Below are 55,671 nucleotides of genomic sequence, written 5' to 3' on the forward strand. Positions count from 1 at the left end.
CGCCCGGCGGTCGTAGGCGATCACCTCGGTGATCGTGGAGGAGACCTCCTGGCCGTACGCCCCGACGTTCTGGATCGGTGTCGCGCCCGCGGAGCCGGGGATTCCGGCGAGGCACTCGATCCCGGCGAGCCCGGCCTCCACGGTCCGGGCGACGGCGTCGGTCCACACCTCGCCGGCCGCCAGTTCGAGCGTGGTGCCGTCCAGCTCGAAGCCCTCGGTGGCGATGACCAGCGCGGTGCCCGCGAAGCCCTTGTCCCCGATGACCAGGTTCGATCCGCCGCCGATGAGCAGCAACGGGGTCCCGGAGGCGTCCGCCTCGCGCACGACGTCGATCACCTCGGCGTCGCTCGTCGCGGTGACCAGGCGGGTGGCGGGGCCGCCCAGCCGGAAGGTGGTGAGGGGGGCGAGGGGGGCGTCGTGGAGTTCCTGCACGCGCTCAAGACTACGAGACGGCACTGACAGCCCCGGCACGCGCGTGGAGGGCCGGGGCTGAGGCACGCACCACGCGCGCGTGCCGTTCAGGTCAGGCGCCGGAACGCCTCGGCCCAGTCGACTGGGAGTGCGCCGCTCGACACCTGCCATGCGGTGAACCTCGCGTCCCGCATCTGTGCGGACAGTCCCTGCGACGTCGGAGCATGGGCGCCCGAGCGGGCGAAATCCTTCAGCGCCGCGGGCGACTCCCAGGCCGACAGTGTCCAGAAGGGCCGCTTGAACGGCTGCGCCTTCAGCGCGGCCCCGTACGCTCCGGGCGCCCGGCTCACCTGCCGCCACACGGTTGGAGGCCGGGGCGAAGAACAGAGCCATGCCGATGCCACTATGGAGGACGCCCCTTACCGCACGGCACGCGCGTGCCCGTTCACGCCAGTCGTACGACCGCCCGCGACATCCCGAGCACCTTCTGCCCGGCACTCTTCACGGTCAGGTCCACACGGACCTTGTTGTCGTCGAGCACGGCGGCGACCTTGCCACTGACCTCGATCGTGGCGCCCTGGTCGTCGTTCGGCACGACGACGGGCTTGGTGAAGCGGACGCCGTACTCGACGACCGCGCCAGGGTCGCCGGTCCAGTCGGTGACCACACGGATCGCCTCGGCCATGGTGAACATGCCGTGCGCGATGACGTCCGGCAGCCCGACCTCCTTGGCGAACCTCTCGTTCCAGTGGATCGGGTTGAAGTCACCGGACGCGCCCGCGTACTGGACGAGCGTGGCGCGGGTCACAGGGAAGGTCCGGGTGGGCAGTTCGGTGCCGACCTCGACGTCGCCGTGCGCAATCTTCGCCGTCATCGTTCTCAGACCTCCCCTTCCGCGGAGTCCGCCGGGCGGGCCACCAGCTTCGTCCAGGCGGTCACCACGTGCTCGCCCGCCTCGTCGTGGACCTCGCCGCGGATGTCCAGGATCTCGTTGCCCGCCATGGTCTTGATCGCCTCGATGGTCGAGGTGACGGTCAGCCGGTCACCGGCGCGCACCGGGCGGGTGTAGGCGAACTTCTGGTCGCCGTGCACCACCCGGCTGTAGTCGAGGCCGAGTTGCGGGTCCTGGATGACCTGTCCCGCGGCCTTGAAGGTGATCGCGAAGACGAAGGTCGGCGGGGCGATCACATCGGAGTGGCCGAGCGCCTTGGCGGCCTCCGGGTCCGTGTAGGCCGGGTTGGCGTCCCCCACCGCCTCCGCGAACTCACGGATCTTCTCCCGGCCCACCTCATAGGGGTCGGTGGGCGGGTAGCTCCGCCCCACGAAGGACTGGTCGAGCGCCATGGCTCGGCACCTCCTGATGTCTGCTGTGGTTGACCTGCTGTGCGCCCGGCTGATCCGCCTGGCCGGTTCACCGGTTCACCGAGGCGACTCACCTGGCCGATTCACCCGCGACCAGCCGGAACCGACCGGTAACCGGGGTGGAAACGACGCGAGGCCGCCCCCCGACTAATGGGGGCGGCCTCGCGTACGAGCCTGTTTTATCGCGTTTCGCGGTGCGCGGTGTGCGCGTTGCAACGCGGGCAGTGCTTCTTCATCTCAAGACGATCCGGGTTGTTACGCCGGTTCTTCTTGGTGATGTAGTTCCGCTCCTTGCACTCCACGCAGGCCAGCGTGATCTTCGGGCGGACGTCGGTGGCAGCCACGTGAGTGCTCCTAAGACGAACGGGTGGACTAATTCAACGCAAGAAAGAGTAGCCGATCGAAGGACCGACCCCGCAATCGGCTACTGTCAGTAGCGGTGACCGGACTTGAACCGGTGACACAGCGATTATGAGCCGCTTGCTCTACCGACTGAGCTACACCGCTGAGATGCGATCGGGCCCCGCCTCGCGGCGGGAACCTCTCACACCAGAGCCCCAAAACGGAATCGAACCGTTGACCTTCTCCTTACCATGGAGACGCTCTGCCGACTGAGCTATTGGGGCGAGCGATGAAGACATTACACGCTCGGCCGCCGTTCACCCAAATCCGTTTCGCGGCACCGGCCGGGGCCGATCAGATGACCGCGCAGACGCCTCGCAGGCCACCGCGGCAACGCGGGTGTGGCTCCCCTTCGGCGGACCACACCGGTACGACTATTGCGCTCCTGCACGCCGGGGCCGGATCGCCACCCTAGGCTCGTCTCACTCTGCGTGATCTTGCGTGCCCGGCGCAGTTCCCCGGCACCGTCCCCGCAGCCCCGCCGCGCAGCCCCGAGCCTCTGGAACGCGATGCCCGACAGCCAGCCCCAGCCGCCCCACTCGTCGTCCTCGTCGGGTTCGTCCGGACCGGCCGACCCGGCCGGTCTGCTGTTGTGCGGAGCGCGGCTCACCGACGGCCGGACCGTGGACGTACGACTGGGCGGCGGCCGCATCGAGGCGGTGGGCACGGCAGGGAGCCTGGCGGGAGACGGCACGCGCGCGTGCGGCGCGCGCGTGGATCTCGGCGGCTACCTGCTGCTGCCGGCCCCCGCCGAACCGCACGCCCACGGCGACACCGCGCTCTCCGCCGACGAGGGCGGACCGGTCTCCTACGACCCCCAGGACGTCCAGCGCCGGGCCACCGAGGCCGCCCTGCTCCAGCTCGGGCACGGGGCGACCGCGCTGCGGGCGCACGTGCGCGTGGGTGACGTCCAGGGTCTGGGCGCGCTGACCGCCGTACTGCAGGCCCGGCGTTCGTTGCGCGGACTCACCGAGTTGACGACGGTGGCGATGCCGCGGCTGCTGACCGGCGTGGCCGGTGCCGACGGCCTCGCGATGCTGCGGGACGCGGTGAAGATGGGCGCCTCGGTGGTCGGCGGCTGCCCGGACCTGGACCCGGACCCGACGGGGTACGTGGAAGCGGTCCTGGAAGTCGCCTCGGAGCACGGCTGCCCCGTCGACCTGCACACCGACGCCACCGACCCGGCCCGCCTGGCCCGCCTCGCCGCGATGGCCGGCGGCCTGCGCCCCGGCGTGACACTCGGCCCGTGCGGCGGTCTGGGGCGTCTGCCGGCCCAGGTGGCCTCCCGCACCGCGGACCAGCTCGCGGCGGCCGGCGTGACGGTGGTCTGCATGCCGCAGGGCGGCTGCGGGGGCGTGGACCGGCGCGGCACGACGCCCGTACGACTGCTGCGCGCCGCCGGGGTACGGGTCGCCGCCGGGAGCGGTGCCCTGAGGGATGTGTCCAACCCCGTGGGGCGCGGGGACCCCCTGGAAGCCGCCTACCTGCTGTCCTCGCGCCACGGGCTGCGCCCCGAGGACTCGTACGACGCCGTGAGCGGGTCGGCGCGTGCGGTGCTGGGTCTGCCGGAGGTGCGAGTGGAGGCGGGCTTCCCTGCCGAGTTGCTGGCGGTACGCGGCGACCGGCTGGCGGGGGCGCTGTCGCTCGCGTACAGCCGCATCGTGGTGCACCGGGGGCGCGTGGTGGCGCGGACGAGCGCGGTACGGGAGTACTGCAACTCGGCCGTGGCGGCGGAGTTGGGGTTGCCTCGGCAAGGGCGAGGTGAGTTGTCGTGACGGGTGGGGCGGGGTGAGTTGTCGTGACGGGTGAGGCGGGGTGAGTTGTCGTGAGGTGGGGCGAGGTGCCGTATGCACACCCCCCGGAGCACACCAACACCCCCGGAAGCAGGGTGACGCAGAGCGTGTGCCGGAGTGTGAGTTCAGCGGGCGCCGGAGTGTGAGTTCGGCGTGCGCGGGGGGCGCACGCGCCTGCGGCTCGCTCGGGGCGAGTGTCGGGGTTCGCGAGTGCGACGGGTGCCCCGGCGCCATGGGGCGTGGCTGAACTCGTGCGGCGGATGCGGCCGTCCGGGCGTACGGTCGAAGACATGCGCATTGTCATCGCTGGTGGTCATGGTCAGATCGCGCTGCGGCTGGAGCGGCTGCTCGCCCGGCGCGGGGACGAGGTCGTGGGGATCATCCGCAAGGCCGAACAGGGCGACGACCTGCGGGAGGCCGGCGCCGAACCCGTCCTGCTGGATCTGGAGTCGGCCTCCGTCGAGGAGGTCGCGGCATGTCTGCGGGGCGCGGACGCGGCGGTGTTCGCGGCCGGCGCGGGCCCGGGCAGCGGGTCGGCCCGCAAGGACACGGTGGACAGGGGCGCGGCGGTCCTGTTCGCGGACGCGGCGGTCCAGGCGGACGTACGCCGTTTCGTGGTCGTGTCGTCGATGGGCGCGGACCCGAAGCACGAGGGCAACGAGGTCTTCGACGTCTACCAGCGCGCGAAGGGCGAGGCCGACGCGTACGTCCGGAGCCTTGACGCCCTGGACTGGACGATCCTGCGTCCCGGCATGCTGACGAACGACGCCGGAACCGGCCTGGTGCGCCTGGAGGCCCACACCGGTCGCGGCCCGATCCCGCGCGACGATGTCGCCGCCGTACTCGCGGAGTTGCTCGACACCCCGGCGACGGCCGGCCTGACACTCGAACTGATCAGCGGGTCTGCTCCGGTGTCGGTGGCGGTGAAGTCGGTGGCGGGAAACTGACGTTGGGCTCGCAGGGGGTGCCCGCCCGCCGCGCAGGAGGCGCTGTTGCGGCGCATGTACGAGGTCTTCTCGACGGACGAGCGGGACACCTTCCTGGAGCGGTGCCTGGCGCCCGACGTGGACTGGCCGAACCTCCTGGACGGGGTCCGGTTGCACGGCCGCGAGGCGGTGCGCGCGTACTGGGCACGGCAGTTCGCCGCCGGGCATCCCCTCGTACGCCTGGAGGGCCTGCGCCCGGCCGCAGACGGCGAGGCGGTGGTGGCCAACCGTACGGCCAGGGATGCGCGACGCGTCGGGCGACCGGTGGGCGGAGGAGACGGTCGAGCACGTGTACCGGTTCTGCGGGGACGGGCTGGTGACGCGGATGGACGTGCGGGCGGGACCTGGCGGGCCTGCTTGGGAGTGAGCTGGGCAGGGCCCGCCGGGGCTTTCAGAACAGTGGAAGCTGGCCTGGGAAGTCCGGCACGACGTACCCGTCCAATGCGGGCTGCGCGGCGCCCAGTTGCGCCTGGCGCCGCGATCCGGGACACGAGACGAGTTCGCCGCTCTCCCGAGCGCCGGGCGGATCATGCCGGGCGAACCGACCGGCTACGACGGCGATCTCACGACGGCACTCGGGGCAGCTTCTGCGACGCGTGATCATGGGAGCCATGGGATCAGTGTGCCTCCAGGCTCTGACAGTGGAATGCGAAAACCCCCTCCGATCTACGTTTCCGCAGATCGGAGGGGGTTTTCCCCAGTGTGGCGGCGCCAGGATTCGAACCTGGGAAGGCTGAGCCGGCAGATTTACAGTCTGCTCCCTTTGGCCGCTCGGGCACACCGCCGGGTTTGCTGCTGTTCGCACCACTTTCCGGTGGTGCTCCCTGGCAACGACGTAAACAATACCTGATGTGGAGGGGTGCTTCGCCACCCGATTGATCGCCTCCCGGGGACGAGGGGTGGCTAGGCTTGTCCGGATGCGGCCCGAGGTCTGCCCCGGGCTCGGCGGCCACCCCCACGCCCGCCGATACGCACCCCACACGCACCCCGATACAAGGAGCCACAGGACATGGCCGACTCCAGTTTCGACATCGTCTCGAAGGTCGAGCGGCAGGAGGTCGACAACGCCCTCAACCAGGCCGCCAAGGAGATCTCGCAGCGCTACGACTTCAAGGGCGTGGGTGCCTCGATCTCGTGGTCCGGTGAAAAGATCCTTATGGAGGCGAACTCCGAGGACCGGGTCAAGGCTGTCCTCGACGTCTTCCAGTCCAAGCTGATCAAGCGCGGGATCTCGCTGAAGGCGCTGGACGCGGGTGAGCCCCAGCTCTCGGGCAAGGAGTACAAGATCTTCGCGTCGATCGAGGAGGGCATCTCCCAGGAGAACGCGAAGAAGGTGGCGAAGATCATTCGCGACGAGGGCCCGAAGGGTGTGAAGGCCCAGGTGCAGGGCGACGAGTTGCGGGTCAGCTCCAAGAGCCGCGACGACCTGCAGGCTGTGATCTCCCTGCTGAAGGGCAAGGACTTCGACTTCGCGATTCAGTTCGTGAACTACCGGTGAGCCGCTGATCCGACGTCGGCGCCGACGTCGGCATCGGCGTCGGCATCGGTTCCGGCTGCGGGTCGGCTGCGCTACGGCTACGTACGAAGAAGGGTGGGCATCAGGCGGTGCCCACCCTTCTCGCCTGCCGGCTGCCGTCCAGGGGCTCGCCCGTTCGCCTCACTCAGTCGCGTGAGTGGCCGAACAGGATGCGGTAGGCGATCAGGAGCACGAGGGAGCCGCCGATCGCGGCGGCCCAGGTGGCGCCGTCGTAGAAGTCCTTGGAGATGGGGTGGTCCAGCCAGCGGGCCGAGATCCAGCCACCGATGAACGCGCCCGCGACGCCGATGACAGTGGTGCCGATGAAACCGCCGGGGTCGCGACCCGGCAGCAGGAACTTGGCGATGGCCCCGGCCAACAGCCCCAGAATGATCCAGCTGATGATCGTCATGCCCTGAACCTGCCCCTCCGCGCCGTGCCCGCACTTGCCCGGCACTGTGATGTCGGGCGCGCTTGTTCGTGCTCTGTTGATGAAGAGGACGTCCCGCCGGCGCCCCTCGGTTGCGGCGATCAGTAAGGTTCGGGCCATGACAGGCTCCAGCTCCGCCCCACCGGAACTGCGGCGTACCCTCGGTGTCGGTGATGCCGTGATCATCGGTCTCGGCTCGATGGTCGGGGCCGGGATCTTCGCGTCCCTCGGGCCCGCCGCGCGTGCTGCCGGCTCCGGCTTGCTGCTCGGGCTCGCTGTCGCGGCCGTGGTCGCGTACTGCAACGCCATGTCATCGGCACGGCTTGCCGCCCTGTATCCGGCCTCGGGCGGCACTTATGTGTACGGGCGTGAGCGGCTCGGGGAGTTCTGGGGATATCTCGCGGGCTGGTCGTTCGTGGTCGGTAAGACGGCCTCCTGTGCGGCGATGGCGCTCACCGTGGGCGCGTACGTCTGGCCGGGGCAGGCGCACGCGGTGGCGGTCGCGGCCGTGGTGGCGCTGACCGCGGCGAACTACGGCGGCGTCCAGAAGTCCGCCTGGCTGACGCGGGCGATCGTGGCGGTCGTCCTGGCTGTCCTCGCTTGTGTCGTCGTCGTGTGTCTGGGGTCCGGGGAGTCCGATGCCGGACGCCTGGACGTCGGGGCTTCGGGCGGCGTGGGCGGGGTACTGCAGGCGGCGGGACTGCTGTTCTTCGCCTTCGCCGGGTACGCGCGGATCGCGACCCTCGGTGAGGAGGTGCGGGACCCGGCGCGGACCATCCCGCGGGCGATTCCACTGGCCCTCGGCATCGCGCTGGCGGTGTACGCGTGTGTGGCGGTGGCTGTCCTTTCCGTGCTGGGGTCGGAGGGTCTCGGGCATGCCGGCGCGCCGCTGGCCGACGCGGTGCGGGCGGCCGGGGTGCCGGGGCTCGCGCCCGTGGTGCGGGTGGGCGCTGCCGTCGCCGCGATGGGCACACTGCTCGCCCTGATTCTGGGCGTCTCCCGGACCACGCTGGCCATGGCCCGCGACCGGCACCTGCCCCGTGCCCTGGCAGCCGTGCATCCGCGCCACCAGGTGCCGCACCGGGCCGAACTGGCCGTGGGTGCGGTGGTCGCGGTCCTCGCCGCCACGGTGGACGTGCGGGGCGCGATCGGGTTCTCCTCCTTCGGTGTGCTGGCGTACTACGCGGTGGCCAACGCGTCGGCCTGGACTCTCGACGCGTCGCCGACGTCACGGGTCGTGCCGGCGGTGGGGCTTCTCGGGTGTGTGGTGCTGGCGTTCTCGCTTCCGGGGGTTTCGGTCGTGGTCGGCGCCGGGGTGCTGGTGGTGGGTGTGGTGGCGTACGGCGTACGGCGGTGGGTGGCGGCGAGGTCAGGGGGCGGGGGGCGGTAGGCCGCCGCCCGTGGGCACGCGTTCGCTGCTGGCTGTGCGGGTAGGTCGACAGGGCGTTGGCGTCTGCTCGGTCCCGTTGTCCCTCGGTCCCTCGGTCCGCTCAACGACTGCCGGTCAGGGTCGACCGGCGGTTCGCGCCTCTTCAGGACGCCCGTGCCGACGCCGTCCGTATGCGGAGGTCGGCCCACGGGGCCATCTGCAGGCCGTCGTTCGTCTCCTCGTACCAGCCGGTGCCGTCGACCCAGGCGCGCAGCCAGTCCGCAAGGCTCGGAGCGTCCACGTACCAGGCATGGTCGGCGTCGTCGGCGTTCGGTTCGAAGAACAGGACGGTGGCATGAGGGCTGCGGCAGTCCACGCACGCGTACATCGCGCAGCCCCAGTGGGATATCGGCAGGACGCCTTCGGGCCAGGGCCAGTCGGGGTCCTTGCGGGCGCTTTCGCGGTTGGCGAGGTACTGCGTGACGGCGGCGGGCTCGTCGGCCGGAGGGCTGTCGAGCAGGGGCAACAGGCCGTACTCCGGGCCGAACCCGCCGTCTCCTACACGCAGGTAGAGATCGGTGAGCAGCTGGGGCAGGCGGAAGCCGAGGGCGGCCTCGGCGCGGGCCACGGTGGCGGCGTCCACAGGCTCGGGGAGAGAGGTCCAGCCCCACGGGCGGGTGTTGCGGGCCTTGTCCGCCACCCTCGTCAGCAACTGCTCGATCTCGGTCATGCGTTCATGATGCAAGCCGCCACTGACAATCGGTCGGGCCTGTGGACAACCACCGGGTTGTGGACAACTCCGGGACTACCGCCCTAGTTCCACCGCGGCTACCGTCCCCGTTCCACCGCGGCTACCAGCTCGACGCGAACGGCCTGTCCGTGGACACGATTTCGCGGCCCAGCGGGAACAGCGAGACCGGGATCAGTTTGAAGTTGGCGATGCCGAACGGGATGCCGATGATCGTGACGCAGAGCGCAATGCCCGTGACGATGTGGCCGATGGCCAGCCACCAGCCCGCGAGGACCAGCCACAGGACGTTGCCGACGCAGGAGGGTGCCCCGGCGTCGCGGCGCTCGACCGTCGTGTACCCGAAGGGCCACAGCGCGTAGATGCCGATGCGGAAGGCCGCGATGCCGAACGGGATGCCGATGACGGTGATGCACAGGAGTACGCCCGCGAGCAGGTAGCCGAGGCACAGCCAGAAGCCGCTCAGGACGAGCCATATGACGTTCAGGATGGTCTTCACTGGGGGCCTGCCATCTTCTCGAGTCGGGCGATACGGTCCGCCATCGGCGGGTGGGTGGAGAACATCTTGGAGAACCCCTGACCTGGACGGAAGGGGTTCGCGATCATCATGTGGCTGGCTGTCTCGATACGGGGCTCCGGGGGCAGCGGCAGTTGCTTGGTGCCGAGTTCGAGCTTGCGCAGGGCGCTGGCGAGGGCCCGCGGGTCACCGGTGAGCTGGGCGCCGGACGCGTCGGCCTCGTACTCCCGGGAGCGGCTGATGGCCAGCTGGATGAGTGTGGCGGCGAGCGGCCCCAGGATCATGATCAGAAGCATGCCGAGGAGGCCGGGGCCGTCGTCGTCATCGGACCGTCCGATCGGGATCAGCCAGGCGAAGTTGACCAGGAACATGATCACCGAGGCAAGGGCGCCGGCGACCGACGAGATCAGGATGTCGCGGTTGTAGACGTGACTCAACTCGTGGCCGATGACGCCGCGCAGTTCGCGTTCGTCAAGGAGTCTCAGGATGCCTTCGGTACAGCACACGGCGGCGTTGCGCGGGTTGCGGCCCGTCGCGAACGCGTTCGGCGCCTCCGTCGGGGAGATGTAGAGGCGGGGCATGGGCTGGCGGGCCTGGGTCGAGAGCTCTCGGACCATGCGGTAGAGCCCCGGGGCCTCGAACTCGCTGACCGGACGGGCGCGCATCGCGCGAAGTGCCAGCTTGTCGCTGTTCCAGTACGCGTACGCGTTCGTGGCCAGCGCGATCAGAACCGCCACGACGAGCCCCATGCGGCCGAAGAAGCTGCCGATGACGATGATGAGGGCGGACATTCCCCCGAGGAGTACTGCGGTCCTGAGCCCGTTGTGCCGGCGGTGCACGGTACGCCCTCCAAGTGGTGCGGCAGGGGAACCCTTTGCTGGTCGATCTCCGATGCCACTGATGCCGTGGTCTCACGTCCAGTGGACCCTTCTGTACTGGTCAACGCCAGGCGAGGGCCACGGGTTCCCTGGTGCGTACGGCGGCGGGCGTGAGCCGTACGGGTGAAGCCTCCGGCACACGCCACGCGCGCGTGAGAGGTCGGGTGCCCCACGCGCGCGCCCGGAATGCGCCAGAGGCTCAGAAGAGACCGGTGTCGGCGAAGCGCAGGATCAGCTGGGGGGCTCCGGACAGGGCAATGCCGACGACGCCGGTGAGGGCCAGCGTGGCCGTCACGGGTGCGGGGACGAGGTGCTTGACGGGCTCGCCCTCGGGGGCTCGGAACAGCAGGGCCGTCCACTGGAGGTAGTAGAAGAGCGCGATCACGACGTTGACGGCCATGACCACGGCCAGCCAGCCGAGGCCCGCGTCGACGGCGGCGGAGAAGACGGTGACCTTGGCGAAGAGGCCGATGATGCCCGGCGGGAGTCCGGCGAGGCAGAGCAGGAAGAAGGCCAGGATCAGGGCGGACAGGGGGTTCCGCGCGTACAGGCCGCGATAGTCGCTGACGCGGTTGAGGGTCTTCGTACGGCCCACGAGCGCGGCGACCGCGAAGGCGCCCAGGTTCACGGCTGCGTACATGAGGGCGTAGGCGACGGTGGAGCCGATCGACCGCTCGGCGTCATCGGAGTACGCGGCGGCGGCGATCGGCACCAGGAGGTAGCCGGCCTGGCCGACGGAGGACCAGGCGAGCAGCCGTACCGCGCTGTACGCGCGCGTGGCTTGCTGGCGCAGGGCGCCGACGTTGCCGACGGTCATGGTGAGGGCGGCGAGCGCCGCGAGGGCCGGGCCCCAGACGTCGGCGTACGACGGCAGCGCGATGACCGTGACGAGGATCAGACCGGTGAAGCCGACCGCCTTGCCGACGACCGACAGATAGGCGGCGACCGGCAGGGGCGCCCCTACGTAGGTGTCCGGCACCCAGAAGTGGAAGGGCACGGCGGCCGTCTTGAAGGCGAAGCCGATCAGAGTGAGGACGACTCCGGTCTGGGCGAGGGTCTGGAGCTGTCCGTCGACGTTCTGGATCCGCTCGGCGATCTGGGTGAGGTAGAGGGTTCCCGTGGAGGCGTACACGAAGCTGATGCCCATGAGGCTGACCGCGGTCGCGGTGACCGAGGACAGGAAGAACTTCAGGGCTGCCTCGGAGGACTTGCGGTCGCCGTAGCGCAGGCCGACGAGGGCGAAGGCAGGGAGAGAGGCGACTTCCAGGGCGACGATGAGGGTCGCCAGGTCCCGTGAGGCCGGCAGGAGGGCGGCCCCGGCGGCGGAGGAGAGCAGCAGGAACCAGAACTCCCCTTCGGGGAGTTCCTTTTTGGCGTCCCTGAGGGCGGTGACCGACAGGAGAGCCGCGAGGAGGGCCCCGCCGAAGACAAGGAGCTGGATGACGAGGGTGAAGCGATCTGCGGTGTAGCTGCAGACGCCGGGGTCACCGGTGAGGCAGAAGGTGGAGCGGTCGCCGTCCAGGAGGGGCAGCAGCAGAAGCGAGGAGGCAGCCAGGCCCACGACAGAGGTCCAGCCGAGCAGAGCCTTCTTGTTCTCGGCGACGAACAAATCGGCGACGAGGACCACGAGTGCGACGACCGCCGCGACCGTGGGCGGCGCGATGGCGAGCCAGTCGACGGACTGGACCACGGACTCGGCAAGCGGCTGGGCCGGGGAGCTCATCGGGTGCCTCCTGCGAGAAGCTGCTGCACGACCGGGTCGGTCAGGCCGAGGAGGGCCTTCGGCCACAGGCCGGCGACGACGGTGAGGGCGACGAGCGGCGTCCAGGCCGCGAACTCGTACGCCTGGACATCGGTGAGCTTCGGGGCTTCCTGCGGTACGGCGCCCATGCAGACGCGGCGGACCACGACCAGCAGGTACGCGGCCGTCAGCAGGGTGCCGAACGCGCCGATCACCATGAAGGTAAGGAACGCCGGGCGGCTGAGGTGGGCGGCAGGCTCGAACGCGCCGAACAGGGCGAGCATCTCGCCCCAGAACCCCGCCAGGCCCGGCAGCCCGAGCGAGGCGACCGCCGCGAAGGCGAGCAGGCCGCCGAGGCGCGGTGCCTTGCCGTACAGGGCGGCGCCGGTCTGCTCGGCGAGGGCGTCGAGGTCGGTCGTTCCCGTACGGTCCTTCAGCGCGCCGACCAGGAAGAACAGCAGGCCCGTGATCAGGCCGTGGGCGATGTTGGCGAAGAGGGCGCCGTTCAGCCCGGTCGGGGTCATCGTCGCGATGCCGAGCAGCACGAAGCCCATGTGACCGACGGACGAGTAGGCGATGAGGCGCTTGAGATCGCCCTTCGCGCCCCGCTGGGCGAGGGCGAGGCAGGCCAGGGACCCGTAGATGATCCCGACGACGGCGAAGGCGGCGAGATAGGGGGCGAAGTCGGCGAAGCCGTCGGGGGTGATCGGCAGCAGAATCCGGACGAACCCATACGTTCCCATCTTCAGCAGCACGCCGGCCAGCAGGACCGAGCCTACGGTCGGCGCGGCGGTGTGGGCATCGGGCAGCCAGCTGTGCAACGGCCACATCGGCGTCTTGACCGCGAGCCCGAGCCCGATCGCCAGAACGGCGATGACCTGCACGGATGCGCTCAGCGGCCGGCCGTTGTCAGTGGCGAGTGCCACCATGTCGAACGTGCCCGCCTTGATTCCGATCAGGAGCAGGCCGAGCAGCATGACCACGGAGCCGAGCAGCGTGTAGAGGATGAACTTCCAGGCGGCCTCGGCCCGGCCCTCGCCGCCCCAACGGGCGATGAGGAAGTACATCGGGATGAGGACCATCTCGAAGGCGAGGAAGAAGAGGAGCAGGTCGAGGACGGCGAAGGTGGCGAGGGTGCCGGACTCAAGGACGAGCAGCAGTGCGACGAAGGCCTTCGGGGTCGGGCCCGCGGGCATCTTGAAGTACGAGTAGAGCGCGCAGAGGAAGGTCAGCAGCGCGGTCAGGACCAGAAGGGGGAGGGAGATGCCGTCGATGCCGAGGTGGATGCGCACATCGAGTGCGGGGATCCAGCTGATGTCGGTGCTGGCCTGCATCTTCGACGGCTGGTCGTGGTCGAAGCCGAGCGCGAGGACGATCGCGGCGATGAGGACCACGCCGGTGACCGTCACACCATGCCGGAGCACCGCCTGCTCGGGCGACTTCCCCTTCAGTCCGGGCGGGGCCGGCAGGAGAGCCGCGACGGCGCCGAGGAGCGGGCCGACGACCACGAATGCCAGAAGGAACTGCATCACGGACTCGTTGATATCGATCACGCCTGCTCACGCTCCTGTGGCGACGAGGACGGCGGCGACCGCCAGGACGACGGTGCCGGCGAGCAGCGCGCTCACATAGGTCTGCACATTGCCGGTCTGGGCACGCCGTACGGCGATGCCGAGCCAGCGGGGTAGAGCACCCGCCCCGCGCACGTAGGTGTCGACGACCTCGCGGTCGACGAACCGGACAAGGCTGGCGCCGGCCCGGACGGGGCGGACGAACAGCGCCCGGTACAGGGCGTCGAGGCGGAAACCGACGGCCGCGTGCCGGTGCAGCGGGCCGAGCAGCAGCCGACCGGGGTCCGCCGGGTCGGGTGCGTACGCCACTCCCCCGTACACGGGCGCGTGGCTGGCGATCGCCTCGGCCTCGACCTGGGCGGCGTCGCCCTCGGGGTGGGCTGCGACCGCGCCCAAGGGGACGCGGGCCGCTACGGAGGTGGTGTGCCGCCAGGCCGCGTAGGTGACGATGCCGCCGACGAGGGCCACGCCCGTGCCGAGGACGGAGGTGGTGAGGGTCGGGGCGAGGTCACGGCCGTCGAACCAGTCGGGGAGCACGCGGTAGGCGAGCGCGCCGACGGCCAGGGACGGGGCGGCGAGCACCCACAGCACCACGGTCATCGTCAGCGGCTGCCGACCGTGGTCGGGGGCCTCCGCGCCCCGGCCGCGGAAGGCCAGCAGCCACAGGCGCATCGCGTAGGCGGCGGTGAGCAGGGCGGTGAGCAGGCCGGCGACGAGGATGATCCAGCCCGCGGCGCCGGGGACGCGCTCGGCGTGGCCGGTGGCGGCGTGCTCGGCGGCGCCGAGGACGGACTCCTTGGAGAAGAAGCCGCTGAACGGCGGGATCGCGGCGAGCGCGAGGAGCGCCACGGTCATCGTCCAGAAAGCGTCCGGGACGCGGCTGCTCAGGTGGCTCATGCGGGACATGGCGGCCAGCGAGTTGGTGCCGGAGGCGTGGATGATCACACCGGCCGCGAGGAACAGCAGCGCCTTGAAGGCGCCGTGCGACAGGAGGTGGAAGACGGCGGCACCGCGGTCGGCGACGGCCAGGGCGCCGGCCATGTAGCCGAGCTGGCCGATCGTCGAGTAGGCGAGGACGCGCTTGATGTCGTCCTGGGCGAGCGCGGCGAGGGCCGAGCCGGCCATGGTGACGGCGGCCATGACGGCGAGGACGACCATCGCGGCCTGGGATGCCTCGAAGACCGGGAGGAGACGGGCGACGAAGTAGACACCGGCGGCGACCATCGTCGCGGCGTGGATCAGCGCGGAGACGGGCGTCGGGCCCGCCATCGCGTCGGGGAGCCAGGTGTGCAGCGGGAACTGCGCCGACTTGCCGGCCACGCCCGCGAGGAGCAGCAGGGCGATCAGGGTCGGATGGTCGAGTCCGCCGCTCGCGACGGTGCCGAGGACCTGCGTGATGCGGAAGGACCCGGCGTCGGTGGCCAGCGCGAACAGGCCGATGAGGAAGGGGACGTCACCGAGCTTGGTCACCAGGAAGGCCTTGATGGAGGCGGCGCGGGCCTCCGGAGTCTCCCAGTAGTGGCCGACCAGGAAGTACGAGCAGATGCCCATGATCTCCCAGCCGACCAGCAACACCATCAGGTCGCCGGAGTAGACGACGAGCAGCATCGCGGAGGTGAACAGGGAGACGAGCGCGGCGTACGACGGGTACCGCGGGTCCTCGCGCAGGTAGCCCGTCGAGTAGATCTGCACGCACGTGGCCACGACGCCGACGAGTACGGCGACGAGGGCGGCGAAGCCGTCGATGTGCAGGGCGAGTTCGATCGGGACCGAACCGGTGGGCGTGAGCTCGGTGGCGGCGTTGATCGCCTGGTCGCCGCCCTGGCGCAGGGCGACCACCGCGGCGAGCGCGAGGGACGCGAGCGTCGGCAGGACGGCGAGCGGGCGGACGAAGCCGGGGGCTGTGCGCCCCGTGAGCAGGCCGGCTGCGGCGCCCAGGAACGGCAGGAGGGGGACGAGTACGGCGAGGGTGGTCGTGGTCACGCGGTGGCCTCAGCCTTCTCGGCCTGCCCGGCTGTGAGGGCGTCGTGGTCGAGGCCGTCGGTGTCGTGGCCCTCGGCGGTGTCGCGGAGCTTGTCGATGTCCGAGGTGCCGCGGTTGCGGTGGACGGCGAGGACGATCGCCAGTCCGATGCCGATCTCGGCGGCGGCGATGGTGATCGTGAAGAGGGTCAGGGCCTGGCCGGAGTGCAGGGTCTCCTCGGCGGCCTTGCTGAGCCAGACGTCGAAGGCGACCAGGTTGAGGTTGACGGCGTTGAGCATCAGCTCGACCGACATCAGGACCAGGATCGCGTTGCGGCGGGCGAGGACGCCGTACAGGCCGGTGCAGAAGAGGAGGGCGGAGAGTACGGCGGGATAGGCGAGGTGCATCAGCGGGCGCCTTCCTGCTCGGCCGGCTCGGTTCCCTCGGATGATCCGTTTCGCCCGATCGGGTGATTCCGGGAATCCGGGACGGATGGGGAACTCCCGGACTTGGGCCGGGAGTTCACAGGGGGAGCGCTCGACTCGGCCTTCGCCTTGCGGGACAGGACGATCGCGCCGACCAGGGCGGCGAGGAGGAGGACGGAGAGGCCCTCGAAGGGCAGGACCCAGTTCTGGAAGAGACTCTCGCCGGTGGCCTTGGTGGAGCCGGCGGCGGGACCGTCGAGGTCGATCCAGGTCGTGCGGAAGGCGTCGACGACCACCCAGATCAGGCTGGCCGCGGCGGCGACGGCCACGGTGAGGGCGGCCCAGCGGTTGCCGGAGTCGGCGTCCGGGGAGCGGCCGATCGGGGCCCTGGTGAGCATCAGACCGAACAGGAGGAGGACGACGACGGAACCGACGTAGATGAGGACCTGCACCCAGGCGATGAACTCGGCGGTGAGCAGGAGGTACTCCACGGCGAGACCGCCGAGCGTGACCACCAGCCACAGGGCGGCGTGCACCAGCTGCCGGGTGGTGACGGTGACCAGTGCGGCGCCGAAGGTGACCAGGCCGACGAGCAGGAAGGCGATCTCGACGCCGGTCGGGGAGAGGAAACCAGGGGTTTCGGTGGCGGCGCGGGCGGCCGGGCCCGCCGCGAGAAGGCCGGCGGTTGCGGCGAGGGTCATTCCCGGCCCTCCTGCCTCGGCTGGTCCGTCTGTTGCTTGGACTCCCCCGCCGGCCGGGTGGGCTGGTCGGCGGCGCGGGCCTGCTCGTCCGCGTGCGGCTCGGTCGTGCTGGGGGTGGCCGGCGCGGCGGCCACGTCCTGCTGCCGGGCGGCCAGCTTCTCGGCGGTCTTGCGGGCGGCGGCGATCTCCTTGGGCTCCTCCGCGCCGGGGTCCAGGGCGGGCGGGGCCGGCACGGTCCACATCCACTCGCGGAGCTTGTCGCGTTCGTGGGTGAGGTCGCGGATGTCGGTCTCGGCGTACTCGAACTCCGGGGACCAGAACAGGGCGTCGAAAGGACAGACCTCGATGCAGATACCGCAGTACATGCACAGGGAGAAGTCGATGGCGAAGCGGTCGAGGACATTGCGGCTGCGTTCGCGGCCGCCGGGGGTCGCCGCCGGGACCGTCTCCTTGTGGGAGTCGATGTAGATGCACCAGTCCGGGCACTCGCGGGCGCACAGCATGCAGACCGTGCAGTTCTCCTCGAACAGGCCGATCACGCCGCGGGTGCGGGGCGGAAGCTCGGGCTGGGCGTCCGGGTACTGCGCGGTGACGGACTTCTTCGTCATCGTGCGGAGGGTGACGGCAAGGCCCTTGGCGAGGCCGGAGCCGGGGATGGGGGCCATGGTTAGTTGATCACCACCTTGACGATGCCGGTGAGGGCGATCTGGGCGAGGGAGAGGGGGACGAGGAGGGTCCAGGAGAGCTTCTGGAGCTGGTCCTCGCGCAGACGGGGATAGGTGACGCGCAGCCAGATCACGATGAAGGCGAGGACGGCGGTCTTGAGCAGCGTCCAGACCCAGCCGAGGCCGTCGGCGCCCCAGGGGCCGTGCCAGCCGCCCAGGAAGAGGACGGTGGTCAGGCCGCACAGGACGACGATTCCGGCGTATTCGGCGAGGAGGAAGAGGGCGAAGCGGAGACCGGTGTACTCGGTGTAGGCGCCGAAGATGATCTCCGAGTCGGCGACGGGCATGTCGAAGGGCGGGCGCTGGAGCTCGGCGAGACCGGCCACGAAGAAGACGACCGCGCCGACGATCTGCCAGGGCAGCCACCACCACTCGAAGGCGTCGAGGATGCCGGGGAGGGAGACGGTGCCGGCCGCCATCGCCACCGAGGCGGCGGTCAGCAGCATCGGGAGTTCGTAGGCGAGGAGCTGAGCGGCGGTACGCAGGCCGCCGAGGAGGGAGAACTTGTTGGCGGAGGCCCAGCCGGCCATGAGCGAGCCGAGGACGCCCACGCCCATGACCGCCAGGACGAAGAAGATGCCCGCGTCGATGACCTCGCCGACAGCGCCCTCGCCGGGGCCGATGGGAATGGCGAGGAGGACGAGCAGGTACGGGAGGAGGGCCACGGCGGGGGCGAGCTGGAAGATACGGCGGTCCGCGCCCGCGGGGACGACGTCCTCCTTCTGCGCGAACTTCACGCCGTCCGCGACGAGCTGGGCCCAACCGTGGAAGCCGCCGGCGTACATCGGGCCGAGGCGGCCCTGCATATGGGCCATCACCTTGTGCTCGGTCTGACCGATGAGCAGGGGGAACGTGAGGAACACGACGAAGACGATCAGGAGTCGCAGGGTGACGTCGAGCGCGTCGTTCACTGCGGGCCTCCTGGGGGATCGGTGCGGTTGTCGGTGGGGGGTGCGGGGGCTTCCGGTGTGGCGGGGGACTCGCCGGCGGCGGATTCGGGCTCGGGCTGACCGGGCGCCGAGTCGGGCTCGGGCTGCGGCTCAGGCTTCGCGGCAGTCTCCTGCGCCGAGTCGGGCTCGGCTCCGGGTTCGGGTTCCGGCGCGTCGAAGGCAGGGCGGGCGTGGTGCCACGGGGCGTCCGGGCTGCGGGGGGTCGTGCGGGTCTTCGGCGTGGCCGAGGGGGTTGAGGGAGCCGAGGGGGTTGACGGAGCCGAGGGCGCATCGGATGCAGCTGTACCGGCCGCCGCCTCGTCGGACGCGGCCGTGTCCGACGCCGTCGAATCGGATGCCGTCGAGTCAGATGCCGTCGCATCGGACCCAGTCCTCTGACTCGCCGAGCCCTGTGAAGCGCTGCGGGATCGACGGGGACCGGCCGGGGCGGTGCCCGGTTCCGGGCGCTGTGAGGCGGAGCCTTCGCTCTCGGTCCGCGCACGCCGGGGCGGCGGGGTGCTGGTCGCGGCCGTCTCCTGGTGCTCCCCCGCTCCGCCGGTCGGCGTGTCCGTCGCCGCCTCGGGGCGCTGGCTCGCCGAGCCCTGGCTCGCGCTGCGTGCGCGGCGTGGCGCGGCCGCCTCCGCCGAGGGCTCGGCTCCCGCGCCGGCGCTCTGGCTGACCGATCCCTCTGCCGCGGTACGCGCACGCCGCACCGGTCGTTCCCCAGCCGCCGGAGTTCCGGAGGCACCACCCTCGGCGGCGGCACCCGGCTGACTCGCCGAGCCCTCCGCCGCCGTACGAGTCCTCCGCACCGGGCGCTCGCCGGCCGCGCGTGCCGGACGTTCCCCCGCGGCGCGTCCCGCGCCCCTGGCCGGGCGGGCCGGGGCAGGGGGGAGCTGGCCCTTCAGGGGGCCCCATTCGTTCGGGTCGGGGACGCCGGGGGGCAGCATCTGGCGGCGCTTCGGGCCGCCGTGTGCCGCACCAGCCGCGGGCTCCCCGGGCTCCTTCGCGCCGGGCCAGGCCTTGGCCACGCGGGCCGCCAGGACGAAGTCCTTGCGCAGGGGGTGGCCCTCGAAGTTGTCCGGGAGGAGCAGGTGGTCCAGAGCAGGGTGGTCGGCGAACACCACGCCGAACATCTCGTGCGTCTCGCGTTCGTGCCAGGCCGCGCCCGCGTACACGCCGACGGCGGAGGGCAGCGTCGGCGCCTCGTGCGGGATCGTCGTACGGACCAGCAGGCGCCGTACCGGAGACAGGGCCGCGACATGGGCGGCGACGCGGAAGCCGGTGCCCGGTTCGTCGACCGCGCTCAGCCAGTCGAAGTAGGTGCAGCCCAACTCGTCTCGGGCCGCCTCCAGCGCCGCGATCCAGGAGGTCGCGGGTACGTCGACCGTCAGGACCTCGTACGACTCCTCAGCCGTGGCCTCCGGCCCGAAGAGGTCCTCGACAGGGGCGGGCAGCCAGCCGATCGTCGTCATCGGTCGGCCTCCCCCGCGCCGGCACCATCAGCACCACGAGCACCGTTACCGCCGGACGGCTTCACCTCGCCGGTACCGCCAGTACCGCGGGTACCGCCAGTACCGGCCTCCGGCCCCCGCACCAGCCCGCTCTGCAGCGCCGCCGCCGACGGCCGGGCCGTTCCGCTCGCGTACCGCTCCCCCAGCGACTCACGCGCGATCTTCTCCTGGAGTTTCAGGATTCCCTGGAGCAGCGCCTCGGGGCGCGGAGGGCAGCCGGGGACGTACACGTCCACCGGGATGATCTGGTCGACGCCCTTGGTGACGGAGTAGGAGTCCCAGTACGGGCCGCCGCAGTTGGAGCAGGCCCCGAAGGAGATGACGTACTTGGGCTCGGGCATCTGTTCGTACAGGCGCCTCACGGCCGGGGCCATCTTGTCCGTCACCGTGCCCGAGACGACCATGAGGTCGGCCTGCCGGGGGCCCGGCGCGAAGGGGATCACGCCGAGGCGGATGAAGTCGTGCCGGGCCATCGACGCGGCGATGAACTCGATCGCGCAGCAGGCGAGGCCGAAGTTGAAGACCCAGAGCGAGTAGCGGCGGCCCCAGTTGAGGATCACCTTCATCGGCTCGGGAGCGAGGCGGGCGAGCGCGCCCAGCCGCTTCGGCTCCGGCAACAGAACCGGCTGCCCGTTGGTGTCTGGCGTCACGTCCATGCCAGGACGCCCTTCTTGTATGCGTAGAGCAGTCCCACGGCCAGGAAGCCGAGGAAGACGAACATCTCGACGAGCGTGGTCGCGCCGTAGCCGGGGTCGGCGAAGACCGTCGCCCAGGGGAAGAGGAAGATCGAGTCGATGGCGAAGATCACGTAGAGGAAGGCGTAGACGTAGTAACGGACCTGGGTGTGGGCCCAGCCCTCGCCGACGGGGTCGACGCCGCACTCGTACGTCAGGAGCTTCTCGGGCGTGGGCACCACGGGACGCAGCAGGCGGCCCGCCCCGAAGGCGACGGCGACGAACAGCACTCCGATGACGGCGAGCAGTCCGACCACCGAGTAGGACTCGAAGTAGTCCGCCGTGACGACGACGTCATGCGCATCCGCCGCGACGACGACGGTCTGTTCCGACACGTCCGTCCCTCGCTCCCTGACTTCGTGACCGATGCCCCAGGAACCGGCCCTGGGACCAGTGTCCTGCGACTTGTGACCTCGTGAACACCGCTGTTCGACGATCTGTACGCACGGGAGTCTAGGCCCTGCTAAAGACACCGTAAGCAGCCCGTCACGCGTTGAGATGCCGTCGATATACGACGACCCGGCGCCCGGCCGACCGCGGGGCCGACCGCGCGGCCGATCCCCGGGTGCGGCGCGAGGTGGGGATTTCCCCCCGAAGGCTGGGCGGTCTGCCTCATGGCGCGGCGGCCTACCGCGCGGCACGCTGGCCCATATGACCGAACGCCCCAGACCTTCGCGGGACGCCTCCCGGCGGTCCGACAGTGAGCAGCCGCCGCTGCCGCCCGTCCGTTTCGCCTACGACCGGCACACCTGGAAGGAGATCGCGCATCTCCTGGCGAACCTTCCGGTGGCGCTGCTCGGCTTCACCTACGTCGTGACGGTGCTGTTCACCGGCGCGTTCCTGACCTTGACGGTGATCGGGTTCCCGTTGCTCGCGGCCGGACTGATGGGAGCGCGGCAGCTGGGCAAGCTGGAGCGGGCACGCGCGCGTGCGCTGCTCGGGGTGCGGGTGGACGAGCCGAGTCGGCTGCCGTTGCGCGGCGGCAAGGACGGCTTCTTCCCGCAGCTCTGGCTGGCGCTGAAGGACCCGGTGGGCTGGCGGACGGTCCTGTACGACTTCATCCGCCTGCCCTGGGGTGTCCTCACCTTCGCCATCACGCTGACTTCGCTGTTCGTGCTGTGGCCGGTGCTGCCGTACATCGCGCGGGGCCTGGCCAACGCGGACCGGGCGATGGTGCGCGGCCTGCTGTCGCCCTCCGACGAGCTGGAGCGCCGCATCGCCGAACTGGAGTCCGACCGGGGCGTCGTCGTCGACACGGCCGCCGCCGATCTGCGCCGCATCGAGCGCGACCTGCACGACGGCGCGCAGGCCCGCCTGGTCAACCTCGCCATGGGGCTGGGCCTGGCCAAGGAGAAGCTGCTGGAGGATCCCGACTCGGCGGCGGTGATGGTCGCGGAGGCGCACGGCGAGGTGAAGCTGGCCCTGCAGGAGCTACGGGATCTTGCGCGCGGCATCCATCCGGCCGTCCTGACCGACCGCGGCCTGGACGCCGCCCTGTCGGCGGTCGCCTCGCGCTGCACGGTGCCGGTGAAGGTCACCGTCGACCTGGTGTCCAGACCGGCCGCGGCCATCGAGGGCATCGCCTATTTCACCGTCTCCGAACTGCTCCAGAACGTCAGCAAGCACAGCGGGGCGAAGGCGGCGTCGGTCGACGTGTGGCGGTCGGACGACCGGCTGTTCATCCAGGTGGGGGACGACGGCCGCGGCGGCGCTCGCCTCGACGGCGGCACGGGCATGCGGGGGCTCGCCGACCGGCTGAACGCCGTGGACGGCCTGTTCGTCATCGACTCACCGCCGGGCGGCCCGACGACCGTGACGGCGGAGCTGCCCTGGCGGGACCGCTCCTTCGGGCAGGGGTAGGGAAAACCCCCCGTTGGAGACGCCGACGGCCTCCATGGTCCGCGGACCCGCGGTCGACCAGGGTGGAGATACGACGGCACAGCCCCTGCAGCGGAGGGGCTGACGGGACGAGGAGACAGGACGACGCCGATGGCCACGGAGTACGGACAGGGCTACGGGCACGGGCTCGGCTTCCCCGAGCGCGGCCTTCCCGAGTACGGCGGCGAGCGACGGCACCGGCTGCCGGCCGGGCTGCGGGCGCCGTTCGAGGCACGCAGTTGGCGGGAGTTCGGGTACGTGCTGCTGAGCCTGCCGATCAGCATCGTGCTGTTCGTGTACGGCATCACGATGGTGTCGCTGGGCGCGGGCCTCCTGGTGACCTTCCTCGGCATCCCGGTGCTGGCGGCGGGCCTCGCCGGCTGTCGCGGCTTCGGCGCGTTGGAGCGGGCACGCGCGCGTGCGCTGCTTCACCTGCAGGTGGCCGACCCTGAGCCGCTGCGGATGCGTCGGAGCGGCTTCATGGCGTGGATGGGCGCCGTACTCAAGAGCGGGACGTCGTGGCGGAGTCTGCTGTACGCGGTGCTGCACTTCCCGTGGGCGGTGTTCTCCTTCGCCATCGCCGTGAACGTCTGGGCGTACGGCTGGGCGTTGGTGACGTATCCGCTGTGGTTCTGGGTGTTCCCGGTGTGGGCCGGTCAGGACGGCCTTCAGCTCTACGGCGACGAGACCCACCGCATCTACCTCGACAACCCCTTCGAGATCACGGTCACCGCGCTGGTCGGGCTCCTCTTCACACTGGCGACGCCCTGGATCGTGCGGGCGCTGACGATGGTGGACCGGGTCCTGGTGCACGGCCTGCTCGGGCCGTCACGGCTCGCCACGCGCGTGGTGGAGCTGGAGTCGGACCGCGGCGTCGTGGTGGATACGGCCGCTGCCGACCTGCGGCGCATCGAACGCGACCTGCATGACGGCGCGCAGGCCCGCCTGGTGGCCCTGGCCATGGATCTGGGCCTCGCGAAGGAGAAGCTGGCGGAGGACCCGCAGGCGGCGGCGCGCATGGTGGACGAGGCGCACGGCGAGGTGAAGACGGCACTTCAGGAGCTGCGGGACCTGGCACGCGGCATCCATCCGGCCGTCCTGACCGACCGCGGCCTGGACGCCGCCCTGTCGGCGGTCGCCTCGCGCTGCGCGGTGCCGGTGGAGGTCCAGGTCGATCTGGACGACGAGCGGCCGGTGCCGGCGATCGAAGGCATCGCCTACTTCACGGTGTCCGAACTGCTGCAGAACATCAGCAAGCACTCGCGGGCCACATGGGCGGCGGTGGACGTATGGCGGGTGGAGAACCGGCTGATGTTGCAGGTCGTGGACAACGGCATCGGTGGCGCCGACACCTCCGAGGGGTCAGGGCTGGCGGGGCTGGCCGAGCGGCTGGACGCGGTGGACGGGATTCTGGTGGTCGACTCGCCGGTCGGCGGGCCCACGCGGGTCACGGCGGAGCTGCCCTGGCGGACGGTGTAGTCCCGGCCCTGCGACGCGTCTCAGCGGCTCGCCCCTGATCTGCCTCAGCCAGGCGGATCAGGGGCGAGTGCGCTGAGGGTCCGGAGTGCGAGGAGGTCCCGGAGCGCGGCGAGGGGTCCCAGCCGCACCACCTGCGCCATGGGCACCACCAGCACCACCAGCACCACCCGCACACCCCCGAGAGCCAAGCGCTCCCCGAGCACGCGCCGTGAAGCTCCTCGTGCCGCGCGATTCGAACGCGGTCGGACAGGTTTTCCACAGGCCCGGTGGCGAAGTGTCGATCGCGGGATACTGAGGGCGCGAGGGACGACAGGGCCGGGGGACGCTCGGCCGAATGCCAAGGCACGGGGGGCCGAGGATCGTGGAGGACAGGGTGCGCGTGGTCATCGCCGAGGATTCGGTGCTGCTCAGGGAGGGGCTGACCCGGCTGTTGACCGACCGTGGACACGAGGTCGTGGCGGGGGTGGGGGACGGTGACGCGCTGATCAAGACCATCACGGAGCTGGACGCCCAGGGCGAGCTGCCGGACGTGGTGGTCGCGGACGTACGGATGCCGCCGACGCACACGGACGAAGGAGTGCGGGCGGCCGTACAGCTGCGCAAGGCACACCCGGGGCTCGGGGTACTCGTGCTGTCGCAGTACGTGGAGGAGCGGTACGCCACGGAACTGCTGGCCGGTTCCAGCCGGGGAGTCGGCTATCTGCTCAAGGACCGTGTGGCGGAGGTTCGGGAGTTCGTGGACGCGGTCGTGCGGGTGGCCCAAGGGGGGACCGCCCTCGACCCGGAGGTCGTCGCCCAGTTGCTGGGCCGCAGCCGCAAGCAGGACGTACTCGCGGGGCTCACCCCGAGGGAGCGGGAGGTCCTGGGGCTGATGGCCGAGGGGCGGACCAATTCCGCGATCGCCCGGCAGTTGGTGGTGAGCGACGGAGCCGTCGAGAAGCACGTCAGCAACATCTTCCTCAAGCTCGGGCTCTCCCAGAGTGACGGGGATCATCGTCGCGTACTCGCGGTTCTCACCTATCTGAACTCCTGATGGCCTGACACCGTGCCAGCCAAATGGGTGACCGCTGGTGACCGCTTCTACGGCATCCACCGAGCCGGCACGGGCGCGGCAACCGAACCAAGAACACGGAGCGTCTTCATAGAGAACGCCGGGGGGCGTAGACCATGACAAGTCAGGGCGGCGGAGCGTCTCAAATCCATGTCCGTCATGCGAATGGCCCAGGGAGGGCGACCTTTGCGGACGTAGGGTTGATCCTGGGAAGGCTTGCGGGAAGGCCATGCCCAGACAGCCGCCTCGAAGGAGGTCCAGTTCAGTGACCAGCCAGGTCAGTAGCCCAGCGGAGCAGGCCGACGAAGCCGTCGTGGGAGAGCAGCGCAAACCGGCAGGGACGAAGGACGTCCGCCGGCTGGACCGGGTGATCATTCGTTTCGCGGGGGACTCGGGCGACGGTATGCAGCTCACCGGCGACCGTTTCACCTCGGAAACGGCGTCATTCGGCAACGATCTGTCGACGCTGCCGAACTTCCCGGCCGAGATCCGTGCCCCCGCCGGGACCCTGCCGGGCGTGTCCTCCTTCCAGCTGCACTTCGCCGACCACGACATCCTGACCCCGGGCGACGCGCCGAACGTGCTGGTCGCGATGAACCCGGCGGCCCTGAAGGCCAACGTCGGTGATCTGCCGCGCGGCGCGGAGATCATCGTCAACACGGACGAGTTCACCAAGCGGGCGATGCAGAAGGTGGGCTACGACGTCTCGCCGCTGGAGGACGGCTCGCTGGACGGCTACAGCCTCCATCCGGTGCCGTTGACCACCCTGACGGTGGAGGCGCTCAAGGAGTTCGACCTCACCCGCAAGGAGGCCGAGCGCAGCAAGAACATGTTCGCGCTGGGCCTGCTGAGCTGGATGTACCACCGGCCGACGGAGGGCACCGAGAAGTTCCTGAAGTCGAAGTTCGCCAAGAAGCCCGACATCGCGGCCGCCAACATCACCGCCTTCCGCGCGGGCTGGAACTTCGGCGAGACGACCGAGGACTTCGCCGTCTCCTACGAAATCGCCCCGGCGACGGCCGCCTTCCCGGTCGGCACCTACCGGAACATCTCCGGCAACCTGGCGCTGTCCTACGGACTGATCGCGGCGTCTCGCCAGGCGGACCTGCCCCTGTTCCTGGGCTCGTATCCGATCACCCCGGCCTCGGACATCCTGCACGAGCTGAGCCGGCACAAGAATTTCGGCGTACGGACCTTCCAGGCGGAGGACGAGATCGCCGGCATCGGAGCAGCGCTGGGGGCCGCCTTCGGCGGCTCGCTGGCGGTGACCACGACGTCCGGTCCCGGCGTGGCCCTGAAGTCGGAGACCATCGGGCTCGCCGTCTCGCTGGAGCTGCCGCTGCTGATCGTGGACATCCAGCGCGGCGGGCCCTCGACCGGTCTGCCGACCAAGACCGAGCAGGCGGACCTGCTCCAGGCGATGTACGGCCGCAACGGCGAGGCGCCGGTGCCGATCGTGGCCCCGTGCACCCCGGCGGACTGCTTCGACTCGGCGCTGGAGGCGGCGCGGATCGCGCTGACGTACCGCACTCCGGTGATGCTGCTCTCCGACGGCTACCTGGCCAACGGCTCGGAGCCCTGGCGCATCCCGGAGCTGGACGAGCTGCCGGACCTGACCGTGCAGTTCGCTCAGGGACCGAACCACACCCTTCAGGACGGCAGCGAGGTCTTCTGGCCGTACAAACGCGACCCGCTGACCCTTGCCCGGCCGTGGGCGATCCCGGGCACGCCGGGACTGGAGCACCGGATCGGCGGCATCGAGAAGGAGGACGGCACGGGCAACATCTCGTACGCCCCGGCCAACCACGACTTCATGGTCCGTACCCGCCAGGCCAAGATCGACGGCATCGAGGTGCCCGACCTCGAGGTCGACGACCCGCACGAGGCGAAGACGCTGGTGCTGGGCTGGGGCTCGACGTACGGCCCGATCACGGCCGCGGTCCGCCGCCTGCGCAACGCGGGCGAGTCGATCGCGCAGGCGCATCTGCGTCACCTGAACCCGTTCCCGCGCAACCTGGGCGTGGTACTCGGACGCTACGAGAAGGTGGTGATCCCCGAGATGAACCTCGGCCAGCTCGCCACCCTGGTCCGGGCGAAATACCTGGTGGACGCCCACTCGTACAACCAGGTCAACGGCATGCCGTTCAAGGCGGAACAGCTCGCCAAGGCGCTCAAGGAGGCCATCGATGGCTGAGACGTCCACGGAAGGCACGGGCACGATCGAGGCGCTCTCACTCGTCCCCAAGGCCGACGCGCGCCAGTCCATGAAGGACTTCAAGTCCGATCAGGAAGTGCGCTGGTGCCCCGGCTGCGGCGACTACGCGATCCTGGCCGCGGTCCAGGGCTTCATGCCGGAGTTGGGCCTGGCCAAGGAGAACATCGTCTTCGTCTCGGGGATCGGCTGTTCGTCGCGCTTCCCGTACTACATGAACACGTACGGCATGCACTCCATCCACGGTCGCGCCCCCGCGATCGCGACGGGGCTGGCCACCTCGCGGCGCGACCTGAGCGTGTGGGTGGTGACCGGTGACGGCGACGCGCTGTCGATCGGCGGCAACCACCTGATCCACGCCCTGCGGCGCAACGTCAACCTCAAGATCCTGCTGTTCAACAACCGGATCTACGGCCTGACCAAGGGGCAGTACTCCCCGACCTCCGAGGTCGGCAAGATCACCAAGTCGACGCCGATGGGCTCGCTGGACGCGCCCTTCAACCCGGTGTCCCTGGCGATCGGCGCGGAGGCGTCCTTCGTGGCGCGCACGGTGGACTCCGACCGCAAGCACCTCACCCAGGTCCTGCGCGAGGCCTCCGCCCACAAGGGCACGGCGCTGATCGAGATCTACCAGAACTGCAACATCTTCAACGACGGCGCCTTCGAGATCCTCAAGGACAAGCAGCAGGCCGAGGAGGCGGTGATCCGCCTGGAGCACGGGCAGCCGATCCGCTTCGGCGTGGACGGTGCGCGCGGCGTCGTACGGGACGCGCAGACCGGTGACCTGAAGGTCGTCACGGTGACTCCGGAGAACGAGTCGCAGATCCTGGTCCACGACGCCCACTCCGCGTCCCCGACCACGGCCTTCGCCCTGTCGCGCCTGGCCGACCCGGACACCCTGCACCACACGCCCATCGGCGTGTTCCGCGCGGTGGACCGCCCGGTGTACGACACACAGATGGCCGACCAGCTGGACTCGGCGATCGAGCAGAACGGCAAGGGGGATCTGGCGGCGTTGCTGGCGGGCGGGGACACCTGGACGGTCGTCGGCTGACCGGCTGGTTCGAACAGGAGGGGGAGCCGGGGTGCCGTACGACACGGCGCGGCACGGCACGGAGCCGCACGGCACGGCCCCCAGGCTCCGCCGGTAGGCGTGCGGGCGGACGTGCAGGCGTTTCAGGAGCCGCTCCTGCGCGCGTCGTACACCTCCCGCGCCTCCTGCACCTCCCCCATCCGCCGCTCGGTCCACAGCGCCAGGGCGCGCACCTGCTCCGCCGCCTCGCGGCCCAGATCGGTCAGGGAGTAGTCGACCCTCGGCGGGATCACCGGCTTGGCATCGCGGTGGACCAGGCCGTCGCGTTCCAGGGTCTGGAGGGTCTGGGTCAGCATCTTCTCGCTCACCCGGCCGATGGCGCGGCGCAGTTCGCTGAAGCGGTAGGGGCGCTCAAGGAGTTCGATCAGCACGAGGACGCCCCAGCGGCTGGTGACGTGCTCCAGGACCTGGCGGTGCGGGCACATCTCCGCGCCGAGGTCGTACTTGTTCGCCGTCACATCACCCACGCTACTTACCGCCATGCCAGTACCTTACTTCAAAGTGGGTACTTTCGTTCAGTTAGCGCTACTCCTAGGGTTAGTGTCCAACCCACCCCATAGGAGTTCTGAACCATGAGCATCGTCGTCACCGGAGCCACCGGACACCTGGGCCGCCACGTCGTGGGGCAGCTGCTGGAGAAGGTTCCGGCCGACCAGATCACCGCCGTCGTCCGCACCCCCGAGAAGGCCGCCGACTTCGCCGGGCGCGGCGTACGGGTCGCCACCGCCGACTACAACACCCCCGAGACCTTCGACGGACTGTTCGCGGCCGGCGACAAGGTGCTGCTCATATCCGGCAACGAGTTCGACAAGGGCCGCGTCGGCCAGCACCAGGTCGTCATCGACGCCGCCAAGGCCGCCGGCGTCGCCCTGCTCGCCTACACCAGCGCCCCCGGCAGCCTGACGGCCGCCCTCGCCGACGATCACCGGGGCACCGAGAAGGCGCTGCTGGAGTCCGGTCTGCCGTACGCGCTGCTGCGCAACGGCTGGTACCACGAGAACTACACCGAGAACCTCGCCCCGGTCCTGGAGTACAACGCGGTCACCCACGCCGCCGGCGAGGGCCGCGTCTCCTCCGCCGCCCGCGCCGACTACGCGGCCGCCGCCGTCGCCGTACTGACCGGCGAGGGACACGAGAACAAGACGTACGAGCTGGGCGGCGACGTGGCCTGGAGCTTCACGGAGTACGCCGCCGAGCTGAGCCGGCAGACCGGTAAGGAGATCGCCGACAACGCCGTCTCCGTCGAGACCTTCGCCGGCATCCTGACCGGCGCCGGGCTGCCCGAGCCGTTCGCCGCGATCCTGGCCGGCGTGGACGCCTCCATCGCGAAGGGCGAGCTGGTCGTCGACAGCGGGGATCTGTCCCGTCTGACCGGCCGCCCGACCACTCCGATCGCCGAGTCGATCGCGGCCGCGCTCAAGGGCTGAGGTCGTTCGGGGTTCGGTTCCTGCTTGCGCCCGCCAGCGCCCCTCGGCCGTCTCTCCCTCGCGTGTCATGACCGTATGGCGATACGGACATGACACGCGGGGGTGTTCGGCATTACCTTCGTGCGTGCCGTCGCATGAGCGCGGCAGGCGAGCGCAGCGGGTGAGCGCGGGAAGGTGGGGCCGTGGCCGGGACGTCACAGGGCGAGCGGCGTGTAGGACTGCTGAACGGCTTCGCGGCGTACGGGATGTGGGGGCTCGTCCCCCTCTTCTGGCCCCTGCTGAAGCCTGCCGGGGCCGTCGAGATCCTCGCCCACCGGATGACCTGGTCCCTCGTCTTCGTGGCGGTCGCGCTGGTGGTCGTGGGGCGCTGGGCCTGGGCGGGTGAGTTGATACGTCAGCCGCGGCGGCTGGCGCTCGTCGCCGTGGCCGCGGCCGTGATCACCGTGAACTGGGGCGTCTACATCTGGTCCGTGAACACGGGCCACGTGGTGGAGGCCTCGCTCGGGTACTTCATCAATCCACTCGTCACCATCGCGATGGGCGTCCTGCTCCTCAAGGAGCGGCTGCGGCCCGTGCAGTGGGCGGCGGTAGGGGTCGGGTTCGCGGCGGTGGTCGTGCTGACCGTCGGGTACGGCCGACCGCCGTGGATCTCCCTCGTGCTCGCCTTCTCCTTCGCCACGTACGGGCTGGTGAAGAAGAAGGTCGATCTCGGCGGCGTCGAGTCGCTGGCCGCGGAGACCGCGATCCAGTTCCTGCCCGCCGTGGGGTATCTGGTGTGGCTGTCGGCGCACGGGGAGTCGACCCTCACCTCCGAGGGGCCGGGGCATGTGGCGCTGCTCGCGGCCACCGGCGTCGTCACCGCCCTGCCGCTCGTCTGCTTCGGCGCGGCCGCGATACGGGTGCCGCTGTCGACGCTGGGGCTGCTGCAGTACCTGGCGCCGGTCTTCCAGTTCCTGCTCGGGGTCCTGTACTTCCGCGAGGCGATGCCGGCCGAGCGGTGGGCCGGGTTCACGCTGGTGTGGCTGGCGTTGACGCTGCTGACGGCCGATGCGTGGCGCTCCGCGCGGAGGGGCAGGGCGGCCGAACTCAGCGCGCCGAGGATCGAGAAGCCGGCGTCCGCCGCGGTGGATGCCTGAGGGCCGGGGACGCCGCCTGGCCGCCATGGACGCCTGAGCGTGGTGGGTGCCTGAGCGTGGTGGGTGCCTGAGCGTAGTGGCTGCCTGAGCGTGGTGGCTGCCTGAGCGGCGATTCCCGTTGCCAGCCCACTCACCAACCCCATATGAGTGGTCGCATGACTCAGACACCCGACGCCACGCCCACCCCGCTCCACTGGAAGCTCGTCATCGACTGCGCCAACCCCCAGTCCCAGGCCGACTTCTGGGCCGCCGCGCTGCACTACGAGGTCGAGGACAACAACGCCCTGATCGAGCGGCTGCTGGAGCTCGGCGCGCTGCCGCGCGAGGCCGTGGTCGAGTTCCACGCCCGTCTCGCCTTCCGGGACCTGGTGGCCGTACGGCATCCGGACGACCCGTACGACAAGGACAGCGGCACCGGGCTGGGCCGTCGACTGCTGTTCCAGCGCGTGCCGGAGGCGAAGACCGTCAAGAACCGGCTCCATCTGGATCTGCACGCGGCGGCCGGGGAGCGCGAGGCGGAGGTCGAGCGGCTGGAGGGGCTGGGAGCGAGTGCGCTGCGGCGGGTGAGCGAGCCGGGCGGGGAGTGGGTGGTGCTGGCGGATCCGGAGGGGAACGAGTTCTGCGTGCAGTGAGGCACACCGGTTGGGCCGGTCCGGACAGGTTGGGCCGGTCGGGCCGGTCGGGCCGGTCCGGACAGGTTGGGCCGGTCGGGCGAGTCGGGCTGGCCACGCAAGTCGGGTCGGCCGGGCTGGCCGTTCTTCGGTGTGAATTCCCTGTCTTGTAACGGCTCTTGACCAAGAGTCAGGGGCGGCTCCACCATCCAGGCACCCCATTCACTGTGGATCCCTGCGGTCACCCCACAGGGTTCCCCCTGGAATTCGGAGCCCCCCACATGAAGCTCCCCTTCTCCGGGCGCGCGATGGCGGCGGGTACCGTCGCCGCCGCCATGCTGCTCACCGGCGGGTCCATAGCCGGCGCGGCACCCGCGCCCTCGGCGGCCGCCGCTCCCGACATATCCGTGGCGAGCGTAAAGGCCCACCTCACCCAGTTGCAGTCGATCGCCACCGCCAACGGCGGCAACCGCGCGCACGGCCGCCCCGGCTACAAAGCCTCCCTCGACCATGTGAAGGCCAAGCTGGACGCGGCCGGTTACACCACGACGATCCAGCAGTTCACGTCCTCCGGCCGCACCGGCTACAACCTGATCGCCGACTGGCCCGGCGGTGACACCACCCAGGTCGTCATGGCCGGCTCGCACCTCGACAGCGTCTCGTCAGGCCCCGGCATCAACGACAACGGCTCCGGCTCGGCGGCCGTTCTGGAGACCGCGCTGGCCGTGTCACGGGCCGGATACCAGCCCACCAAGCATCTGCGGTTCGCCTGGTGGGGCGCGGAGGAGCTGGGGCTCGTCGGCTCCCGCTACTACGTCAACAACCTCTCCGCCACCAACCGCGCGAAGATCAGCGGCTATCTGAACTTCGACATGATCGGCTCCCGCAACGCCGGTTACTTCGTCTACGACGACGACCCCGCCATCGAGAAGACCTTCAAGGACTACTTCGCCGGCCTCGGTGTCCCGACCGAGATCGAGACCGAGGGCGACGGTCGCTCCGACCACGCGCCGTTCAAGAGCGCGGGCGTGCCGGTGGGCGGGCTGTTCACGGGCGCGAGCCGTGCGAAGACCGCCGCTCAGGCGGCCAAGTGGGGCGGTACGGCGGGGCAGGCCTTCGACCGCTGCTACCACTCGTCCTGCGACACCACCTCCAACATCAACGACACCGCCCTGGACCGGAACAGCGACGCCGTCGCGCACGCGGTGTGGGAGCTGTCGGCGTAGGCAGAGCCCTCGGGTTCAACCGGTGGGCGGTTCGGCCGACTTGGCGGCACGGGCGGTGAGGCGGTCCATACGGGCGCGGGCCGACTCCAGTTCCTCGATGTCCTCGGCGGCCGGACCGCCCTCGGCCGTGAGGTCGGTCCACAGTCCGATCAGGTCCCGGCCCAGTTCGAGCCCCAGGGCCGGGTCCCTCACCGCTCGCCATGCCGTGGCCGCGCCGTGCAGGCTGCCGTACGCCGCCTCCGCGTCCCGGGCGCGGTGGTGCGTGCGGGCCACGTCGAAGGAGAGACGGAAGGCGTGCGCCGCGTCGCCCGCCAAATAGGCGATGTACGCGGCCAGTTCGCGCATCCGGAGCACCTCGGCGTGCTCCGGCCCCAGCACGGCGGACGCCTCCGCGACGGTCCGTTCCGCCAGCTCCGCCGCCTCCGCCGTACGGCCCGTCGCCACGGCCTCGTTGATCCGCGTCATCTGCTCGGCGAAGGGGGAGGTGTCGGCGGCGGTGGTCGACGGCCCGTCCCCGAGCACGGCTTCGGCCACGGCGTCGAAGCCTCGGGGTGGGGTGGGTTTGGGGTCGGGGTCGAAGTCGGTGGCGGGGGTGGGGGTGGGGGTGGGGGTGGAGGTAGGGCGCGAGGTGGGGGCGGAGCACGAGGTGGGGGTGGGCTGCGAGGCAGGTACGACCCGGTCGGGGCGCGGGGCTTCGCCCGGTTGCGGGCTTGCGTCCATCAGGGGCGGCGGGCCGAACTCCCCGAGCGGCGGTGGGAACGCGCCGGGCACCGCGTCCCGCACCGGCTCGGGCGTGGCGCGCAGCCGGAAGGTGGGCGAGGCGTCCTGCGCCGGGCCCGGCAGGGGTCGTAGGACATGCGTGGGTTTGTCGCTGTACGGCGCCGAGGGCGGCGTCGGGAAGTCGGACGAGGCGGGCGGTACGGGCGCGGCCGGAGGCTCCGACGATTCCGGCGACACAGACGGTGCCGGCGACACAGGCTGTACCGGCGCCACAGGCGGTACGGGCTGCGGCGGCCGTACGGGCTGCGCGGGCGGTACGGGCCACGCGGGCGACTCCGTGCTGTTGCCCGTGCCCGGCCATGCGTCATCTCGCGGTGCCGTCGGCTGGTCAGGCGGTGCTGTCCGTACGGGGTCCGCGGTGAAGCGGCTGGAGCCGTCCGCGTCCACCCGCAGCGGGACGACGTAGCCGATGCGCTCGTCGTGGATGCTGGCGTGCACGGGATGGCCTGAGGCCACGGCGATGCGCTGGAGGTGGGTCAGGACGGCGTGCTGGATCTCCTCCCCGGGGGCCGCGGTGATGGGAACGCCACCGATCGACGCGCCGCCGGCGCCCGGCCCGACGGCAGGTACGCGCACGTCGATCGGAGCTGCCATGGAGGCCGCCCACGCCTCGGCGCGCTTCTGTTCCCGCTTCTTCGCGCGGCTGAGTCGAGACATCGCTTCCCTCACTCGCATGCGTCGGGGAGTTCGCGGACAGCGGGGTGGGGGTTCCCTCGTGCTCCCCTCCGCCGTACGCTCCCTTTCCCCGACGGCCGGATCCGGTCGTACCGGCCGGACACGTCGTACACCTGTGGTCGAGTCTCTCCGGTCGCGCGCGGCGCGGAGGTCACCGGGGCGTCACAGACTCGTTCCAGGAGCTTGTGCCACGTCACAGCGTTCTCATGCCTGGCGCGAAGATCGGTGGCGTGAGAGGGAGGAGTGCGGGCATGCGCACTGACATGCACGTGCGACAGGGGCGGCGTGAGCCCGGGCCCGAGATCTGGCTCCGCGGACCGGTGGCGTTGCCGGAGGAACCGGCGCCCTCCCGCACCGCCGGCGCGCCCCGGCGCTTCTCCTGGGTCGGCACACACGGCGGGGCCGGTGTCTCCACCCTCGCCGCGTTCTACGGCGGTCAGGACTGCGGACGTGACTGGCCCACGCCCGCCGATCCGCCGTCGGTACTGCTCGTCGCCCGCACGCACGCGACCGGGCTGGCCGCCGCCCTGGGCGCCCTCGATGTCTTCCGGCGCGGGGAGGCGCCGCACGGGCTCGACCTCGATGCCGTCGTCCTGGTCGCGGACGCGCCGGGGCGGCTTCCGCGGCCGCTCGCCGAGCGCGTCAAGGTGATCGAGTCGGTCATCGATGTGTACCGGGTGCCGTGGGTGTCGGCGTGGCGGCTCGGTGATCTGAGTGGACGTCCGCCGCGGGAAGCGGAGGCGCTGGCGCGGTTGACGGGACGTTCGCGCTGAGTCCGGCGGCTCAGGTGGGTGGGCGCGATGCCCTTGCGGGCCCTTGGAGGGGAGCCTTGAGGGGAGGGGCCTGAGGGGGTTTCTGAGGCGAACCCTCGCGGAGAATCAGCCTCATGACGACCGCACTCGGTTCCGCCCCGGACTCGGTCCCGGATCCGGCCCCCGATATCGCCGCCCTGTCGGCCGAGGAGATCGCCTCGGCCGTACGCTCCCGGGCACTCGGCGCCGTCGACATCGTCACCGCGGCACTCGAACGGATCCGGCACGCCGACCCCGTCCTGTGCGCCTTCATCGAGGTATGGGACGAGGAGTCACTCGAACGGGCCGGCGAGGTGGACGCTCGTGTCGCCGCGGGTGAACGGCTGCCGTTGGCCGGTGTCCCGATCGCGGTCAAGGGGAGGCATGGGCTGCGCACCGCGGGTCCGCTGATCGCGGCGGGGTGTGTGGCGGTGGGGGCGACGTCCGTTCCCGGGCCGGGAACTCCCTGGCAGACCTGGGGGCTTGGCCGACACGGCCGTACGGTCAACCCCTGGCGTCCCGACCGTACGCCGGGCGGCTCCTCCGCGGGTTCCGCGGCGGCGGTGGCGGCGGGGCTCGTGCCGCTCGCGACCGGGAGCGACGGGGCCGGGTCAGTACGGATTCCGGCGGCGTGGTGCGGGGTCGTCGGGCTGAAGGTGACCAACGGGCGGTTCCCGTCGACCGACCGTACAGGGCTCATGGCGCCGGGGGTGCTGGCGCGGTGCGTGGGGGACGTGGCGGCGTACTGGGAGGTGTTGTCGAGGGCTCCTCGGGGCGCGGGGCCGGGAGCGCACCCGGCAGCGGCGCGGGGCGCGGGGCCGGATGCCGACGGGCCGCCCTGCGAACGTCACGGACCCGCCGACCCCCACGGCGACCCACCCGGCACCCACGACGCCCCAGCAAGCGAATACGCCCCACCAACCGCCATATGGTCCCCCGACCTCGGCTTCGACTCCCCCGACCCGGACATCGTCTCCGTCGCCCACTCCGCGGCCGTACGGCTCGCCGAGGCCGGCGGGATACGGCTCGTGCGCCCGGGCGCCCCCGTCCACCTCGTCGACCCGGCCCCCGCATGGCTCGCCCTGCGGACCCCGAACGCCGAGCCTGCACCCACCCCCATCCCCATCCCCGCCACCACCCCCGCCCCCGCTCACCGCATCCGAACCGCGAACGACAGCCGCCTGGCCGCCCTCTTCGCCGACACCGATCTGCTGTTGACACCGACCGTCCCGACCCCGCCGCACGGCCACGAGGGCCCGGGAGACCGGTACTCCACCGCCCTCACCTGGGCTTTCAACCTGAGCGGGCACCCGGCTATCAGCATTCCGGCAGGGCTCGGGCCGGACGGGTGTCCGGTCGGACTCCAGTTGGTGGCGGCACATGGGGCGGAACCACTGCTGATCGAAGTGGCGGGAGTGGCCGAGCGACACACCGGACCCTGGACATCTCCATGCGCACGCATATAATGCACGTGCGATTAATTGTCGTACGCCGACCAATGTGGCCCCGTGGTACCGGGCCGACTGTTTGGGGGACCCATGACCCGCCGCTTCCTGTTCGTCCTCGGCAGCAGCCGTTCCGACGGCAACACCGAGTTGCTGGCCCGCAGGGCCGCCGAGCAGTTGCCCGAGGCTGTCGAACAGCACTGGATCGACCTGGCCGCGCATCCGCTGCCCGACTTCGAGGACCTGCGGCACGACAGCGACCACGTGCGCCCGACGGAGGGCAACGTGGCGCTGCTGCTCGACGCGACGCTCGCGGCGACGGACGTCGTGATCGCCTCGCCCCTGTACTGGTACTCGGTGTCCGCCCACGTCAAGCGCTACCTCGACTACTGGTCGGGCTGGCTGCGCACCCCCGAACTCGACTTCAAGGCGACGATGGCCGGGCGCACGCTGTGGGGCGTCACCGCGCTCGCGCACGAGGAGCGGGAGGTCGCCGACCCGCTGGTCGGCACGCTCAACAACTCCGCCGCGTACATGGGCATGCGCTTCGGCGGGGTGCTGCTCGGCAACGGCAGCAAGCCCGGTGACGTGCTGAACGACGCCGAGGCCCTCGCCCGCGCGAAGACGTTCTTCGCCCAGGAGGCCCCGCTCGCCCGGTTCCCGTACGAGACCGACTGAAGCCGAATGGAACCCACTCGATGAGCTGAGCCGTGACGTCCTTTCGATGAACTAGGCCGTGATGTCCTTCGCCGTGAACCTCGCCCACGCAGCGGAACCGAACACCGCCGCGTAGAGGGCCTGCACGCCGAGGTTCTTGACCAGGTCGTCCCAGTAGACGGGATCGCGCATGAGGTCGGCGAAGGACAGCCAGTAGTGGGAGAAGAAGTACGGCTGGATCGCGTGGAGCTGGGGGATCTGGTCGAGGATCTGGACGGTGATCAACAGGCCGACGGTCGTCGCCATCGCCGCGATGCCACTGTTGGTCAGCGTCGAGACGAATAGGCCGAGCGCCGCCATGCCTATGAGTGACGCGGCGACGACCAGGGCGATCAGCAGGGCTCTGCCCAGCCCTTCCGCGAAGCTGATCCGCGTGCCGGAGATGGTCGTCAGGTCGCCGAGTGGGAAAAGCAGCGCCCCGACCGTGAGTGCCGAGACCGCGACCACGAGGGTGGCCACCAGGCAGAACGTCATCGTGGTCGCGTACTTGATGAGGAGCAGGCGAGTGCGGCCGGCGGGGGCGACGAGGAGATAGCGGAGGGTGCCCGCGTTCGCCTCGCCCGCTATCGCGTCGCCCGCTATGACGCCGATCGCCATCGGCAGGAAGAACGGGAGCGTCGCGGCCAGGGCGGTGAAGACCAGGAACAGGCCGTTGTTGGTGATCTGCGAGATGAACGCCGGGCCACCGCCCTGCGGACCGCCGCCTCCCATCGATCCACCGTCACTGGTCTCGATCTTCACGGCGATCCCGACCAGAATCGGCACGCCCGCCAGGACAGCGAGCAGCGCGAGGGTGCGCCAGCGCCGGAAGGTCGTGAGCAGTTCGCTGCGGAGAAGACCGAAGGTCCACAAGGGGCTGGGCTTACGGCTCAACGGGCTCGCCCCACGGATCAGCGGGCTGGGTTCACGGCTCGACGGCTTGGGCTCGCGACTCGACGCACTGGGTTCTCGGCTCAGCGCACCGGAGTTGCGGCTCGACGGACTGGGGTCCGACGGGCTGGAGTCGCGTCTCGATGAGCTCGAGTCGCGGTCCGGCGGACCAGGTTCACGGATTGCTTCAGCCCGCGACATCGAACCCCTCCCCCGTGAGTGCCACGAACGCGTCCTCAAGAGAGGCCCGTTCGACGCCGAAGCCGCGGACACGGACGCCCGCGGCCACCAGCGCGGCGTTGAGCTCGGCGAGATCGCGGTCGGGTGGCTCGGCGGTCACCCTGTCGTCCTCGATGACGACATCACCGGCGCCCTGCTCCTTCAGTACCCGTGCCGCGTCCGCGGTGTCGGGCGTGGTCACGAGGAGCCGGCCGCGCATCCCGGCCGCCAGCTCCGCCACCGCCCCCTGGGTGATCAGCCTGCCCTGCGCCATCACCGCCGCGTGCGTGCACACCTGCTCGATCTCGTCGAGGAGGTGGGAGGAGAGGAAGACGGTCGTGCCGTCGGAGGCCAACTCGCGGATCAGCGAACGGATTTCCCGCATGCCCTGCGGATCGAGACCGTTGGTCGGCTCGTCCAGGACGAGGAGTCTGCGCGGCTGGAGCAACGCGGCCGCGAGCCCCAGACGCTGTTTCATGCCGAGCGAGTACGCCTTGGCCTTCTTGCCCGCGGCGGCCGCCAGGCCCACCCGGTCCAGCGCGGCCGCGACCCGATCGCGCCGGGTACGCGGATCGGCGGTCGGGTCGGCGGAGTCGTAGCGGATGAGGTTGTCCCGGCCGGAGAGGAAGCCGTACAGGGCGGGTCCCTCGATGAGCGCGCCGACGTGTGGCAGTACGGCGCGAGCGGCTCGGGGCATGGGCTGCCCGAGCAGACGCGCGGTACCCGAGGTCGGCTCGATGAGGCCCATCAGCATGCGGATGGTGGTGGTCTTGCCGGAGCCGTTCGGCCCGAGGAAGCCGAAGACACTGCCCGCCGGGACGGTCAGATCAAGACCGTCCACGGCGAGCTGCCCGCCGCGGTAGCGCTTGGTGAGCCCGCGAGTGGCGATCACCGCGCCGAGGTCGGCGCCCTGGTCGCCTTGCTCGACCTGAACGACCTGACCGACCTGACCGACCTGACCGACCTGCTCGGCCCGAGCGATCCGATGAGCCTGCTCGGCCTGCTGGGCCTCAGCGATCGACGGGGCCTGCGCGGCCGGAGCGATCCGCTCGGCCTCGTCGGCCTCGTCGGCCTCGTGGCCATGGCCGGCCCGATCGACCTCGTCGGTCTCCGCAGCGGGCAGTTCCTCCATCGGCTCCTCAGGCTCCTCGGTTCATGGCGCGCGTACGGCGATCAGCCCGAGTCACTTACTCGAGTCGGCCGCCTTCACGAGCGCGTTCTTGTCGACCGCACCCACGTAGACCTTGCCGTCGTCTGTGATCAGGGCGTTGATCAGCCGGGTCTTGAAGACCGTGCCCGAACCGAACTTGCCGCTGACCTTGTCGCCCAGGGAGTCGAGGAAGCCACCCATGTCGCCGCCGACCTCGGCGCCGGAGGGAACGCCCTCGCCACCGGTGTCGAAGACGGCCACGGAGTTCCAGCCCTCGCCGATGACCTCAGGGCCGTCGGACGCCTTGCCGGGCTTGCCCTCGGCCTTCGAGCCGCCGAACTCCTTGCCGAACTCCTTGCCGAACTCTTTGCCGAACTCCTTGCGGAACTCGTCCTCGGACTTCGGGGCGCCGTGCTCACCGCCCGCCCCTTCCAGATCGCTCTCCTCGGTGACCTTGGCGCCCTTGGGCGGGGTGAAGTCAAAGGTGGAGGCGGCCGGCTTGGCGAAGCTGACCTGGGTGAAGCCCGCGTCGACCACTGCCGAACCGCCGCTCGACGGGGTCAGCGTGAACTTCAGCGGCATTCCCGTCTTGGCGTCCACGGCGACAGTTATCGCGCCGACCGTGGTCCCGGACTGCTTCGGCTTGATGAGCAGCCGGTACGCGTCGCGACCCGCGACCTGGGCGGTGCCGTCGACGGTGACGGACGTGGTGTCGTCGACCGCCTTCAGGGCCTCCTCGGTGAGGTCCTTGGGCGTGGCCGGGACCTCTTGCGACCGCTCGAACCGCTCCGAGTGCTCCTTGTGAGCCTGGGGCTCGTCGGCGGTGCCGTGGAAGACCTCGTTCGACTTGCTGTCGTAGCCCCAGACGTCCTTGCCGTTGTGGATGAGGCTGTACTCCGAGGCGTTCTCCAGCAGGGAGAGCTTCTGCCGATCCGGCCCGTCGACGGCGACACGCAGCGTGTGCGTGCCGGAGACGAGCTCGGTGAGCTTGGCCGAGGGGTCGGCGGACGATCCGTCACCGGACCCCGACCCCATGGCGCCGGAGGTGAGGCTCGACTCCAGGCCACCGAGGTCGGGCAGGCCCAGATCGGTGCTGATCTTCACGGTGCCGGACAACCGCTGTACGTCCGACTTCGCGATTTTCTCGATGAGTTGCTGCGCGGTGATCTTCGGCAGGTCCGGGTCGCCGGAGTCGGCGATCGCCGGGACCAGCCCGATGGTCGCCGCCGCGACTCCCACGACGGTGACGGGAACGATGTACCGCGCGGCCTTGCGCCGCCCTGCGCGCAAGTCGTCGACCTCGTCGGCGGTCGTACTGTCGTCGGATGCGTACGGTGCCATGTGTGCCTTACCTCCGTCGTCGGCGGCGGCTGCCCGTCTCTTCTCCCCGCCCGAGAGTCTTACGACCCCGCGCTGGTCCACCCCTGAGCCGCCATTCTCACCCGAATCGGTGAGGAGTGGTGATGTCCGTGGTTTCCATCTGACCAAATCGGCCAGGGAGATTCGTCAACCTTCGGAGCCAACTCCGCGTACACCTGCGGTATGACACACGAAGGCTGGGTCTCCCCCAACCCGTAGGGGTCGGCGGGGAAGACGCCGCGATGCACGCCACGCCACCGCGCGGATCAGACGTTTCCCGAAGCCGATCAGCCGCTCGCGCAAGCCCGTCAGCCCTGCAGGCCCAGGAGGTGGTGCCGTGCCGTGCCGGAGCCGGTCGGGGCGACGCCGCCGACGGTGTTCAGCCGCACGATCTCGTGCGGTGCCGACGAGCAGGCCGTGTGTGGCGTCAACCGGGCTGAGTGGCCTTCAGGCCGCGTCTTCGATGCGGCCCCAATGTGCACTGAATCCAGACACGTGGCGAGTCACACACATCGACAGCCGCTTCCGGGCCGGCCCCGACGCGTGGGTCCAGGGGCGGCAGCCACTGGCGAGGGCGAAGGGACGGACCCCCTTCAGGGGGACCGGGCAGGGACTGGCAGAGCTGGCAAGGACTGGCAGGACTGGCAAGGACTGGCAGGACCGGGCAAGGACTGGCAGGACCGGGCAAGGACTGGCAGGACCGGGCAAGGTCGCCGGGGGGCGAGCCCCCTACCCCGCCCGATGCACCACGGCGTCGCACAACTCCATCAGCGCGGCCTTGGCATCCACATCCGGCAACGGAGCCAACGCGGCCCGCGCCTCCTCCGCATACCGCACCGTGTCCCGCCGTGCCTGCTCCAGCGCCGGGTGCTCCCGCAACGCGGCCAGAGCCTCCGCATGCCGCGCGTCGTCACTGAGGTCGGAGTCCAGCAGCTCGCACAGCGCGACGTCCTCCGCCAGCCCCAGCCGCTCGGCCCGCTCCCGCAGCCGCAGGACCGGCAGGGTCGGAATCCCCTCCCGAAGATCCGTACCGGGCGTCTTGCCGGACTCATGGGAGTCGCTCGCGATGTCCAGCACGTCATCCGCCAGCTGGAAGGCGACCCCGAGCCGCTCCCCGTACTGGGTCAGCACATCGACGACCGTCTCGTCGGCGCCCGACATCATCGCCCCGAACCGGCACGACACCGCCACCAGCGACCCGGTCTTCCCGCTCAGTACATCCAGGTAGTGCTCGACCGGATCCCGCCCGTCCTGCGGCCCCGCCGTCTCCAGGATCTGCCCCGTGACCAGCCGCTCGAACGCCTCGGCCTGCACCCGCACCGCCTCGGGCCCGAGGTCGGCCAGGATGTGCGAGGCGCGCGCGAACAGGAAGTCCCCGGTCAGAACGGCGACGGAGTTCCCCCAGCGGGTGTTCGCGCTGTCGACACCCCGCCGCACCGTGGCCTCGTCCATCACGTCGTCGTGGTACAGCGTCGCCAGATGAGTCAGCTCCACGACCACCGCCGACGGCACGACCCCCGGCGCATAAGGATCGCCGAACTGGGCGGTGAGCATCACGAGCAACGGCCGGAACCGCTTTCCGCCCGCCCGCACCAGATGCTGGGCGGCCTCGGTGATGAAGGGGACCTCACTTTTGGTGGCTTCGAGCAGTCCCTCCTCGACAGCCGCCATTCCGGCCTGGACATCGGCTTCCAGAGCCTGGTCCCGCACGCTCAGCCCGAACGGCCCGACGACGGTCACGAGGGGTCTCCTGTCTGCTGGTGTCTACTGGCGGTTACACGGTTTGTCGATAGGTCGCTGCCATCACTCAAGTCAGCGTATCCGGTCACGTTTCGATCACCGATGCCGCCCACCCGTCCACCACGGGCTGTATCGGATCAGGAGCCGTATGTTTCTGATCACCTGATAAGGCCGGACATCTATCTACTTATAGGTAAGTAGCCACCCGAGTCCGAACCAGGCAGCCGAGGCCCGACCTTGCCATGGACATGCCGCCTTGGAGCACTGCCGCCACGTCCGCCACCTCCGCAGCCTGGGCCGGCTGGGCCGCCTGGGCGACAGCGGCGCGCCGACCGCACCGCACGGCGCTCGGGGCCCACCACCTTGACGGGATCCACCCTCACGCGCATCCGCACACCCCCCTCCCCTACGACGACTCCGACGGGGCGACCCCGTACCAGCGCCCCTCGGGTACCCACAGCAGGACACACCCACGGACGATTGCCATGACAACGACGGGCACCGCATCCGAGGTTCCGTCCGCGCCGGGCACTGTTTCGAGCGCGAAGTGAGCCAGACGAGCTGGACATTGAGGCAGGACTGGCCCATCCGACCGCGCCACCCGAAGTCAGAACGAAGACCCCCTTTTCCGCTGGACACGGGAAAAACGGACTTCATGGGCGGGCAATTAAAGGCGAGTTGGAGTCATTGCCCGTTTTGCCACTTCTGTGGATGCCAGTGAGTTGAGTCACGCACGCACCGCCATCCACCTGGCCACGCACACCCCCGGCTCTCCTTGCGGCAAACGCAAGTTGAGACTTGGCGACCGCAAAGGATCAAGCGCCTTATACGCACCCGACCATGTTCAACCCGCATGACAGATGACCATGGCACTTGTTTCGGACATGTGCTCTCGCATACGTTCCCGCTCAGTCGGGCGGACGCCGAATCCTGCCGCCGCCCGAACCAGCCACCGACGTACTCACTCACGCACGGCAGGAGCGGGGGACCCAGGTAAGTCGCCGGACCCGACGCCTCGATGGCGCACGGGACCGGCTAGGGGTGAAGTCGCGCCGTCGCATGGCGACGCGGCCGGGCATCTCCCGCCCGAACCCGACAGCTCACCTCGTAGGCGCCGGAGAGGAACAGCGTCATGCCCCGAGGCAAGCACCGCCGCCCCCGCACCAACCCGCTCACCCGACGCGTCGTCGCAGCCGGAACCGGCACCGCCGCTCTCGCCCTCCCGCTCCTGAGCGCGACCAACGCCAACGCCGCACAACCGGCAAAGGCGCCCGCCGCCCTGCAGACCGCACCGCAGTCCGCGCCGTCCGCGGCGAAGGCCAAGTCCCTCACGTATACGACGAAAAAGGGCGACACGCTCTACGGCATCGCGGACAGGTACGACGCGCAGGGCGGCTGGCGACAGCTCTACAAGGACAACCGCGAGGCCATCGGCGACAACCCCCGGCTGATCCACCCGGGCCTCGACCTGAAGGTGCGGGCCACGAAGACGCCGAGCACACCGAGCAAGACGGCCGACAAGGCGTCCGCGCCCGCCAAGAAGTCCAGCGTCGCTCGCGCCACCCAGGCTTCCGCGAAGACGTACCCGAACACGCTCGACGGCTGGATTCGCGAGGCGCTGGACATCATGGCGCAAAAGGGAATTCCCGGTTCGTACGACGGCATTTACCGCAACATCATGCGCGAGTCGTCCGGCAACCCGGCCGCCATCAACAACTGGGACTCCAACGCCGTGGCGGGCACCCCCTCCAAGGGGCTCCTCCAGGTCATCGACCCGACCTTCGCGGCGTACCACGTGCCGGGCACGGTGTACGACCCCTTCGACCCGGTCGCGAACATCACGGCCGCGTGCAACTACGCGGCCGCGCGGTACGGCTCGATCGACAACGTGAACGGCCCCTACTAGACGAGGAACGGGCCGTCCGGGCTCGGACCGGCCCCTACTGAGCGAAGTCGGCCAGGCTGCCCGCGAACAGTCTCTCGAGGACGACGGCGATGCCGTCGTCCTCGTTCGAGAGGGTGATCTCGTCGGCGACCGCCTTGAGTTCGGGGTGCGCGTTGGCCATGGCGACACCGTGGGCGGCCCAGTCGAACATGGGGATGTCGTTGGGCATGTCACCGAAGGCGACGGTCTCGTGCGCGCCGAGGCCGAGATGGTCGGCGGCGAGCGCGAGACCGGTCGCCTTGGTGATGCCGCATGGCTGGAGTTCGACGGTCCCGGGCCCCGACATGGTGACGGTGGCGAGAGAACCGACCACCGCGCGCGCAGTCGCCGCCAACTCGTCGTCCGAGAGGGTCGGATGGCGCAGCAGCACCTTGCTGATCGGCTCGCACCACAGGTCGTCGCGGTGCCGGACCCGTACGGCCGGCAGGGTGGGGTGGGGCATCAGGTATCCGGGTTCGATGAGTGTGAGCCCGTCGACGCCGTCCTGGTCGACGGCCGCGTACACCTGCCCCACCTCGGCCTCGATCTTGCCGAGCGCGGTCTCGGCCAACTCCCGGTCCAGGGTGATGGACCACAGCAGGCGGTCCGCGCCGGCGTCGTACAACTGCGCGCCCTGCCCGCACACCGCCAGGCCCGCGCTGCCCAGGACGTCGAGGAGCGGCCGCACTCTGGGCGCCGGCCGTCCCGTCACGACGAGGTGCTGGGCACCGGCCGCCGCCACCAGCGCGAGCGCGTCGATGGACCGGTCCGAGAGCGTGTCGTCGCCTCGGAGCAGGGTCCCGTCGAGGTCAGTGGCGATGAGTGAATATGCGATAGGTGCGGCCATGATCAGAGAATACGGACAGGACGCCCCATCGACTCGACGCGAACCGGACGGCTGCTGTGTTCACATGTGTTGACACCTGTTCCGGTTGCGCCGCCGCTTCCCGTTCCGTTTCCGGTTCTGTTCCGACACGACAACTTCCTTCCTTTTCTTGCGATTTCACCCCCACGTGGTGGTCGCCGGCTCCTGACGGGGTGTTGACGCGGTTGAACATGTTGGTGAGGAAGATCATGAGGAAGGGTGCCGGTTCCCTTGAATGCGTTCGGAAGGACGTACGCCGGGTTGGTCATCCGTGCCCGCATGGTGCTGCCTTCGGCCGATGATCCCTCGACGCCCCGCGCGGTCCGCGGCGACCTGGTGATTCGCCCACTCGGCGACGCGGGAATTCGCACTGCCCAAGACGGGCGACTCACCCGTAACGTGTGGCCCGACCACATGGCATACGGAGCGGATGAGAGTGAGGCAGCACCCCATGCCCCCCTTCGATCTCCCCGAGGGCGACCCCTTCGGCACGCACAACCTTCCGTACGGCGTCTTCTCCCTCCCCGGCTCGGACTCCGCGCGCCGGGTCGGCGTCCGGCTCGGCGACCAGGTCCTCGACGCGGGCAGGGCGGCCTACGCGCTCGGCTCGCCGTACGCCCCCCTGCTCGCCCAGGACTCCCTGAACCCGCTGCTCGCCGCGGGCCGCACCACCTGGTCGGACGTACGGCGCGCCCTGACGGCGTGGGTGACGGTGCCGGCGCACCAGGAGGCCATCGCTGACCTCTTCCATCCACTGTCCTCGGTCGCCCTGCACCTCCCCTTCCAGGTCGCGGACTACGTCGACTTCTACGCCTCCGAGAACCACGCCCGGAACGTCGGCCAGATCTTCCGCCCCGACGCGCCGGACTCCCTGGTCCCCAACTGGAAGCACATGCCGATCGGTTACCACGGCCGCTCGGGCACGGTGGTGGTCTCCGGCACGGACGTCGTACGACCGTCAGGCCAGCGCAAGGCACCCGCCGACCCGGCCCCGGTCTTCGGCCCGTCGGTCCGCCTGGACATCGAGGCCGAGGTCGGCTTCGTGGTCGGCGCACCGTCGGAGACGGGCAAGCCGGTGGCACTGGGCGATTTCCGGGAGCACGTCTTCGGCGTGTGCCTGCTCAACGACTGGTCGGCACGTGACATCCAGGCCTGGGAGTACGTCCCCCTCGGCCCGTTCCTCAGCAAGTCCTTCGCCACGTCGGTGTCGGCGTGGGTCACCCCGCTCGACGCCCTGGAAGAGGCGCGGGTGGCACCCCCGAAGCGCACGCACCCTCTGCTGCCGTACCTCGACGACTCCGGCTCCGAGACGGGACGCGGCGGTTACGACCTGCGTATCTCGGTGGCCGTCAACGGCCACGTGGTCTCCGAACCTCCCTTCTCCACCATGTACTGGACCGCCGCCCAGCAACTCGCCCACATGACCGTGAACGGCGCCTCCCTCCGCACGGGCGACCTGTACGGTTCGGGCACGGTCAGCGGCCCGACGGAACGCGAGCGCGGGTCGCTGCTGGAGCTGACCTGGAACGGCCGGGACCCCCTTGAACTCCCGGACGGCAAGCGGACGTTCCTGGAGGACGGCGACGTGGTGACCCTGTCCGCCTGGGCTCCGGGGCCGGGTGGGGTTCGGGTGGGGCTGGGCGAGGTCACGGGGCAGATCGTGGCGGGGTGACGCACAGGACATTCGGCGGGTCTTTTCTCCTGACTCCCGCGATGGTCACCGTCATACTGGCTGGCGGTGGGAAGCGTGCCGCAGCCGGTGTCCGCGGCCCACCGCCCCGCACAGCCGCCCGCGCACCTTCCCTGACCAGGATCCGGAGCCCCCGGCATGACCGTCTGCCTGCTCCTGCTGAGCATCGTCGCCCTGACGGCCGCCGTACCCGTCCCACGAGCGCTGACCCGGGCCACCTGGCCCGAACGCGAACCCGTGGTCGCGCTCTGGGTGTGGCAGTGCCTGGTCGCCACCGTCCTGCTGTGCTGCCTGACGGCCCTGGCCCTGGGCACCGCCGCCGTCTTCGGCACGGTGCGCGCCCAGCTGTTCGCCCCGGCGCCCCCGTCGGTCACCGAGGCGTACGACCTCTCGGCCGCGCCCGCCTGGGCGGCCGCCCTCAGCCTGCTGCTGGCCTGCGGTGCCGCCTGGACGACAGCGATGCTGGTCCGCGAGCTCGTCGAGGCGCGTCGACGGCGCGGCCAGGCCAGGGCCCATCTGCGGGAACGCGCCCCCGACCTGCCCGCCGGCCTGGGCTCGGCACGTGGTCCGCTGCTGGTGCTGGAGGACGAGTACCCGGACGCCTGGTGGATGCCCGGCAACCCGCCCCAGCTGATCGTCACCACGGGCGCCCTGCACCGCCTGACCGACCACCAGCTGGACGCCGTCCTCACCCACGAACGTGGCCACGCCCAAGCCCGCCACGACTGGCTGCTGCACCTCTCCACCGCGCTTGCCACCGGCTTCCCCCGCATCCCGTTGTTCGCCCACTTCTGTGACCAGACCCACCGCCTGGTCGAGCTGGCCGCCGACGACACCGCGTCCCGCCGCTGCGGTCACCTGACGACGGCCCTGGCTCTGATCGAGCTCAACCAACACCGTGGCGTTCTCTCCTGCGCCTCCACCCACCGTCTCCTGGGCGAACGCGTCAACCGCCTCCTGCAGCCCCCGCCGCGACTGGGCCGCCGCCACCGGGCCCTCACCACGACGCTGGCCGCACTGGTGCCGCTGCTCCCCCTGCTGATCACGTTCGCGCCGGGACTGACCGCGCTGACCTGACCGCTGACCTGACCGTCGTGCAGGGGGCCACCCCTGCAGCGCCTCGTCTTCGTGGGGGCCTCCCGGGACGGCTTCGAGGTCCCGCCCCCTAAACCCAGTCCTCCGGCTCCGGCTCCGCCTCCATCTCGGGCCAGTCGTCCGAGCCGGAATCCGTATCGGGGTCCGTCTCAGCAGTCGCCCTCGAAGTCACCCCGGCGCCAGGCTCCCCACGCACCGAGCCCAGTACCCCGAGCACTCCCTCCCCATATGTCGCCAGCTTCTTCTCCCCCACTCCGCTGACGCCGCCGAGCTCGCGCACCGACTGAGGCCACACCGTCACGATCTCCCGCAACGTCGCGTCATGGAAGATCACATACGCCGGGACCCCCTGCTCCCGAGCCTGCTCGGCACGCCAGGCCCGCAGCGCCTCGAAGGCCGGTACCAGCTCCTCCGGCAGCTCGGCCACCGCCGCCTTCGACTTGCGCTCCGCGCGCCCCGAGCCCGCGGAGCCGGACCCCGACGCCGACCGCGAGGTCACCGGCTTCTTCGGCTCCTTCCGCAGCGGCACCTCCCGCTCCCGCCGCAGCACCGAGCCACTGGTCTCCGTCAGCACGAGCGTGCCGTACTCCCCCTCGACCGCGAGCAGTCCCTGCGCCAGCAACTGCCGGATGACGCCCCGCCATTCGCCCTCGCCCAGCTCCTCGCCGATCCCGAACACGGACAGCTGGTCGTGGTCGAACTGGATCACCTTGCCGGTGCGCCGCCCCAGCAGAATGTCGACGATCTGCACCGCCCCGAACTTCTGCCCCCGCTCCCGCTGCAACCGCACCACCGTCGACAGCACCTTCTGCGCCGCGATCGTGCCGTCCCAGGTCTCCGGCGGGGTCAGGCAGGTGTCGCAGTTGCCGCAGCCCGTCGGATCGGGGTCCTGGCCGAAGTAGGCGAGCAGCTGACCGCGCCGGCACTGGGCTGTCTCGCACAGCGCCAGCATCGCGTCCAGGTGCGCGGCGGCCCGGCGCCGGAACGCCTCGTCGCCCTCGCCCGACTGGATCAGCTTGCGCTGCTGGATGACGTCGTTGAGGCCGTAGGCCATCCAGGCCGTGGAGGGGAGCCCGTCGCGGCCGGCGCGGCCCGTCTCCTGGTAGTAGCCCTCGACCGACTTGGGCAGGTCGAGGTGGGCGACGAACCGCACGTCCGGCTTGTCGATGCCCATCCCGAAGGCGATGGTGGCCACCACGACCAGGCCGTCCTCCCGCAGGAACCGGGACTGGTGGGCAGCGCGCGTGCCCGCGTCCAGACCCGCGTGGTACGGCACCGCCTCGATGCCGTTGCGCGTCAGGAACTCGGCCGTCGCCTCCACGGACTTGCGCGACAGGCAGTACACGATGCCCGCGTCGCCCGCGTGCTCCTCGCGCAGGAAGTTCAGCAGCTGCTTCTTCGGGTCCGCCTTCGGCACGATCCGGTACTGGATGTTGGGCCGGTCGAAGCTCGCCACGAAGTGCCGGGCGCCCGGCATGTTCAGGCGCTGGGTGATCTCCTGGTGCGTCGCGCGTGTGGCCGTCGCCGTGAGCGCGATGCGCGGCACGTCCGGCCAGCGCTCGCCGAGCAGCGAGAGGGCCAGGTAGTCGGGGCGGAAGTCGTGGCCCCACTGGGACACGCAGTGCGCCTCGTCGATGGCGAAGACCGCGATCTTGCCGCGTGAGAGCAGGTCGAGGGTCGCGTCGAGGCGCAGCCGCTCCGGGGCGAGGTAGAGCAGGTCCAGCTCGCCCGCCAGGAACTCCGCCTCCACCACACGCCGCTCGTCGAAGTCCTGCGTGGAGTTCATGAACCCGGCGCGCACGCCCAGCGCCCGCAGCGCGTCGACCTGGTCCTGCATGAGCGCGATGAGCGGGGAGACGACCACTCCCGTACCGGGTCTGACCAGGGACGGAACCTGATAGCACAGCGACTTTCCGCCGCCGGTCGGCATGAGCACGACGGCGTCGCCGCCCGCCACCACATGCTCGATGACGGCTTCCTGTTCACCGCGGAAGGTCTCGTACCCGAAGACCCGGTGCAGCGCGGCCAGCGCCTCACTCCCGGCAGCCTCCGCCACCTCGGTCACCCTTGGCATCTCGCTGATCCCGCCCGTCGCACCCATCGTCGTGTCCCCCGTACGTCGTCCCTCGACCACTGCGTCCACGATAGGCGCCGCCACCGACAGCACCGGAGTTATCCACAGGCCGCCCCGACCGGTCTGCGTCAAGGACACGATCACCGATCACACGTTCGCGGGAGACCTGCCCGTTTCCGCCCGATAGTCTGAAGGCACCGGCGAGACTCACGTCCCATGGGAGCGCTGATGAGCGTCGCACCGAAGGCGTCCACGCCCGCTTGGCCGACCCCGCCGGAAGGCGGCTGGACCGCCGACGATCTGGACCGCCTCCCGAATCTTCCTCCGCACACGGAACTGATCGACGGGAGCCTGGTCTTCGTCAGTCCGCAGACCCTCTTTCACGAACGCGCTGTTGACTTCTTCAAGTGGCAGCTCCAGTCACTGGCCCCGGCGGAGTTCGAGGTCATCCGCGAGTTCACCATCGACATCGACCGGCAGAACCGGCCCGAGCCGGATGTGATCGTCGTGCGCGGGGACGTCGTGGAGGACTCGGAGCAGACGCGGTTCCCGGCGGAGGCGGTCCTCCTGGCCATCGAAGTCGTCTCGGCCGACTCCGTGTCCCGGGACCGCGAGACCAAGCCGCTGAAGTACGCCCGCGCGAAGATCTCCCATTACTGGAGGGTGGAGAACGAGAAGGGCCGCGCGGCGGTGCACGCCTTCGAGCTGGAGCCCACCACCCGCGCGTACACGAGCGTGGGGATCTTCCGTGAGCGGATGAAGCTGGATGCTCCCTTTCCGATCGACCTGGACCTCACCCAGATCAAGACACACCGCGACAAGGACCAGTAGCCGCACCGGCACATCACAGCGGCCCGGCTCCCCTCGGAGGGAAGCCGGGCCGCTGCCGTACAGGTGGGCACCGCGTCAGCGCACGAACACCCCCGCCTGCCCCGCGAGATCCAGGAAGTACTGCGGCGCCACACCCAGCACGAGCGTGACCGCCACCCCGACCCCGATCGCCGTCATCGTCAGCGGCGACGGCACGGCGACCGTCGGCCCCTCCGGCTTCGGCTCGCTGAAGAACATCAGGACGATGACGCGGATGTAGAAGAACGCCGCGATCGCGGACGAGATCACACCGACCACGACCAGCGGGCCAGCGCCGCCCTCCGCCGCCGCCTTGAACACGGCGAACTTCCCGGCGAAGCCAGAGGTCAGCGGGATACCGGCGAAGGCCAGCAGGAACACCGCGAACACGGCCGCCACCAGGGGCGAACGGCGGCCCAGACCGGCCCATTTGGACAGGTGCGTCGCCTCGCCGCCGGCGTCACGCACCAGCGTCACCACCGCGAACGCCCCGATCGTCACGAACGAGTACGCGGCCAGGTAGAAGAGAACGGACGACACCCCGGACGGCGTGGTCGCGATGACACCCGCGAGGATGAAGCCGGCGTGCGCGATCGACGAGTACGCCAGCAGGCGCTTGATGTCGGTCTGCGTGATCGCGACGATCGCGCCGCCCAGCATGGTGACGATCGCGACGCCCCACATGACCGGCCGCCAGTCCCAGCGCAGGCCGGGCAGCACCACGTACAGGATCCGCAGCAGCGCGCCGAAGGCGGCCACCTTCGTCGCCGCCGCCATGAACCCGGTCACCGGCGTCGGGGCGCCCTGGTAGACGTCCGGCGTCCACATGTGGAAGGGCACCGCGCCCACCTTGAACAGCAGGCCCATCACGATCATCGCGGCGCCGACGAGCAGCAGCGCGTCGTTGCCCATCGTGTCCGCGAGCGCCGGGGTGACGTCCGGGATCGTCCCGTCGACGACCTGCGCGATCGTCGCGTACGACACGGAGCCCGCGTACCCGTACAGCAGCGCGATGCCGAACAGGGTGAACGCGGAGGCGAACGCGCCCAGCAGGAAGTACTTGACCGCGGCCTCCTGCGACATGAGCCGCTTGCGGCGTGCCAGGGCGCACATCAGGTACAGCGGGAGCGAGAAGACTTCCAGGGCGATGAACAGTGTCAGCAGGTCGTTGGCCGCCGGGAAGACCAGCATGCCGGCGACCGCGAACATCAGCAGCGGGAACACCTCGGTGGTGGTGAACCCGGCCTTGACGGCGGCCTTTTCGCTGTCGCTGCCCGGCACGGACGCCGCCTGCGCGGCGAAGGAGTCCACGCGGTTGCCGTGGGCCGCCGGGTCGAGTCGCCGTTCGGCGAAGGTGAACAGGCCCACCAGGGACGCCAGCAGAATCGTGCCCTGCAGGAACAGGGCCGGTCCGTCGACGGCGATCGCGCCCATCGCGGCGATGCCCGACTTGGTCGTGGCGTACCCGCCGGCCGCCAGCGCCACCACCGCGGCGAAAGCCGCGACGAGTGCCACGACGGAGACGAACACCTGGACGTAGTAACGGGACTTGCGCGGGACGACCGCCTCGATCAGCACCCCGATGATCGCCGCGCCGACGACGATCAGGGTGGGCGACAACTGTCCGTATTCGATCTTCGGCGCGTCGATCTTCGAGATCGGGTCGGCCGCGGTTGTCCACAGGCTGTGGACGGCTGATGCGCTCACTTGGCCGCCTCCACCTCGGGCTGGGGGTCCTTCTTCTGTACGTCGGACATGGTCTGCTTGACCGCCGGGTTGACGATGTCCGTGACGGGCTTCGGGTAGACGCCCAGGAAGATCAGCAGTACGACCAGCGGGGCGACGACCACGAGTTCGCGCACCCTGAGGTCGGGCATCGCGGAGACCTCGGGCTTCACCGGGCCCGTCATCGTCCTCTGGTAGAGGACGAGGGTGTAGAGCGCGGCGAGCACGATGCCGAAGGTGGCGATGATGCCGATCACCGGGTAGCGGGTGAACGTGCCGACCAGGACCAGGAATTCACTGACGAACGGTGCCAGTCCCGGCAGCGACAGCGTCGCCAGACCGCCGATCAGGAAGGTACCGGCGAGCACGGGCGCGACCTTCTGCACACCGCCGTAGTCGGCGATGAGCCGCGAGCCGCGCCGCGAGATCAGGAAGCCGGCGACGAGCATCAACGCGGCCGTGGAGATGCCGTGGTTGACCATGTACAGCGTCGCGCCGGACTGGCCCTGGCTGGTCATCGCGAAGATGCCCATGATGATGAATCCGAAGTGCGAGATCGACGCGTAGGCGATCAGGCGCTTCATGTCCCGCTGGCCGACCGCGAGCAGCGCCCCGTAGATGATGCTGATCACGGCCAGCACGAGGATCGCGGGCGTCGCCCACTTGCTCGCCTCCGGGAACAGCTGGAGGCAGAAGCGGAGCATCGCGAAGGTGCCCACCTTGTCGACGACCGCGGTGATGAGGACGGCGACCGGTGCGGTGGCCTCCCCCATCGCGTTGGGCAGCCAGGTGTGCAGCGGCCACAGCGGCGCCTTCACCGCGAAGGCGAAGAAGAAGCCGAGGAACAGCCAGCGTTCGGTGTTCGTCGCCATGTCGAGCGAGCCGTTGGCCCGGGCCTCGGCGATCTCCTGGAGGCTGAAGTTCCCGGCGACCACATAGAGGCCGATCACCGCGGCCAGCATGATCAGACCGCCGACCAGGTTGTAGAGCAGGAACTTCACGGCCGCGTACGACCGCTGCGTCGACGCCACCTTCTCACCGTGCTCGTGGGCACGGTCCCCGAAGCCGCCGATGAGGAAGTACATCGGGATGAGCATGGCTTCGAAGAAGATGTAGAAGAGGAAGACGTCGGTGGCCTCGAACGAGAGGATCACCATCGCCTCGACGGCCAGGATCAGGGCGAAGAAGCCCTGCGTCGGCCGCCACCGGCTGCTGCCGGTCTCCAGCGGGTCGGCGTCGTGCCAGCCCGCGAGGATGATGAACGGGATCAGCAGCGCCGTCAGCGCGATGAGCGCCACCGCGATGCCGTCCACGCCGAGTTCGTAACGGACGCCGAAGTCGGCGATCCAGGCGTGGGATTCGGTGAGCTGGTAGCGGTCGCCGTCGGGGTCGAAGCGGACCAGGACGGTGATCGCGAGGGCGAGTGTGGCCAGTGAGACGAGCAGCGCCAGCCACTTGGCGACGGTGCGCTGCGCGGCCGGTACGGCGGCCGTGGCGATCGCCCCGATCGCCGGGAGCACCGCCGTGGCTGTCAGCAGAGGAAAGGACATCGGTATCAGACCGCCCTCATCAGCAGGGTCGCGGCGATGAGGATCGCCGCACCGCCGAACATCGAGACCGCGTACGACCGCGCGAAGCCGTTCTGCAGCCTGCGCATCCGTCCGGACAGGCCGCCCATGGAGGCCGCCGTGCCGTTGACGACGCCGTCGACCAGGGTGTGGTCGACGTACACCAGGGAGCGTGTGAGGTGCTCGCCGCCGCGCACCAGGACGACGTGGTTGAAGTCGTCCTGGAGCAGGTCGCGCCGGGCGGCCCGGGTGAGCAGCGATCCGCGCGGGGCGATGACCGGGACCGGGCGGCGGCCGTACTGGGCGTAGGCGACGGCGACACCGATGACCATGCACGCCACGGTCGCGGCGGTGACCGCTCCCGCGCTGATCGGCGGATGGCCGTGGGCGTGCCCGGTGATGGGCTCCAGCCAGTGGATGAAGCGGTCGCCGATGCTGAAGAACGCACCGCCGGCGACCGACCCGACGGCCAGCACGATCATCGGGATCGTCATGACCTTCGGCGACTCGTGCGGGTGCGGCTCCGCGTGCTCGCCGCGCGTCTCGGCGGCGGGCTCCACGCCGGGTTCGGCCGGGGACGCGGTGGAGGTGTGGCGCCAGCGTTCTTCTCCGAAGAACGTCATCAGCATCACGCGGGTCATGTAGTACGCCGTGATGGCCGCGCCCAGCAGCGCGCACCCGCCCAGGATCCAGCCCTCGGTGCCGCCCTTGGCGAACGCCGCCTCGATGATCTTGTCCTTGGAGAAGAAGCCGGACAGACCGGGGAAGCCGATGATGGCGAGGTAGCCGAGGCCGAAGGTGACGAAGGTGACCGGCATGTACTTGCGCAGGCCGCCGTACTTGCGCATGTCGACCTCGTCGTTCATGCCGTGCATGACGGAACCCGCGCCGAGGAACAGCCCGGCCTTGAAGAAGCCGTGCGTCACCAGGTGCATGATCGCGAAGACGTAGCCGATGGGGCCGAGGCCCGCGGCGAGGATCATGTAGCCGATCTGCGACATGGTCGAGCCGGCCAGCGCCTTCTTGATGTCGTCCTTCGCGCAACCGACGATCGCACCGAAGAGGAGCGTGACGGCGCCGACGATGGTGACCAACAACTGCGCGTCGGGCGCGGCGTTGAAGATGGCTCCGGAGCGGACGATCAGGTAGACGCCCGCGGTCACCATCGTCGCGGCGTGGATGAGGGCCGAGACCGGGGTCGGGCCCTCCATCGCGTCCCCGAGCCAGGACTGCAGCGGCACCTGGGCGGACTTGCCGCAGGCGGCCAGCAGCAGCATCAGACCGATGGCGGTGAGCTTGCCCTCGTTC

52 protein-coding genes, 3 tRNA genes, 2 pseudogenes and 1 riboswitch (2 of these 58 cut by a window edge) are annotated in these 55,671 nt (G+C 70.3%); of the genes and pseudogenes, 21 read left to right on the plus strand and 36 right to left on the minus strand.

Features of this window, described 5'->3' with window-relative positions; genetic code table 11:
* The 7 genes and pseudogenes from ABZ078_RS06360 to ABZ078_RS06390 form a co-directional block, all read right to left on the minus strand.
* On the minus strand, positions 1-432 hold the 5' end (the start) of the coding sequence (locus ABZ078_RS06360; protein WP_356572171.1) for a UDP-N-acetylmuramate dehydrogenase. 624 nt of this gene lie to the left of the window's left edge; 432 of the gene's 1,056 nt are visible here — the first part of the coding sequence; the start codon lies at positions 430-432; its stop codon lies off the left edge, out of view.
* Between the two features lie 86 nt (positions 433-518).
* Positions 519-785 (minus strand): annotated as a pseudogene (locus ABZ078_RS06365) (DUF3291 domain-containing protein); the annotation flags it as partial.
* A gap of 71 nt (positions 786-856) precedes the next feature.
* Positions 857-1,285 (minus strand): MaoC family dehydratase, encoded by a 429-nt coding sequence (locus ABZ078_RS06370; protein ID WP_356572172.1) that lies wholly within the window; start codon positions 1,283-1,285, stop codon positions 857-859.
* A gap of 5 nt (positions 1,286-1,290) precedes the next feature.
* Positions 1,291-1,755 (minus strand): MaoC family dehydratase N-terminal domain-containing protein, encoded by a 465-nt coding sequence (locus ABZ078_RS06375; protein WP_356572174.1) that lies wholly within the window; start codon positions 1,753-1,755, stop codon positions 1,291-1,293.
* Positions 1,756-1,952: 197 nt separating this feature from the next.
* Complete coding sequence (gene rpmG / locus ABZ078_RS06380; RefSeq protein ID WP_003948671.1) at positions 1,953-2,117, minus strand: 50S ribosomal protein L33; 165 nt, start codon at positions 2,115-2,117, stop codon at positions 1,953-1,955.
* A gap of 90 nt (positions 2,118-2,207) precedes the next feature.
* Positions 2,208-2,280, minus strand: a tRNA-Met gene (locus ABZ078_RS06385).
* Between the two features lie 46 nt (positions 2,281-2,326).
* Positions 2,327-2,399: transfer RNA gene (locus tag ABZ078_RS06390), tRNA-Thr, on the minus strand.
* Positions 2,400-2,684: 285 nt separating this feature from the next.
* Here ABZ078_RS06390 and ABZ078_RS06395 point away from each other — a divergent pair.
* The 3 genes and pseudogenes from ABZ078_RS06395 to ABZ078_RS06405 all read left to right on the plus strand — a co-directional run.
* Positions 2,685-3,950 carry an amidohydrolase family protein gene (locus tag ABZ078_RS06395; RefSeq protein WP_356572176.1) on the plus strand — a complete coding sequence of 422 codons (1,266 nt, stop codon included), beginning with the start codon at positions 2,685-2,687 and terminating at the stop codon, positions 3,948-3,950.
* 308 nt (positions 3,951-4,258) lie between these two features.
* Positions 4,259-4,915, plus strand: a complete 657-nt coding sequence (locus tag ABZ078_RS06400; RefSeq protein ID WP_356572178.1) for an NAD(P)H-binding protein — start codon at positions 4,259-4,261, stop codon at positions 4,913-4,915.
* A gap of 54 nt (positions 4,916-4,969) precedes the next feature.
* Positions 4,970-5,155, plus strand: a pseudogene (locus ABZ078_RS06405) (nuclear transport factor 2 family protein); the annotation flags it as partial.
* A gap of 190 nt (positions 5,156-5,345) precedes the next feature.
* Here the strand turns inward: ABZ078_RS06405 and ABZ078_RS06410 are convergent.
* Both ABZ078_RS06410 and ABZ078_RS06415 read right to left on the minus strand, forming a co-directional pair.
* A complete protein-coding gene (locus tag ABZ078_RS06410; RefSeq protein WP_356572472.1) occupies positions 5,346-5,558 on the minus strand; it encodes a hypothetical protein in 213 nt (70 codons plus the stop codon).
* A gap of 99 nt (positions 5,559-5,657) precedes the next feature.
* A tRNA-Tyr gene (locus ABZ078_RS06415) sits at positions 5,658-5,739 on the minus strand.
* A gap of 224 nt (positions 5,740-5,963) precedes the next feature.
* Here ABZ078_RS06415 and ABZ078_RS06420 point away from each other — a divergent pair.
* Positions 5,964-6,452, plus strand: coding sequence for a YajQ family cyclic di-GMP-binding protein (locus ABZ078_RS06420; protein WP_356572180.1), 489 nt, complete (start codon positions 5,964-5,966; stop codon positions 6,450-6,452).
* Positions 6,453-6,615: 163 nt separating this feature from the next.
* On the opposite strand, the gene ABZ078_RS06425 is transcribed toward ABZ078_RS06420, so the two are convergent.
* Positions 6,616-6,882 carry a GlsB/YeaQ/YmgE family stress response membrane protein gene (locus ABZ078_RS06425; RefSeq protein ID WP_356572474.1) on the minus strand — a complete coding sequence of 89 codons (267 nt, stop codon included), beginning with the start codon at positions 6,880-6,882 and terminating at the stop codon, positions 6,616-6,618.
* Positions 6,883-7,018: 136 nt separating this feature from the next.
* On the opposite strand from ABZ078_RS06425, the gene ABZ078_RS06430 reads away from it, so the two are divergent.
* Positions 7,019-8,290 (plus strand): APC family permease, encoded by a 1,272-nt coding sequence (locus ABZ078_RS06430; RefSeq protein ID WP_356572182.1) that lies wholly within the window; start codon positions 7,019-7,021, stop codon positions 8,288-8,290.
* A gap of 142 nt (positions 8,291-8,432) precedes the next feature.
* On the opposite strand, the gene ABZ078_RS06435 is transcribed toward ABZ078_RS06430, so the two are convergent.
* From ABZ078_RS06435 to ABZ078_RS06495, 13 genes are all read right to left on the minus strand, one after another.
* Complete coding sequence (locus tag ABZ078_RS06435; RefSeq protein ID WP_356572184.1) at positions 8,433-8,999, minus strand: SMI1/KNR4 family protein; 567 nt, start codon at positions 8,997-8,999, stop codon at positions 8,433-8,435.
* 121 nt (positions 9,000-9,120) lie between these two features.
* Positions 9,121-9,516, minus strand: a complete 396-nt coding sequence (locus ABZ078_RS06440; RefSeq protein WP_356572186.1) for a YccF domain-containing protein — start codon at positions 9,514-9,516, stop codon at positions 9,121-9,123.
* The gene (htpX, locus tag ABZ078_RS06445; protein ID WP_356572188.1) at positions 9,513-10,373 is read right to left on the minus strand and encodes a zinc metalloprotease HtpX; all 861 of its coding nucleotides are present in this window, start codon (positions 10,371-10,373) and stop codon (positions 9,513-9,515) included. The genes ABZ078_RS06440 and htpX overlap by 4 nt, the downstream gene beginning before the upstream one ends.
* A gap of 238 nt (positions 10,374-10,611) precedes the next feature.
* Positions 10,612-12,135: an NADH-quinone oxidoreductase subunit N gene (locus tag ABZ078_RS06450; protein ID WP_356572190.1), complete on the minus strand. Its 1,524-nt coding sequence runs from the start codon at positions 12,133-12,135 to the stop codon at positions 10,612-10,614.
* On the minus strand, positions 12,132-13,706 hold the full coding sequence (locus ABZ078_RS06455) for an NADH-quinone oxidoreductase subunit M (RefSeq protein ID WP_356572192.1): 1,575 nt from the start codon (positions 13,704-13,706) through the stop codon (positions 12,132-12,134). The genes ABZ078_RS06450 and ABZ078_RS06455 overlap by 4 nt, the downstream gene beginning before the upstream one ends.
* 6 nt (positions 13,707-13,712) lie before the next feature.
* Positions 13,713-15,707, minus strand: coding sequence for an NADH-quinone oxidoreductase subunit L (locus tag ABZ078_RS06460; RefSeq protein ID WP_356572194.1), 1,995 nt, complete (start codon positions 15,705-15,707; stop codon positions 13,713-13,715).
* On the minus strand, positions 15,704-16,093 hold the full coding sequence (nuoK, locus tag ABZ078_RS06465; RefSeq protein ID WP_356572196.1) for an NADH-quinone oxidoreductase subunit NuoK: 390 nt from the start codon (positions 16,091-16,093) through the stop codon (positions 15,704-15,706). Before nuoK ends, ABZ078_RS06460 begins: the two co-directional genes overlap by 4 nt.
* Entirely contained in the window at positions 16,093-16,812 is a 720-nt protein-coding gene (locus ABZ078_RS06470) for an NADH-quinone oxidoreductase subunit J (protein WP_356572197.1), read from the minus strand. Before ABZ078_RS06470 ends, nuoK begins: the two co-directional genes overlap by 1 nt.
* Positions 16,809-17,477, minus strand: a complete 669-nt coding sequence (locus ABZ078_RS06475; protein ID WP_356572199.1) for a 4Fe-4S binding protein — start codon at positions 17,475-17,477, stop codon at positions 16,809-16,811. The genes ABZ078_RS06470 and ABZ078_RS06475 overlap by 4 nt, the downstream gene beginning before the upstream one ends.
* 2 nt (positions 17,478-17,479) lie before the next feature.
* Positions 17,480-18,448: a complex I subunit 1 family protein gene (locus ABZ078_RS06480; RefSeq protein WP_356572201.1), complete on the minus strand. Its 969-nt coding sequence runs from the start codon at positions 18,446-18,448 to the stop codon at positions 17,480-17,482.
* Complete coding sequence (locus ABZ078_RS06485) at positions 18,445-19,941, minus strand: NADH-quinone oxidoreductase subunit C (protein ID WP_356572203.1); 1,497 nt, start codon at positions 19,939-19,941, stop codon at positions 18,445-18,447. The genes ABZ078_RS06480 and ABZ078_RS06485 overlap by 4 nt, the downstream gene beginning before the upstream one ends.
* The gene (locus ABZ078_RS06490) at positions 19,938-20,636 is read right to left on the minus strand and encodes an NADH-quinone oxidoreductase subunit B family protein (protein ID WP_356572205.1); all 699 of its coding nucleotides are present in this window, start codon (positions 20,634-20,636) and stop codon (positions 19,938-19,940) included. Before ABZ078_RS06490 ends, ABZ078_RS06485 begins: the two co-directional genes overlap by 4 nt.
* Positions 20,627-21,049 (minus strand): NADH-quinone oxidoreductase subunit A, encoded by a 423-nt coding sequence (locus ABZ078_RS06495; protein ID WP_356572207.1) that lies wholly within the window; start codon positions 21,047-21,049, stop codon positions 20,627-20,629. Before ABZ078_RS06495 ends, ABZ078_RS06490 begins: the two co-directional genes overlap by 10 nt.
* A gap of 316 nt (positions 21,050-21,365) precedes the next feature.
* Here ABZ078_RS06495 and ABZ078_RS06500 point away from each other — a divergent pair, with 316 nt between their 5' ends.
* A complete protein-coding gene (locus tag ABZ078_RS06500) occupies positions 21,366-22,574 on the plus strand; it encodes a sensor domain-containing protein (RefSeq protein ID WP_356572209.1) in 1,209 nt (402 codons plus the stop codon).
* A 129-nt stretch (positions 22,575-22,703) separates the two neighbouring features.
* Complete coding sequence (locus ABZ078_RS06505) at positions 22,704-24,071, plus strand: sensor domain-containing protein (RefSeq protein ID WP_356572211.1); 1,368 nt, start codon at positions 22,704-22,706, stop codon at positions 24,069-24,071.
* 44 nt (positions 24,072-24,115) lie between these two features.
* Here ABZ078_RS06505 and ABZ078_RS06510 read toward each other — a convergent pair whose 3' ends face one another.
* A complete protein-coding gene (locus ABZ078_RS06510) occupies positions 24,116-24,274 on the minus strand; it encodes a hypothetical protein (protein WP_356572213.1) in 159 nt (52 codons plus the stop codon).
* Between the two features lie 131 nt (positions 24,275-24,405).
* Between ABZ078_RS06510 and ABZ078_RS06515 the strand changes: the two genes are divergently transcribed.
* The 3 genes from ABZ078_RS06515 (at position 24,406) to ABZ078_RS06525 (ending at position 28,388) form a co-directional block, all read left to right on the plus strand.
* Complete coding sequence (locus ABZ078_RS06515; protein WP_356572215.1) at positions 24,406-25,104, plus strand: response regulator transcription factor; 699 nt, start codon at positions 24,406-24,408, stop codon at positions 25,102-25,104.
* A 283-nt stretch (positions 25,105-25,387) separates the two neighbouring features.
* A complete protein-coding gene (locus ABZ078_RS06520) occupies positions 25,388-27,316 on the plus strand; it encodes a 2-oxoacid:acceptor oxidoreductase subunit alpha (RefSeq protein WP_356572217.1) in 1,929 nt (642 codons plus the stop codon).
* Positions 27,309-28,388 (plus strand): 2-oxoacid:ferredoxin oxidoreductase subunit beta, encoded by a 1,080-nt coding sequence (locus tag ABZ078_RS06525; protein ID WP_356572219.1) that lies wholly within the window; start codon positions 27,309-27,311, stop codon positions 28,386-28,388. The genes ABZ078_RS06520 and ABZ078_RS06525 overlap by 8 nt, the downstream gene beginning before the upstream one ends.
* 122 nt (positions 28,389-28,510) lie before the next feature.
* On the opposite strand, the gene ABZ078_RS06530 is transcribed toward ABZ078_RS06525, so the two are convergent.
* Complete coding sequence (locus ABZ078_RS06530) at positions 28,511-28,909, minus strand: helix-turn-helix domain-containing protein (protein ID WP_356572221.1); 399 nt, start codon at positions 28,907-28,909, stop codon at positions 28,511-28,513.
* Positions 28,910-28,999: 90 nt separating this feature from the next.
* On the opposite strand from ABZ078_RS06530, the gene ABZ078_RS06535 reads away from it, so the two are divergent.
* The 4 genes from ABZ078_RS06535 to ABZ078_RS06550 all read left to right on the plus strand — a co-directional run bounded on the left by ABZ078_RS06535 (position 29,000) and on the right by ABZ078_RS06550 (position 32,827).
* A complete protein-coding gene (locus ABZ078_RS06535) occupies positions 29,000-29,854 on the plus strand; it encodes an SDR family oxidoreductase (protein WP_356572223.1) in 855 nt (284 codons plus the stop codon).
* A gap of 182 nt (positions 29,855-30,036) precedes the next feature.
* The gene (rarD, locus tag ABZ078_RS06540) at positions 30,037-30,990 is read left to right on the plus strand and encodes an EamA family transporter RarD (RefSeq protein ID WP_356572225.1); all 954 of its coding nucleotides are present in this window, start codon (positions 30,037-30,039) and stop codon (positions 30,988-30,990) included.
* Positions 30,991-31,145: 155 nt separating this feature from the next.
* The gene (locus ABZ078_RS06545) at positions 31,146-31,622 is read left to right on the plus strand and encodes a VOC family protein (RefSeq protein ID WP_356572227.1); all 477 of its coding nucleotides are present in this window, start codon (positions 31,146-31,148) and stop codon (positions 31,620-31,622) included.
* A 260-nt stretch (positions 31,623-31,882) separates the two neighbouring features.
* Positions 31,883-32,827 (plus strand): M28 family metallopeptidase, encoded by a 945-nt coding sequence (locus tag ABZ078_RS06550; protein ID WP_356572229.1) that lies wholly within the window; start codon positions 31,883-31,885, stop codon positions 32,825-32,827.
* A 15-nt stretch (positions 32,828-32,842) separates the two neighbouring features.
* Here the strand turns inward: ABZ078_RS06550 and ABZ078_RS06555 are convergent, their stop codons facing one another.
* Positions 32,843-34,264 carry a tetratricopeptide repeat protein gene (locus tag ABZ078_RS06555; protein ID WP_356572231.1) on the minus strand — a complete coding sequence of 474 codons (1,422 nt, stop codon included), beginning with the start codon at positions 34,262-34,264 and terminating at the stop codon, positions 32,843-32,845.
* A 269-nt stretch (positions 34,265-34,533) separates the two neighbouring features.
* Here ABZ078_RS06555 and ABZ078_RS06560 point away from each other — a divergent pair, with 269 nt between their 5' ends.
* From ABZ078_RS06560 to ABZ078_RS06570, 3 genes are all read left to right on the plus strand, one after another.
* Positions 34,534-35,055: a DUF6668 family protein gene (locus tag ABZ078_RS06560; RefSeq protein WP_356572233.1), complete on the plus strand. Its 522-nt coding sequence runs from the start codon at positions 34,534-34,536 to the stop codon at positions 35,053-35,055.
* Positions 35,056-35,168: 113 nt separating this feature from the next.
* Positions 35,169-36,539, plus strand: a complete 1,371-nt coding sequence (locus tag ABZ078_RS06565) for an amidase (RefSeq protein WP_356572235.1) — start codon at positions 35,169-35,171, stop codon at positions 36,537-36,539.
* Between the two features lie 72 nt (positions 36,540-36,611).
* Entirely contained in the window at positions 36,612-37,196 is a 585-nt protein-coding gene (locus ABZ078_RS06570; RefSeq protein ID WP_356572237.1) for an NAD(P)H-dependent oxidoreductase, read from the plus strand.
* 51 nt (positions 37,197-37,247) lie between these two features.
* Here ABZ078_RS06570 and ABZ078_RS06575 read toward each other — a convergent pair whose 3' ends face one another.
* The 5 genes from ABZ078_RS06575 to ABZ078_RS06595 all read right to left on the minus strand — a co-directional run bounded on the left by ABZ078_RS06575 (position 37,248) and on the right by ABZ078_RS06595 (position 42,573).
* Entirely contained in the window at positions 37,248-38,108 is an 861-nt protein-coding gene (locus tag ABZ078_RS06575) for an ABC transporter permease subunit (protein ID WP_356572239.1), read from the minus strand.
* Positions 38,109-38,292: 184 nt separating this feature from the next.
* Positions 38,293-39,456: an ABC transporter ATP-binding protein gene (locus ABZ078_RS06580; protein WP_356572241.1), complete on the minus strand. Its 1,164-nt coding sequence runs from the start codon at positions 39,454-39,456 to the stop codon at positions 38,293-38,295.
* Between the two features lie 51 nt (positions 39,457-39,507).
* Positions 39,508-40,815, minus strand: coding sequence for a DUF2092 domain-containing protein (locus ABZ078_RS06585; RefSeq protein ID WP_356572243.1), 1,308 nt, complete (start codon positions 40,813-40,815; stop codon positions 39,508-39,510).
* Between the two features lie 326 nt (positions 40,816-41,141).
* Positions 41,142-41,264, minus strand: a complete 123-nt coding sequence (locus ABZ078_RS06590; protein ID WP_356572244.1) for a hypothetical protein — start codon at positions 41,262-41,264, stop codon at positions 41,142-41,144.
* A 298-nt stretch (positions 41,265-41,562) separates the two neighbouring features.
* Positions 41,563-42,573 carry a polyprenyl synthetase family protein gene (locus tag ABZ078_RS06595; protein ID WP_356572246.1) on the minus strand — a complete coding sequence of 337 codons (1,011 nt, stop codon included), beginning with the start codon at positions 42,571-42,573 and terminating at the stop codon, positions 41,563-41,565.
* 952 nt (positions 42,574-43,525) lie between these two features.
* A riboswitch (cyclic di-AMP (ydaO/yuaA leader) is annotated at positions 43,526-43,700 on the plus strand.
* A gap of 5 nt (positions 43,701-43,705) precedes the next feature.
* Between ABZ078_RS06595 and ABZ078_RS06600 the strand changes: the two genes are divergently transcribed.
* A complete protein-coding gene (locus ABZ078_RS06600) occupies positions 43,706-44,479 on the plus strand; it encodes a transglycosylase SLT domain-containing protein (RefSeq protein WP_356572248.1) in 774 nt (257 codons plus the stop codon).
* Positions 44,480-44,513: 34 nt separating this feature from the next.
* Here the strand turns inward: ABZ078_RS06600 and ABZ078_RS06605 are convergent, their stop codons facing one another.
* Positions 44,514-45,344, minus strand: coding sequence for an HAD family hydrolase (locus ABZ078_RS06605; RefSeq protein WP_356572250.1), 831 nt, complete (start codon positions 45,342-45,344; stop codon positions 44,514-44,516).
* 469 nt (positions 45,345-45,813) lie between these two features.
* On the opposite strand from ABZ078_RS06605, the gene fahA reads away from it, so the two are divergent.
* The gene (gene fahA, locus ABZ078_RS06610) at positions 45,814-47,034 is read left to right on the plus strand and encodes a fumarylacetoacetase (protein ID WP_356572252.1); all 1,221 of its coding nucleotides are present in this window, start codon (positions 45,814-45,816) and stop codon (positions 47,032-47,034) included.
* Positions 47,035-47,190: 156 nt separating this feature from the next.
* Positions 47,191-48,129 (plus strand): M56 family metallopeptidase, encoded by a 939-nt coding sequence (locus ABZ078_RS06615; protein WP_356572254.1) that lies wholly within the window; start codon positions 47,191-47,193, stop codon positions 48,127-48,129.
* Between the two features lie 88 nt (positions 48,130-48,217).
* Here ABZ078_RS06615 and recQ read toward each other — a convergent pair whose 3' ends face one another.
* Positions 48,218-50,248 (minus strand): DNA helicase RecQ, encoded by a 2,031-nt coding sequence (gene recQ, locus ABZ078_RS06620; RefSeq protein ID WP_356572476.1) that lies wholly within the window; start codon positions 50,246-50,248, stop codon positions 48,218-48,220.
* Positions 50,249-50,449: 201 nt separating this feature from the next.
* On the opposite strand from recQ, the gene ABZ078_RS06625 reads away from it, so the two are divergent.
* Entirely contained in the window at positions 50,450-51,052 is a 603-nt protein-coding gene (locus ABZ078_RS06625; RefSeq protein WP_356572256.1) for a Uma2 family endonuclease, read from the plus strand.
* Between the two features lie 75 nt (positions 51,053-51,127).
* On the opposite strand, the gene nuoN is transcribed toward ABZ078_RS06625, so the two are convergent.
* The 3 genes in view from nuoN to nuoL are tightly spaced (at most 5 nt apart) and all read right to left on the minus strand, a layout consistent with a single transcriptional unit that may run on beyond the window.
* Positions 51,128-52,777, minus strand: a complete 1,650-nt coding sequence (gene nuoN / locus ABZ078_RS06630; protein ID WP_356572258.1) for an NADH-quinone oxidoreductase subunit NuoN — start codon at positions 52,775-52,777, stop codon at positions 51,128-51,130.
* Positions 52,774-54,345 carry an NADH-quinone oxidoreductase subunit M gene (locus ABZ078_RS06635; protein WP_356572260.1) on the minus strand — a complete coding sequence of 524 codons (1,572 nt, stop codon included), beginning with the start codon at positions 54,343-54,345 and terminating at the stop codon, positions 52,774-52,776. The genes nuoN and ABZ078_RS06635 overlap by 4 nt, the downstream gene beginning before the upstream one ends.
* Before the next feature lie 5 nt (positions 54,346-54,350).
* A protein-coding gene (gene nuoL, locus ABZ078_RS06640) for an NADH-quinone oxidoreductase subunit L (protein WP_356572262.1) crosses the window boundary here: on the minus strand, positions 54,351-55,671 show its 3' portion. 644 nt of this gene lie beyond the right edge of the window; 1,321 of the gene's 1,965 nt are visible here — the last part of the coding sequence; the start codon falls outside the window, past its right edge; it ends in the stop codon at positions 54,351-54,353.

Origin of the sequence: Streptomyces sp. NPDC006385, assembly GCF_040612485.1 — a bacterium.
Taxonomy (GTDB): domain Bacteria; phylum Actinomycetota; class Actinomycetes; order Streptomycetales; family Streptomycetaceae; genus Streptomyces.

What these genes read in the sequence shown, in the direction of transcription:
- ABZ078_RS06395 (WP_356572176.1), top strand. Translation starts at nt 2,685, where the DNA reads ATGCCCGACAGCCAGCCCCAGCCGCCCCACTCGTCGTCCTCGTCGGGT.
- ABZ078_RS06565 (WP_356572235.1), top strand. Translation starts at nt 35,169, where the DNA reads ATGACGACCGCACTCGGTTCCGCCCCGGACTCGGTCCCGGATCCGGCC.
- recQ (WP_356572476.1), bottom strand. Translation starts at nt 50,248, where the DNA reads ATGGGTGCGACGGGCGGGATCAGCGAGATGCCAAGGGTGACCGAGGTG.
- ABZ078_RS06545 (WP_356572227.1), top strand. Translation starts at nt 31,146, where the DNA reads ATGACTCAGACACCCGACGCCACGCCCACCCCGCTCCACTGGAAGCTC.
- ABZ078_RS06530 (WP_356572221.1), bottom strand. Translation starts at nt 28,909, where the DNA reads ATGGCGGTAAGTAGCGTGGGTGATGTGACGGCGAACAAGTACGACCTC.
- ABZ078_RS06410 (WP_356572472.1), bottom strand. Translation starts at nt 5,558, where the DNA reads ATGATCACGCGTCGCAGAAGCTGCCCCGAGTGCCGTCGTGAGATCGCC.
- ABZ078_RS06435 (WP_356572184.1), bottom strand. Translation starts at nt 8,999, where the DNA reads ATGACCGAGATCGAGCAGTTGCTGACGAGGGTGGCGGACAAGGCCCGC.
- ABZ078_RS06450 (WP_356572190.1), bottom strand. Translation starts at nt 12,135, where the DNA reads ATGAGCTCCCCGGCCCAGCCGCTTGCCGAGTCCGTGGTCCAGTCCGTC.
- ABZ078_RS06580 (WP_356572241.1), bottom strand. Translation starts at nt 39,456, where the DNA reads ATGGAGGAACTGCCCGCTGCGGAGACCGACGAGGTCGATCGGGCCGGC.
- ABZ078_RS06555 (WP_356572231.1), bottom strand. Translation starts at nt 34,264, where the DNA reads ATGTCTCGACTCAGCCGCGCGAAGAAGCGGGAACAGAAGCGCGCCGAG.
- ABZ078_RS06635 (WP_356572260.1), bottom strand. Translation starts at nt 54,345, where the DNA reads ATGTCCTTTCCTCTGCTGACAGCCACGGCGGTGCTCCCGGCGATCGGG.
- ABZ078_RS06570 (WP_356572237.1), top strand. Translation starts at nt 36,612, where the DNA reads ATGACCCGCCGCTTCCTGTTCGTCCTCGGCAGCAGCCGTTCCGACGGC.
- ABZ078_RS06500 (WP_356572209.1), top strand. Translation starts at nt 21,366, where the DNA reads ATGACCGAACGCCCCAGACCTTCGCGGGACGCCTCCCGGCGGTCCGAC.
- ABZ078_RS06425 (WP_356572474.1), bottom strand. Translation starts at nt 6,882, where the DNA reads ATGACGATCATCAGCTGGATCATTCTGGGGCTGTTGGCCGGGGCCATC.
- ABZ078_RS06535 (WP_356572223.1), top strand. Translation starts at nt 29,000, where the DNA reads ATGAGCATCGTCGTCACCGGAGCCACCGGACACCTGGGCCGCCACGTC.
- ABZ078_RS06430 (WP_356572182.1), top strand. Translation starts at nt 7,019, where the DNA reads ATGACAGGCTCCAGCTCCGCCCCACCGGAACTGCGGCGTACCCTCGGT.
- ABZ078_RS06560 (WP_356572233.1), top strand. Translation starts at nt 34,534, where the DNA reads ATGCGCACTGACATGCACGTGCGACAGGGGCGGCGTGAGCCCGGGCCC.
- ABZ078_RS06615 (WP_356572254.1), top strand. Translation starts at nt 47,191, where the DNA reads ATGACCGTCTGCCTGCTCCTGCTGAGCATCGTCGCCCTGACGGCCGCC.
- ABZ078_RS06490 (WP_356572205.1), bottom strand. Translation starts at nt 20,636, where the DNA reads ATGGACGTGACGCCAGACACCAACGGGCAGCCGGTTCTGTTGCCGGAG.
- ABZ078_RS06525 (WP_356572219.1), top strand. Translation starts at nt 27,309, where the DNA reads ATGGCTGAGACGTCCACGGAAGGCACGGGCACGATCGAGGCGCTCTCA.
- ABZ078_RS06625 (WP_356572256.1), top strand. Translation starts at nt 50,450, where the DNA reads ATGAGCGTCGCACCGAAGGCGTCCACGCCCGCTTGGCCGACCCCGCCG.
- ABZ078_RS06475 (WP_356572199.1), bottom strand. Translation starts at nt 17,477, where the DNA reads ATGGCCCCCATCCCCGGCTCCGGCCTCGCCAAGGGCCTTGCCGTCACC.
- ABZ078_RS06400 (WP_356572178.1), top strand. Translation starts at nt 4,259, where the DNA reads ATGCGCATTGTCATCGCTGGTGGTCATGGTCAGATCGCGCTGCGGCTG.
- nuoK (WP_356572196.1), bottom strand. Translation starts at nt 16,093, where the DNA reads ATGCACCTCGCCTATCCCGCCGTACTCTCCGCCCTCCTCTTCTGCACC.
- ABZ078_RS06485 (WP_356572203.1), bottom strand. Translation starts at nt 19,941, where the DNA reads ATGACGACGATCGGCTGGCTGCCCGCCCCTGTCGAGGACCTCTTCGGG.
- fahA (WP_356572252.1), top strand. Translation starts at nt 45,814, where the DNA reads ATGCCCCCCTTCGATCTCCCCGAGGGCGACCCCTTCGGCACGCACAAC.
- ABZ078_RS06515 (WP_356572215.1), top strand. Translation starts at nt 24,406, where the DNA reads ATGCCAAGGCACGGGGGGCCGAGGATCGTGGAGGACAGGGTGCGCGTG.
- ABZ078_RS06505 (WP_356572211.1), top strand. Translation starts at nt 22,704, where the DNA reads ATGGCCACGGAGTACGGACAGGGCTACGGGCACGGGCTCGGCTTCCCC.
- ABZ078_RS06370 (WP_356572172.1), bottom strand. Translation starts at nt 1,285, where the DNA reads ATGACGGCGAAGATTGCGCACGGCGACGTCGAGGTCGGCACCGAACTG.
- ABZ078_RS06470 (WP_356572197.1), bottom strand. Translation starts at nt 16,812, where the DNA reads ATGACCCTCGCCGCAACCGCCGGCCTTCTCGCGGCGGGCCCGGCCGCC.
- ABZ078_RS06585 (WP_356572243.1), bottom strand. Translation starts at nt 40,815, where the DNA reads ATGGCACCGTACGCATCCGACGACAGTACGACCGCCGACGAGGTCGAC.
- ABZ078_RS06550 (WP_356572229.1), top strand. Translation starts at nt 31,883, where the DNA reads ATGAAGCTCCCCTTCTCCGGGCGCGCGATGGCGGCGGGTACCGTCGCC.
- ABZ078_RS06605 (WP_356572250.1), bottom strand. Translation starts at nt 45,344, where the DNA reads ATGGCCGCACCTATCGCATATTCACTCATCGCCACTGACCTCGACGGG.
- ABZ078_RS06600 (WP_356572248.1), top strand. Translation starts at nt 43,706, where the DNA reads ATGCCCCGAGGCAAGCACCGCCGCCCCCGCACCAACCCGCTCACCCGA.
- ABZ078_RS06375 (WP_356572174.1), bottom strand. Translation starts at nt 1,755, where the DNA reads ATGGCGCTCGACCAGTCCTTCGTGGGGCGGAGCTACCCGCCCACCGAC.
- ABZ078_RS06420 (WP_356572180.1), top strand. Translation starts at nt 5,964, where the DNA reads ATGGCCGACTCCAGTTTCGACATCGTCTCGAAGGTCGAGCGGCAGGAG.